Origin of the sequence: uncultured Kocuria sp. (assembly GCF_947500125.1) — a bacterium.
GTDB lineage: Bacteria > Actinomycetota > Actinomycetes > Actinomycetales > Micrococcaceae > Kocuria.
Window position 1 is genome coordinate 229,811 of the sequence record NZ_CANMRA010000001.1, and the last position, 53,695, is coordinate 283,505.

Here is a 53,695-nt window from a genome sequence, read left to right on the forward strand (position 1 = left end):
GGGCTCGACGACCTCGGGCCCACCGCGCTCCAGCCGGTGGGCGAGGGCCCCGAGCGCACCACCGCCGTGGAGCTGCGGGACTGGTCGGAGCGCTGGCTGCCGCTGCCGTGGGCGCCCGTGGACGTGGCGGAGCTCGAGGACGGCGACTGGGCCTGGAGCCCCCGGGACCTCACCGTGCACGGGGAGCAGGTCCCGCCGGAGGGCGCCGCCTACGAGGTCCGCTCGATCGCGCCCGAGCCCACGTCCGCACGGCTGCGCGAGGCCCCCGCCGCGCCGGAGACCCCGGAGCTCGCCCCCTACCTCGAACTGCCCGCCGAGACCCCGGCCGCCCTCCGGGACGCCGCCCGGGAGCGGGCCGGCGACGCTCCCACGGCCTTCGACCAGGCCCTGGCCCTGCAGGAGTGGCTGCGCTCCGAGGAGTTCCGCTACGACGTGGACGCCCCGCTCGAGCAGGGCTACGACGCCGGCGGCATGGGCTCGCTCGAGGAGTTCCTGGCCGTGCGCACGGGCTACGCCGGGCACTTCGCCCCGGCGATGGCCGTCATGGCCCGGGAGCTGGGCATTCCCGCCCGCGTGGCGGTCGGCTACCTCCCGGCCGCCGGGCCGGACCCGGCATCAGGGGCAGCGCCGGACGCCGACGAGCCCTTCGGGGGCGCGGCGGACCCGGGCGCCTTCGCGGTCCTGCCCCGCGACGCGCACGCGTGGCCGGAGCTGTGGTTCGAGGGCTCCGGGTGGGTGCGCTTCGAGCCGACCCCCGGCACGGGCGACCTCCCCGGCTACGCCGCCGAGGGGTCCCAGGACGGGGAGGGACAGTCCCAGGAGGGCGAGGGCACCGCGGAGCCCACCGGCGCACCGACCGACGCCCCCACCCCGGCGAGCACGGCGGACAGCTCCGAGACGGACGCACCCTCGGCCGAGCCGACGGCCGTGCCGACCCCGGAGGCCTCCGCCGCGCCGGCGCCCGAGGAGGACGCGGAGCCGGCGGTGTGGCCGGCCTGGCTCGCCGGCGGGCTGACCGCCGCGCTGCTGGCCGTGCTGGCCGCGCTCCCCCGGCTCCTCCGGTCCAGGCGGCGCCGGCGCCGCCTGCGGGTCCTGGGCGACGAGGGGGTCCCGGCGGCGCAGCGGGCCCTGGCGGGGTGGGCGGAGGTCGAGGACCTCGCGGTCGACCACGGGGTGGGCCGCGCCGCCGCCGAGACGCCCCGGGCGTTCGTCGACCGGCTCGGCGCGGCGGTCCCGGCGGCCGCCGCGCCTCTGGGCCGCCTCGGCCGGGACGTCGAGCGGGCCCTCTACGCGCCGGGCACCGCGGCGTGGTCGCCCGAGGCCAGCCCGGAGGACGTCACGGCGCTGCAGGCGGGTCTGGCCGAGCGCGGCGGACCCGGTGCGAGGCGCGCCCGATGGCTGCCCCGCTCCAGGAGGACCCGTCGCTGACCTCGGCCCGACGCGGCGCAGACCTGGCACGACTCGGCGCTGACCCGGCACGACCGAGTCCCCCGTGTACTCGCACTTCCCCTGGATCGATCGGGGGGGGGAACTGCACGCACACGGGGGACTCGGCGCTGTGAGGGACCGGAGGACGTGGAGTCACCACTGGTAGTCGAGGAACTTCCCGTCGAAAGTCACCACCACGCGGTCGCCGTCCGGGTCGGGGCGGCGGGAGACGTCGACCCGGAAGTTGATCGCGCTCATGATCCCGTCGCCGAACTCCTCGTGGATGAGCTCCTTGAGGGCCGGCCCGTAGACGGAGAGCGCCTCGACGAAGCGGTAGACCGTGGGGTCCGTCATCAGCGCCGGGTCGCTGCCGCGGGACGGCTGCTGTTGCAGGCTCTCGGCGACCGTCCCGTCCAGCCCCAGGAGGTCGCAGACCTGCCGGGCCTGCTCCGGGGTCATGGGGTGCTGCCCCAGCAGGGCGGCGGTCGTCCAGACGTGCGGGGCGCCGATCTCGTCGGCGATCTCGCGCCAGGACAGGCCGCGGCGCACCCGCGCCGCGACCACGAGCTCGGCGGCGCTGGACTTGGACAGGATCGGGTTCATACGGGACTCCTCGGGACGACGGCGAACAGGGCGGAAGATCGGCGAACAAGCCGGAAGAACGGCGAACAGGCCGGGACGACAGCGAGCAGATCCGAAGCACGCCGACCGGGTCGGAAGCACGGCGACCAGAGCGGGACGACGGCGAGCCGGCCGGGAAACGCGTCGCCGGCCACCCGCAAGCGTGACGAGCGGCGGGGCCCGGGCGCCGGGATCCCCTGCTCACGCGACGGGGACGCGGTCCTCCTGCGGGACCGGGCGGGCCCGGGAGGCCCCGGTGCGGGCGTGGGTGGCGTAGAGGGTGAGCCCCACGAAGGTCAGTCCGCCCACGAGGTTGCCGAGCACGGTGGGGATCTCGTTCCACACCAGGTAGTCCATGACAGAGAAGTCGCCGCCGAGCAGCAGTCCGGAGGGGAACAGGAACATGTTGACGATCGAGTGCTCGAAGCCCATGTAGAAGAAGAGCATGATGGGCATCCACATCGCGATCACCTTGCCGGAGACGCTCGTGGACATCATCGCGGCGACCACCCCGGTGGAGACCATCCAGTTGCACAGCACGGCGCGGACGAACAGCGTGAGCATCCCGGCGGCGCCGAATTCGGCGTAGCCGACGGTCCGGCCCTCGCCGATCGAGCCGATGGCCTGGCCGACCTCGTCGGGCGGGGTGGAGAAGCCGTAGGTGAAGATGATCGCCATCAGGACGGCCACGGTGAACGCTCCGGCGAAGTTCCCGGTGAACACGAGGCCCCAGTTGCGCAGCATCGAGCGGACGGTGACGCCCGGCCGCTTGTCGATGAGCGCGAGCGGCACCAGGGTGAACACGCCGGTCAGGAGGTCGAAGCCCAGCAGGTACAGCAGGCAGAACCCGACCGGGAAGAGCACGGCCCCGAGCAGCGGCTGGCCCGTCCGCACGGTGACGGTGACGGCGAACGCCGCGGCGAGCGCGAGGATGGCGCCGGCCATGAACGCCCTGATGAGGGTGTCGCGGGTGGACATGAAGACCTTCGCCTCTCCGGCGTCGATCATCTTCGTGACGAAGTCTGCGGGCAGCACGTAGGACATGGCATGGCTCCGTTGCTTGACGGACGGGAGGACGCCGGGGCCCGCGCCGCACGTGCCCGGATCCCGGCACGTCCGAGTCTGGCCGGGCGATGTTTCCGCACCGTGTCGCCGTCCGCGCCCCCTGGTCAACTCGGCCTCACCGGGGCGGGGCCCGCGTGTGAGGTCCGCCGGCGTCGCTGTGACCGGGCCGGACCGGAGGGGCCCGCCGCTACCCCTTGCGGGCTGCCAGCACCGTCTCGTAGAGCTCCCGCTTGCCCACGCCCGTGCGCGCGGCCACGCGGCCGGCGGCGTCCTTGAGCCGGGTCCCGGCGGCCACGAGCGCCTCGACCTCGGCCACGAGGTCCTCGGGCCGGGCGGCCTCGGGGGCGGGGGCGCCGGCGACGACGACGGCGATCTCCCCGCGCACCTGCCCCTGCCCGCACCACTCGACGAGCTCGGCGAGCGAGCCCCGCACGACCTCCTCGTGCAGCTTGGTGAGCTCCCGGGCCACGACCGCCCGGCGGCCGGCCCCGAACGCGTCCCGCAGCGCGGTGAGCATGACCTCGAGCCGGTGCGGGGCCTCGTAGAAGACCATGGTGCGCCGCTCGCCGTCGAGCTCGGCCAGCCGGGTGGCGCGCTCCGAGGACTTCCGCGGCAGGAAGCCCTCGAACGTGAACCGGTCCGTGGGCAGCCCGGACACGGCCAGGGCCATGAGCACCGCCGAGGGGCCGGGGATCGCAGTGACGGTCAGGCCCTCGGCGGCCGCGGCCTCCGCGAGCCGGTAGCCGGGGTCGGAGACGGTGGGCATCCCGGCGTCGGAGAGGACCAGCACGGTGCCGCCGGCGCGGACGGCGTCGAGCAGCTCCGCGACCCGACCGGCCTCGTTGTGCTCGTGGTGGGTGAGCACCCGCCCGCGCGTGGTGACCCCGAGCCCGGCGGTGAGCCGGCGCAGCCGCCGGGTGTCCTCGACGGCGAGCACGTCCGCCGTCTCGAGGGCCGTCCGCAGCCGGGGCGGCGCGTCGCCGAGGTTGCCGATCGGGGTGCCCGCCAGGACCACCTGCCCGGGGCCCGCGGCGTCCCCTGCGGAATCACTGCCGGAGTCACCGCCGGAGTCACCGTCGGAGTCACCACTGGAGCCGCCCTCGAAGTCCGTGTCGGAGTCGGCGGGAGCGTCCATGTGAGCGTCGGCGGGGGCGTCGTCGTGGGGTTCCGTGTGCACGGGTCCACTCTACGGCGCACCCCGCGGGGCTCCCCCAGGGGTCGGCGGGCGGTGGGACGCGTCCCCTACGATGACACCGTGAGTTCCTCGGTGCGCGCCCCAGTCCTGGCCCGGGAGCCCCGGCGGGCGGCACCGGTGGGCACCCTGCGGTCCTCCCTGGCCCCGGACGCCCTGCGGGAGCGCCTGCTGCCGACCCCCGCGGCGGTGGCCCGTCTCGCGTGGCTGGCCCCGCTCCTGGTGGTCCTGCTCGGCGGGCTGCTGCGCTTCCACCGGCTCTCCCACCCGGACGCGATCGTCTTCGACGAGACCTACTACGTGAAGGACTCCTACTCCCTGCTGCTGCACGGCTATGAGCGGCAGTGGCCGGAGGGGGCCGACGAGCTGTTCGTGGCGGGCACCCCGCCCGAGGCCCTGAGCACCCCTTCCTACGTGGTGCACCCGCCGGTCGGGAAGTGGCTCATCGCGTTCGGCATGTGGCTGTTCGGCGCCGAGGACCCCCTGGGATGGCGCTTCTCCGCGGCCCTGATCGGCACGCTCTCCATCGCGCTGGTGTGCGCCGCCGGATGGCTGCTCTTCCGCTCGGTCACGGTGGCCACGCTGGCAGGGCTGTTCACCGCAGTGGACGGGCTGCACCTGGTGCAGTCCCGGCTCGCGATGCTGGACGTGTTCCTCATGTTCTTCGTCCTGCTCGCGTTCGTCCTGCTCCTGCTGGACCGGGAGCACGGGCGCCGCCGCCTGGTCGCCCGGCTGGGCGTGCCCCCGGGCCGCGGCGTCCCGGAGGCGGAGCTGCGGCGCCGCCTGGTGTGGGGGCCGTGGCTCGGCGTGCGCTGGTGGCGGATCGCGGCGGGCGTGGCCTGCGGGCTCGCGGTCGGGGTGAAGTGGAGCGCCCTGTTCCTGGTGGCCGGGCTGGGGCTGCTCACGGTGCTGTGGGACCTCAACGCCCGCCGGGTGGCGGGGGTGCGGCGCTGGCTGCCGGCCGGGGTGCTCAAGGACGGCGTGCCCGCGTTCTTCGCGGTCGTCGGGACGGGCCTGGTGGTCTACGTGGCCACGTGGGCGGGCTGGTTCGCCTCGTCGGACGCCTACGACCGCACCTGGGCGCAGCAGCACCCGGGCGAGGGCCCCCAGTGGCTCCCCGCACCCCTGCGCTCGCTGTGGGCCTACCACTCCTCCGCCTACGGCTTCCACAGCGGCCTGGGCACCGACCACTCCTACGAGGCGCTGCCCTGGCTGTGGCTGACCCTGGGCCGGCCCACCTCCTACTTCTACGAGGACCCGGAGCAGGGCACGGCCGGGTGCGCGGTCGAGCACTGCTCGCAGGCGATCCTCAACATCGGCAATCCGCTCCTGTGGTGGACGGCGATCGCCGCCGTGCTCGTGGCGGCGTGGCTGTGGCTGGTGCGGCGGGACTGGCGCTTCGGGGCGCTGACCGGCGTGTTCGCGGCCGGGTACCTGCCCTGGTTCCTGTACCCCGAGCGCACCATGTACTACTTCTACGCGCTGCCCGTGCAGCCGGCCCTGATGCTCATGCTCGCGGGCATGCTCGGCCTGGTCCTGGGCCGGCCCGGGGACACGGTGCGGCGCCGGCGCGCGGGTCTCGCGGTGGTGGGCGTGTTCACGGCCGCGGCGCTGCTGCTGAGCGCGCACTTCGCGCCGATCTGGTACGCGGAGACCGTCGAGTACGCCCAGTGGCGGGAGCGGATGTGGTTCGCCACCTGGATCTGATCCACCGCGCCCGGCTCGGCGGCCCGCTCAGCGCCCGGCCAGCCGCCGCTTGAGCTCCTGCCGCCGGCGCACCCGGTCGAGGGCCCGGTGCCGGCGGAAGGCGGTGGGCCAGGTGGCGATCATGACCGCGAGCGCCCCCAGGAGGGCGAGCCCGGCCACCGCGATCGCCGCGTCCACCCAGAACTGGGTGGGGTACAGGCGGATGAGGGTGTCCGAGGCCCGGAACGTCCAGGACCCGTCCGCGAAGAACAGGGAGTGGAACAGCGCGAAGAACTGCTGCCAGCCGAGCACCGCGGCGACCGCCAGGGCGACCAGCAGCGCCACGGTCAGCCACGAGCCGAAGAACAGGGCCCCCGACGCGGCCCCCGGCGCCTTCGCCCGCAGGTACAGGCACGAGACGATGCCGAGCAGCGCCAGGACCGCGACCACGGCCAGGGCGCTCTGCAGCACGATCTTCACATCGGTCATGTGCGCGACCTCGGAGCCCAGGAACAGCTGGGCGCCGTCCGTGTCCTGCAGCCCGCCGAGGAAACCCGACGGAGCCCAGTTCATGACGTAGTCCAGTCCGTAGGACCCGAAGACCATCCGCTCCTCGGTGGAGAAGCCGTAGGAGTCCGCCGGGAAGCCCGGGCGGTGGTACTCCGCCCACAGGAACAGGGGCGTGGCCACGGCGCGCACCCCCGCGGCCAGCAGCGCGAGCGGGAGCACGAGCACCAGGAAGACCTGCTGCAGCCGCGGCAGCCGCGGCTCGTCCGCCAGGGCGTCCCGGCGCAGCGCGGCCCGGCGGCGGGCCTCCTCGTCCGGGTCGTCGTCCCCCGCGGCCTCGGCGGCACCGATGGCGCGGGACCCCCCGCCGGTGCGGCCGGGCGTCCGGCGCCGTCCGGCGCCGCGGCCCTCGCCGTGCTCGCTGCGGCCGGCGTCGTCGTGCTCGTCGGACGGGTCGTCGTCGTGCGCGGTGTCCGCGGGGACGACGGCGGGGAGCAGGCCCGTCCACACGGGTTCCTCACGCCGGTCTTCGTCCGCGGGCGGCTCGGCCTGCTGCCAGGGGGCCTTGTCGTTGCTGGGGGTGGCCACGGGCGGGTCCTTCGGTCGGTGGGGTTCGGGGGTCCGGGCGGGCGGGTCCGCTCCGGCCGGTCCCGATCCTACCCACCGCCGACGCGGCTCCTCCCCCACCGGCCTCCCCACGTGCCCTCCCCACCGGCTCCTCCGCCAGGAGCTCTACGCCGGGAGCTCAGCAGGAGCCCGGCGGGAGCCAGCGGCTCAGCCGCCGAGACTCACCAGTCGCCCTGCCACTCCTCGTCCGCGTAGTGCTCGAGCGGGATGTTCCAGTCGCCGTAGCCGTCGTCGGGGTCGGCCTGCGGGTAGCCGGTGCCCACGACCTCCACGACGTCCCCGGGGCGGAACACGTCGTGGATGAACTTCGCGCCCTCGGGGGGCATGCCCACGCACCCGTGGGAGACGTTGGCGATCCCCAGGACGGGCATCGCCGACGGCAGCGCCTGGTGCACGAATTCGCCGCTGGCCGTCAGCCGGGACACGTTGGAGGCCCAGAAGGTCTCGTACCAGTGCGGGTCCCCCGGCTTCAGGTCCAGGGAGGCGGCCTTGAACAGGTACTGCGGCGCCTGCTCCATGATGACCTTCTGCCCGGTGGTCGAGGGCCAGTCCGCATTGCCCAGGGTCACGGGGAACGTGCCCGCGACCTCGCCGTCCACCCAGGCGGTCAGCGTCTTGGTCTTGTTGTCCACCCGGGCGTAGTGCTCGGCGCCGGTCGAGAAGCTGCGGCGCAGGTCGTGGTTGCCCACCATTCCGTGGCCCACGTCGAGTCCGAGCAGGTCGAGGGAGACCGTGATCCGCGAGTGCGGCGCCCACTTCTCGGCCGACCGGTAGCGGACCGTCGTGTCCGAGTACCAGCGGAAGGCGCCCGCCCGGTCACCGCCGCCGTGCACGGTGACGGCCTCCTCGACCTGCTCCTTATGCACGACGGGCTCGGAGAAGCTGAACTCCAGGACCTGCCCGGTGCCGTAGACCCCGCCGTCGACCACGTTGAGGCGGGCGTCGACCTCGTGGGCGGCCAGAACGGTCGTGAACGTGCTGGTGCCCGTCGTCGTGGCTCCCGTGCCGGACGCGGCGCTCCAGTGCAGCTCGTAGCGCGTGTCGAAGCCCAGGACCTCGGTGCTGGTCCAGGTGCGTCCGTCGGCGGAGAGCTCCCCCGGGACGGGTGCGCCGCCCGGTACGGGGACGAGCACGACGTCGGTCAGCTCGCCCCGGTCGGCGCGCACCACGACCGGGTCCACGGGGTTGTGCTCGACGGCGGTGTCCGCGGGGGCGACGCTGACCTCGGCCGGGGCGGCCGGATCCGGCGGCCTCGTGGACGCCGGGCTCGTGGACGCCGGGCTCGTGGACGCCGGGGACGAGGGCGCGGCCGAGGCCGGGGTGGCCGGCTCCTCCGCGGGGGCCCCGGAGGCCTGCGCGCAGCCGGTGGCGAGCAGGACCGTCACGGCACCCAGCGCGAGCAGGCGCCGGGGAGCCGGCGTCGTGCGCGGAGCGGGGAGCACGGGATCCGGGCAGGGGGACAGGGGCACGGGGGAAGGCATGGGGGAAGGCACCTCGGGCGTCGGGGGGGGTGGGGGAACGCTGGGGAACTGCTTCCACGATAGGTCCGCCGGCCGCCCCCGTCCCCACCCGGAGCCCTGGGGTCACGAATGTTAACTCCTTCGTGACCCAGGGCGTCGCACCCGGAGCCTCAGCGGCCGGGGGTCAGGCAGGCGATGCCGCCGGTGATCGGGTAGACCGGGTGCACACCGTCCCGGAACGGGCGGTCGCTCATCAGCCGGTCGGCGTCCACGGGGATCAGCGTCCCGCCCGTCAGGGGGCAGCGCAGGATCGCGACGAGGCCGGGGGCCAGACCGACCGCCACCGGGGGCACCGGTTCGGGGGCGGGCGCCGGCAGCGCCCAGGGGGCCGGGCGATGGCCGGCCGGGGCGTCGTGGTGCCGGGCGGACCGGCTCCCGCGGCGGGACTCGGGGTGGAGATCGTGCGTCGGCTGCGTCGTTGCAGGGACAGTCATGGGGGGGGGGACTCCTGGTGCTCCGGGGGGAAGAGCGTCCCGCACCGGACAGGTGCGGTCTGCGGCTCATCCTAGGGGCAGAGCAACGGCGTGGTCCGGAACCGGGCCGGGGACGCGCGCTTCAGGCCTCGGGCCGGGCGGTGCCCCCGCGCGCGGCGGGGCGGCGCAGGTGCGCCCGCTGCAGGGCACCGGGCACCGGGACGTCGCGCCACGCCGGCTCGGGGCCCGGCTCCGGGGCGTGCCTGGCGGCGGCCGGAGCGGCGGCCCGGGGGCTCTCCGGGGTCGCCGTCGGACCGCTCTGCGTCTCTCCCGTCCCGGGGGTCGCCGGGCTCGCCGCCGGGTCCCTGTCCGGGTCTGCTCCCCGGAGGTCCGTCCGGGGGCTCGTGCCGGGGTTCTCGGGGCTCGGTGCGGCGTGCGGTGCGGAGCTCCGCGGGGCGGGCGGTCGCGAGGAGGACGAGCGCGGCAGGGACACGTCGCGCAGCACCGTCCGCGGCCGGTCGCGGACGGGCGCCGGCGGCTCGACCTCCCGGACGGCCTCGGCCACGGCGCCGATGTCCTCGCGCCGGGCGCGGTCCTCCGGCAGCTCGAGGCGGACGACGCGCCAGCCACGGGGCACCGTGAGCCGGTCCGCGTGCACGGCGCACAGGTCGTAGGCGTGGGGCTCGGCGTGCCCGGCGAGCGGACCGACCACGGCGGTCGAGTCCGAGTACACGTAGGTGAGCGTCATGACCGCGTCCCGCGTGCAGATCTGGCGGGAGCAGAGGCGGGTGGCGCTGCCGGAGGAGCTCATTCCCCGAAACTACCTCAGCGGGCGAGACGGCGCAGGCGGCGGCGCTCACGCTCGGAGAGCCCGCCCCAGATGCCGAACTTCTCGTCCTTGCTCATCGCGTAGTCGAGGCACTCGGCCTGCACGGGGCAGGCCTCGCAGACGCGCTTGGCGTCACGGGTGGACCCGCCCTTCTCGGGGAAGAAGGCCTCCGGGTCGGTCTGGGCGCACAGCGCGTCGGTCTGCCACGCGAGCTCCCCCTCGTCCTCGTCCACCGCGTACAGCCCGGCCACGGCGCTCCAGTCGGAGCCCTCGTCGGAGGCGGGCGCCTCGAGCAGGTCGAGGGCGGGCGCCGCTCCCCCGCCGGAGAGGTTCTGGACGGTCTCGTGGGCCCTGAGGTAGGCGGTGGCCTGGTCCTCGAGGCTGCCACCCACCCGGCGGACGTGCCGCTCGGCGGCCCGGGGGTCGGCGGGGTCCACGAACCAGTCCTCGGGCACCGAGCGCATGCTCCGGCGAGGAGCACCGAGGGGGGTGGTGTCCACGACCTGCTGTCGTGCGGCCTCTCCCATGACTTTCCTTCCATCCGACACGATTGCCCGGGCCTGGCATACTGCGGGGGGCGCCGGCCCGTTGCATCCCGGAGAACGTATCCTTGCTGATCGTCTGCCGGACTTCCCAATTACACGTGTGTAACTACTACTGCGTCAACCCTCTCCGGGAGGGCGTCCCTGCCACCCTAGCCGGGACGAATGCCGTTGGGAGTAGACGTTTTTCCACGTCACGTCGCGATTTTCCGATGTCCCCCCCCGAGCGTGAAGAATACGGTCCCACGCATATGCCCCGCCGCCGCGACCGGGGGCGGGCGCCCACGAGGAGGAACCATGGACACCCCGATTCCCCGATCTGTCCCCCTTTTGATGGACAAGCTCCGGAGCAGCAGCCGTCCCGCGCTGATCTGGTACGGAGGAGACGGCGAGCGCGTGGAGCTCTCCGGGCGGGTCCTGGACAACTGGGTGGCCAAGACCGCGAACCTGTGGGTGGACGAGCTGGACCTCGAGGCGGGCGACGTCGTGGCCCTCGGCGAGGAGGCGCACTGGCGCAGTCTCGCGGCCGCCCTGGGCACGTGGACCATGGGGGCGGCCGTGCGAGCAGTCGATCCGCTCGAGGGCGCCGCCGAGGCGGGAGACCGGGCCGTGGTGGGGCTCGTCGACGCGCAGGGGGGAACACCGCCGCTGCTGGACCGGGTGCCGCCCGGTGCGCGGGCAGTGCTCCTGGACCGGCCGGCGCTCTCGCTCGGCTACCGCGGCGACCTGCCCGCCGGGGACGTCCTGGACTACTGCGCCGAGGTCCGCTCCCACGCGGACGTCTACGACGGCTTCGAGGAGCCGGCGCCGGAGGGCGACGCGCTCCGGGCCGCGGGCACCGACGGGTTCCTGGCGCACGGCCGGCTGCTGCCGGCCGCGAGCGGGATCGCGTCCGGGCGGGAGGACGCGTGGGGCACGGCCGCGGCGGTGCACGTGCCGGGGCGGCGGATGGACGCCGAGTTCCTGCTGCGGGCGCTGGCCGTGCTGGCCGTGGGCCGGGCCGTGGTCGTCACGGACCGCCCGGCGGACGCGGCCGACGAGGCCTGGCGGTCCGTGCTGGCGTCCGAGAACGCCGTGGGCTTCTGAGCGGGGCGGCTCAGCGGCCCTCGGCCGGTCCCGCGCCCTCGTGGGCGTCCGGGCCGGGGGGCACCGGGCTCTCCGCCCGGGGGCTCCCGTGCTCCCGGTGGGGGTGCTCGGCGTCCTCCGGGGACGGGCGGCCGGTGATCAGGGCGATCTCGAGGGCCGCGGTGTCCGCGAAGTTCGGGTCCTCGTCGAGCTCCTCGGTGAACACCCAGAAGCGGTAGGCGAAGTACCGGAAGACCGTGCCGAGGACGGTCCCGATGATCGTGCCGGACACGAAGGACGCGTAGGCGCTGGTGAGACCCAGCACGTAGTAGCTGAAGCCGAGGCAGCCGAGCTCGATGGCCATGCCGATGCCGTTGGCCACGAGGAACTGGATCAGCTCGCGGCGCTTGTCCGACTGGCGCTTGTGCCGGAACGTCCACAGCCGGTTGGCGACCCAGGCGAAGACGATGGCCACGGCCGTCGCCACGAACTTGGCCTTGAGGTGGCCGTCCTCGAAGACCGTGTGCATCAGGACCCAGGTGAGCGACGCGTTGATGACGAACGCGAGCGCGCCGACGACACCGAACTTCATGAGTTCCTTGACGAACAGGTGCCACAGGGCATCGAAACGGTCGACGAGACGGTTCACGCGGCTTCAGGTCTCCCAGGTGGTGAGGCGGTGCGCGCCGGCCGGCGCAGCGGTCGGCGGGCACGGCGGAGCACCCGTGGCGGACCTCGGCACATCTTACCCCGGCCCTTCCCCGCGGCACCGGAGAGTTACAGCACAGTCCCCCGGCCGTTCCCTGACAGCTGCCGGGAACATCCGGGGCGGACCGCCCGGGGTGCCCGGGAACGGTGACGGGCAGGGAGGGTCCGGCGGACCGGGATACCCTGGTCGGGTGAATTCTTCTGTGACCGTTCCTGTCGTCGGCGTCGTCGGAGGCGGGCAGCTCGCCCGCATGATGGCGCCCTCCGCCACCGCCCTGGGGATCGAGCTGCGCGTTCTCGCCGAGGGCCCCGACGTCTCGGCGGTCGCCGCCGTGCCCACCGCGCCCGTGGGCGACTACACCGACCTCGAGGTGCTGCGCCGGTTCGCCCAGGGCGTCGACGTCCTCACGTTCGACCACGAGCACGTGCCCACCGAGCACCTGCGGACCCTGCTCGCCGAGGGCGTCGACGTCCGCCCGGGCCCGGACGCGCTGGTGCACGCCCAGGACAAGCTGTGGATGCGCGCGGCCGTGGAGCGCCTCGGGCTGCCGAACCCGCGGTGGGCGGCGGTGGCCGACGTCGAGGAGCTGATCGCCTTCGGCGAGCGCACCGGCTGGCCGGTGGTGCTCAAGACGCCGCGCGGCGGCTACGACGGCAAGGGCGTCATGGTGCTCGGCACCGCCGAGGACGCCCGCGGCGCCGAACCGGCGCAGTGGTTCGCCCGCACGGACGGCCCCCTGCTGGCCGAGGAGAAGGTCGGGTTCTCCCGCGAGCTCTCCGCGCTCGTGGCCCGCACCCCCTCCGGCGAGGTGCGGGCGTGGCCGGTGGTGGAGTCGATCCAGGTGGACGGCGTCTGCGACGAGGTGCTCGCGCCCGCCCCGCAGCTGCGGCCCGAGGTCTCGGCCGCGGCCGCCGACGCCGCCCGGACGCTGGCCACGGAGCTGGACGTGACCGGGGTGATGGCCGTGGAGCTCTTCGAGACCCCCGGCCGCGGCGCGGGGTTCCTGGTCAACGAGCTCGCCATGCGCCCGCACAACTCCGGGCACTGGACCATGGACGGATCCGTGACCAGCCAGTTCGAGCAGCACCTGCGCGCCGTGCTGGACCTCCCGCTCGGGGACACCGGGCTGATCGGCGGCTCCGCGGTGATGAAGAACTACCTGGGCGGGGCGAACCAGGACCTCTTCGGCGCCTACCGGGCCGCGATGGGCGCCGAGCCCCGGGCCAAGATCCACAACTACGGCAAGGCGGTGCGTCCCGGGCGCAAGATCGGCCACGTCAACGTCACCGGCGCCGCGGACGAGATCCCGGAGCTGCGCCGGCGGGCCTCCCGCGCCGCGGCCGTGCTGCGCGACGGTCAGGCCTGACAGCGTGCCTCCCACGGCCCGTCCAGCCGGGACGGATAGCGTAGCCCCAGACCGGACCGCGATGGCGGCCCCGACCCGCCGAGCAGCCCAGGAGCACCAGTGAACGAGAAGCAGCAGCCCGTCGTGGGCGTCGTGATGGGCTCGGACTCCGACTGGCCCGTGATGGAGGCCGCCGCCACCGCGCTCGAGGAGTTCGGGATCCCGTACGAGGCCGACGTCGTCTCCGCCCACCGGATGCCCACCGAGATGATCGAGTACGGTCAGCGCGCCCACGACCGGGGGCTGCGGGTGATCATCGCCGGCGCCGGCGGCGCCGCCCACCTGCCGGGGATGCTCGCCTCGGTGACGCCCCTGCCCGTGATCGGCGTCCCCGTCCCGCTGAAGACCCTCGACGGCATGGACTCGCTGCTGTCGATCGTGCAGATGCCCGCCGGCGTCCCGGTGGCCACCGTCTCCATCGGCGGGGCCCGCAACGCCGGGCTGCTGGCCGCCCGGATCCTCGCCGCCGGCGCGGACCCGCAGGCCGAGGCGCTGCGCGGGCGACTCCTGCGCTTCGCCGCCGAGCTCCGGCAGACCGCCCAGGACAAGGGCGCCGCCCTGCGCACCCGCCTCGACGGCTGATCCCGGCCGCCCCGATCTTCCCCCGCCCGCCCTTCCCCGCCGGAGCTGCCCGTGAACGGCCACACCCCCCGCGCTGAGCACGACCCCCGCCCGCCCCACGACCCGTCCGCCGCGGACTCCCGCCCCCGGGACCTCCCGCCCGACGCCGTGACGGCCGTGCGGGGCGCCGACGACGGCGCGACGAGCCCGCCCCGGCTCACGGACCCGCTGCGCCACCCCCAGCACGCCGGGGACGGCACCCGGGCCCGGCGCGCCTGGACGCTGCTGCTGTCCACGCTCGTGGTCCCCGGCAGCGCGCAGCTCGTCGCGGGCCGGCGGGCCACGGGGCGCGCCGCCCTCAAGGTCGACGTGGTCGTCTGGGCCGCGGCCGCCCTGGCGCTCGTCTCCCTGCTCCTGTGGCGGACCCCCCTGGTGTGGTTCCTGACGAACTCGTTCACGTCCCTGCTCGTGATCGCCGAGCTGCTGGCCCTGGCGCTCGGGTGGGCGTTCCTCTTCTTCGACACGCTCCGGCTCGTCCGCCCCGGCCTGCTCGTGCGGCGGACCCGCCGGGCGGTGGCCGCGGCCACCGTGGCGCTCATGCTCCTCACCTCGGGCGGGCTGGCCTACTCCGCCTACCTGCTGTCCGTGACGCGCGGGGCGGTCTCCGACGTCTTCGGGGGCGGGCTGCCCTTCCGTCCCTCGGAGGGGCGGTACAACATCCTGCTCATGGGCACCGACTCCGGGGAGGACCGCTCGGGCCGCCGCCCCGACTCGATGACGGTGCTCAGCGTGGACGCCGACTCCGGACGGACCGTGACCATCTCCCTGCCCCGCAACCTGCAGAACGCGCCCTTCCCTTCGGACTCGCCGCTGGCGGACGTCTATCCCGAGGGCTTCAACTGCGGCGACGAGTGCATCCTCAACGCCCTCTACACCGACGTCACGAACAACCACCCCGACCTCTACCCCGACGCCGACGACCCCGGCGCCGAGGCCATGAAGGACGCCGCGGAGGGCATCCTCGGCATCGAGGTCCAGGCCTACGCGATCGTCGAGATGAACGGCTTCGAGCAGCTCGTGGACGCCCTCGGCGGGATCACCATCGACGTCGGCGGGCGCGTGCCCATCGGCGGCGGCACCGACCTGCTCACCGGTCTGCCGAACGAGATCTTCGGGTACATCGAGCCGGGCGTCCAGCACCTGGACGGCTACCACGCCCTCTGGTACGCCCGCTCCCGCGAGGGGGCCACGGACTACGACCGCCAGGCGCGCCAGCGCTGCGTGCAGGCCGCGATGCTCAAGCAGCTCAACCCCGTGAACGTGCTGACCCGGTTCGAGGACCTCGCGGACTCGGGGACGCAGGTCGTCGAGACCGACATCCCGCAGAGCCAGATCGGCTCGTTCGTGGACGTGGCGCTGAAGGCCAAGGAGCACGAGCTGGTGCAGTTCGCCGCCGGCCCGCCCTACTACGACCCGTCCTTCCCCACCTACCCGGACTACGACCGGCTGCACGAGGACGTCGACCGGGTGCTCGAGGAGGCCACGGACGGCGGCGCACGGGACGCGGAGGCCCTGCCGGCCGGCACGGCGGTGGGTTCCGGGATCGCGATGACCGTCCCGGTGCGCACGGCGAAGCCCCTCGTGGGCGCGCAGGAACTCACGCCCAACGGCACCTGCTCGGTGCCCTGACCGGCCCGGCTCGCGGGGCGCCGGCAGCCTGCGGACGCCCCGGTACAGTGGGGGCGTGGCGAACATACTGCAGTCGAACGCATGGGCCGGATTCCAGCGGAACCTGGGGCACGAGGTGTTCCAGGCCTCCGGGGACGGATGGCGCTACCTCGCGATCCTCGAGGGGGGCCGGACCGGCCGCTACCTCTACTGCCCGTACGGCCCCGAGGCGCGGACCCCGCAGGCCTTCGAGGCCGCGCTCGAGGACCTCGCCCGCACGGCCCGGTCCGAGCGGTGCTGGTTCGTGCGGGTGGAGCCCGTCGACGCCGCGGTGACGGACGGGCTCGAGACGCCCGAGGCCTCCCTGCGCCGGCGCGGGCTGCGGCCGGCGCCCCGGCAGGTCCAGCCCGGGCACACCCAGGTCATCGACCTGACCCAGGACGAGGACGCGATCCTCCAGGACATGAAGTCCACCAACCGCAACCTGCACCGCAACATCGCCAAGAAGGGCGTGACCTTCACGACCTCGACCGACCCGGAGGACGTCGACGTGCTGCTGGGCTTCCTCGAGGCCACGGCCGAGCGCAAGGACTTCGCCCGCCAGCAGGACGCCTATCTGCGCGAGGCCGCCCGCAGCCTCATGCCCGTGGGCGCGGCAGCCCTCTACGTGGCGCGGCTGGACGGGGAGCCCATCGGCGCCTCCCTCGTGTACGACTCCGACGACACCCGCACCTACGCCCACGCCGCGATGGACTTCGAGCACCGCAAGCTCTCGGCGGGGATCCCGCTGGTCGTGCGGATGATCCTCGACGCCAAGCAGAAGGGCCTGAGCCGCTTCGACCTCTTCGGCACCGCGCCCGAGGACGCCGGCCCGGACCACCCGTGGCACGGCTTCACGAAGTTCAAGAGGTCCTTCGGCGGCCGCCCGGAGTCCTACCCCGGGACGTGGGACCTGCCGCTGCGCCGCGGGCGCTACACCGCGTACACCGGTGTGCGCGCCGCCCGGGAGGCCGCGCTCTCGGCCCGCAAGAGCCTTCCGGGGCTGCCGGACCGGCTCCGGAAGGCCGCCGCCGGGGTGCGCCGCCGGGAGGGCTGAGCGCCCCCTCCACCGGACGGCCGGGCGCCGCACGGGTCGGTTCCGGACACGCCAGCGCCGCACGGGTGGGCGCCTGACGCACCAGAGCCGCACGGGTCGGCGCTGCACGGATCGGAGTCCGACACACCGGTGCGGCACAGGTCGGAGCCGCACGGCTCGGCCCCGGAGAAACCTCCCCGGCGTCAGCGCCCGGCCGCGTCCCGGAGGGCGGACATCCCCTCGGTGACCACCCGGCGGGTGAGGTCCCGGGCCCGCCGGGCGCGGCCCCGGGGCGGGCGGCCCGCGCCGTCCTCGGCCTCGGGCACGTCGTCCGGCTCCCCGCGGTCGGGCGACGACGCCGGGGCGGGCTCGCCCAGGCCCAGCTCCGCGGCGACCGCCGTGCCCGTGGCCTCGGCCGCGGCGTCGGCGACGTCGTCCGTGAACTCCCCGGCCGGGCCCCGCCCCAGAGGCTTCTCCCACGGGCCCAGCACCGGGCGCTCCGCCTCGGCCAGCTCGCGGATCACCAGCGGCACCTCCGTCTCGTCCGGGTCGCCGCCGTCGAGCCGCTGGACGCGCCGCTTCTGCAGCTCCACGATCCCGGTCAGCAGCAGGGCGTCGTCCACGCCCAGGTCCCGGCCCCGGCGGGTGAAGCCGAGCCGGTAGATCATCGCCAGGCCGCGGGTGTGCACGAACCACAGGTAGCCCAGGGCCGTCTCGCGGCCGTCCTCGGCGGCCTCGGTGGCCACGAGCAGCAGCGAGTCCTCCCCGAGGTCCTCCAGCAGCTGGGTGATGAGCCGGGTGCGCAGCCCGATGTTCGCGAGGACGCGGCTGCCCGCCGTGACCTCGCGCACCGTCACGCCCGGGGTGCGCAGGGCCGCGCGGCACCGGTCCAGGGTGGACTCCGAGAGCCGCCGCGCGAGGTCACGCTCGGTCTCCCCCAGCAGCACCTCCAGCCGTCGCGGCTCCGCCGGCCCGGCCCCCGCGGCGGGGCGCGCGAACCCGGCGGCCCCGAGCGCCTCCTCGGCGCCGGGGACGCGGAGGGTGTCGGCCTGGAAGCGCAGCAGCACCGCGGAGTGCTCCTCCCGCGCCCAGTCGCCGAGCGCGGCGGCGACCACGGGCAGGTCCTCGGGCCGGTGGACGTGGCAGTGCACCGTCCCGGCGACCACCCGTTCGGCCTCGGAGCGCAGGTAGAGCTGGGCGTAGCCCACGGTCCGCTGTTCGGCGTCGTGGACCATGACCCGGTCGACCCGCAGACCGGGGCCCTCGGCGGAGGCCTGCGCCTCCCCGATGCCCCACAGCTGCTGCGGGTGCCCCCCGGTCACCCGGACGGTGGCGTCCCAGGTCTTGCGGTTGGGGCAGGGGCTGACCGTGGTGCTCACGTGGGGATCCTCCTCGTCACCCGGGCGCTCCGCCCCGGCTGGGGGACCGCGGTCGGCGCCCGCAGTTCGGCCTCCAGTCTAGAGCCGGGAGGGGCCGCGGGAGGGGCCGGACACGGTGTGACCGGGGACGGGAGGACCCCCGCACCCGTAGAGGGTGCGGGGGTCCTGGGCCGCGGCCGCGCAGGGCGTGGCCGCGGAGCCCGGTGCCGGGCTCGGGGCCGGGCTCAGTGGCGGGCGTACTTCTCCCACTTGGAGGCGAGGTGCTCCGCCTCGACCATCCGCACGGTCCCGGAGCGGGAGCGCATCACGATGGACTGGGTGGTGATCTGGCGGCCGCGGTAGCGCACGCCCCGCAGCAGGTCCCCGTCGGTGATGCCCGTCGCGGCGAAGAAGCAGTTGTCCGAGGTGACGAGGTCGTCGGTGCTCATCACGGCGTCGAGGTCCAGGCCCGCGTCGAGTGCCTTCTGCTTCTCGTCGTCGTCCGTGGGCGCCAGCCGGCCCTGGATGATCCCGCCGGTGGCCTTGACGGCGCACGCGGTGACGATGCCCTCCGGGGTGCCGCCGATGCCCATCATGACGTCCACGCCGGTGCCCTCGCGGCAGGCCGCGATCGCTCCGGCCACGTCCCCGTCGAGGATCATCCGGGTCCGGGCGCCGGTGGCACGGATCTCGTCGACGAGCTTCTGGTGGCGCGGGCGGTCCAGCACGCACACGGTGAGCTGGTTGATGTTGATGCCCTTGGCCCTGGCGACGAGGTGCAGGTTCTGCTTGACGGGCAGGCGCAGGTCCACGAAGTCCGCGGCCTCCGGGCCCACCACGAGCTTGTCCATGTAGAAGACCGCGGAGGGGTCGAACATCGACCCGCCGTCGGCCACCGCGATGACCGCCAGGGCGTTGTTCATGCCCAGCGCGGTGAGGCGGGTGCCGTCGATCGGGTCCACGGCGACGTCGGAGGACGGCCCGGAGCCGTCGCCCACCTGCTCGCCGTTGAACAGCATCGGGGCCTCGTCCTTCTCGCCCTCGCCGATGACCACGGTGCCGTTGAAGTGCACGGTGGAGAGCAGGGACCGCATGGCGTCGACCGCGGCCCCGTCGGCGGCGAGCTTGTCGCCGGCGCCGACCCACTGGCCGCCGGCGATCGCCGCGGCCTCGGTGGTCCGCACCAGCTCCATCGCCAGGTTGCGGTCGGCCACGTTGTTGGTGCGCGCGGGGGTCGTTCCGGTGGATTCTTCGGCCACGTTGTTCCTCACCTTCGAGTTCACGTTCTGCGGGACCCCCGGGCCGGGCTCGGCCGCGGGCGCGGTCCACGTCCTGCCCAGCATATCGCCCGCTCCCTCGCGCACCGCGACGCGCGCCACATTCGCGACCGGGTGCGTCCGGGTGCGTCCGGGTGCGTCCGGACCGGACGGACGGTGCGCGGCGGACAGGGTGCACCGGACAGGGCACAATGGACGGGTGAGCTCCTCGACCCCCGACCGACCCGCCGAGCCCAGCGCGCCCGAGCCCCGCGCCGCCGAGCACCCCGCGGCCGCCGGCACCGCGCCCGGCCCCGACGCCCCGGAGCAGCCGCTCCCGCAGATCACGGAGAAGCAGGCCCGGCGGCTCAACGCCCCCGTGCAGGGGATGATCATCTCGATGGCCGTCCTCCTGCTGCTGGTCCTGCCGTTCGTGTGGCTCCAGCCCCGCCCCGACGCCCAGCCCTACCGGCCGGACGTCGACGTGGCGCAGGAGGCGGACTACGTCGCGGACGAGGCACCCTTCACCCCCGTTGTGCCGGAGCCGGGCGAGGGCTGGACCGCCAACTACGCCCGGTGGAACGGCGGCGCCGCTGAGGGGGTGCCCTTCTGGGAGATCGGCTGGGCCACCCCGCAGGGCAGCTTCATCGGTCTCGTCCAGACGTCCCTGGCCAATCCCACGTGGCTGGCCCAGCAGACCGAGGCCGTCCCCGCCACCGCGGAGGTCGAGGTCGGGGGCGTGCCGTGGGACGTCCACGTCCGGGAGGAGTCCCGGAACCAGGACCCCCTGACCGTGTACACCGGAGAGGTCAACGGCTCCACCGTGGTGCTCAAGGGCGACGCCCCCGGCGCCGAGCTGGACCGGCTGGCCGCCGCCGTCGCCGAGGACCTCACCGACGCCCCTGCCCCGCGAACCACGGAGATGCCATGAACCCGGACAGCCGCCCCGAAGACACCTCGCCCCGCACCCCGGCCGCCGCCTGGCGGCGCCTGCGCGAGGGCAACGCCCGCTTCGTGGCGGGCGAGTCCATGCACCCCAACCAGGACGCCTCCCGGCGGCAGTCCGTGGCGGGCGGGCAGAACCCGTTCGCCGTGATCTTCGGCTGCTCGGACTCGCGGCTGGCCGCGGAGATCATCTTCGACCTCGGCCTCGGCGACGCCTTCGTGGTGCGCACCGCCGGCCAGGTCATCGACGACGCCGTGCTCGGCTCGATCGAGTACTCCGTGGCGAACCTCGGCACGCCGCTGATCATGGTGCTCGGCCACGACTCCTGCGGGGCCGTGACCGCCGCGCACGACGTCACCGGCTCCGGGCAGATGCCCCGCGGCTTCCAGCGGGACCTCATCGAGCGGATCATGCCGTCCGTGCTCGAGACCCAGCGCCACGGCCACCAGGACGTCAACGCGGCGGTCGTCGAGCACACCAAGCAGACGGCGTCGCGGCTCATGGAGCAGTCCCGCGTGATTGCGGACGCGGTCTCCAACGGCGACGTCGCCGTGGTCGGCGTCTTCTACCACCTGGAGGACGGCGAGGCGGAGCTCGTGCACGGGCACGGCACCTGGCTGCCGAACCGCTGAACCGGACCGCCCGGCCGGCGTCCGTCACCGCGGGGCGTGCGTGCCGGGCGTCACCTGCGGCTGTCCTAGACTGACGCCATGGCTGATACCACCGCAGAGACCACCGAGTACCGCATCGAGCACGACACCATGGGCGAGGTCCGCGTTCCCGCGAACGCCCTGTACCGTGCGCAGACCCAGCGGGCGGTCGAGAACTTCCCCATCTCGGGCAAGCCGCTCGAGCCCCAGCACATCGTCGCGCTGGCGCAGATCAAGAAGGCCGCCGCCACGGCGAACGCGGAGCTGGGGGTGCTCGACGACGAGCGCGCCCGGGCCATCGCGGACGCCGCGGACAAGGTCGCCACGGGGCAGTACGACGAGCACTTCCCGATCGACGTCTTCCAGACCGGGTCCGGGACGTCGTCCAACATGAACACCAACGAGGTGCTGGCGACCCTCGCCAACCAGGCGCTCGAGGGCACGGACGTCGAGGTCCACCCCAACGACCACGTCAACGCCTCCCAGTCCTCCAACGACGTCTTCCCGACCTCCGTGCACGTCGCCGTCACGGGCGCGCTGATCAACGACCTGGTCCCGGCCATGACGCAGCTCGCCGAGTCCCTCGAGCGGAAGGCCGCGGAGTTCCAGGACGTCGTGAAGTCCGGGCGCACGCACCTCATGGACGCCACCCCGGTCACCCTGGGCCAGGAGTTCGGCGGCTACGCCGCGCAGGTCCGCTACGGCATCGAGCGGATCAAGTCCTCCCTGCCGCGGGTGGCCGAGGTCCCGCTGGGCGGCACCGCCGTGGGCACCGGCATCAACACCCCCGCCGGGTTCTCCGCCCGCGTGATCGAGCTGCTCGCCGAGGAGACCGGGCTGCCGATCACCGAGGCCCGCAACCACTTCGAGGCCCAGGCCAACCGGGACGGCCTGGTCGAGGCCTCCGGCCAGCTGCGCAACGTCGCCTACAGCTACATGAAGATCAACAACGACCTGCGCTGGATGGGCTCCGGCCCCAACACCGGCCTGGGCGAGATCCTGATCCCCGACCTCCAGCCCGGCTCCTCGATCATGCCCGGCAAGGTCAACCCGGTGATCTGCGAGTCCACCATCCAGGTCTGCGCGCAGGTCATCGGCAACGACACCACGGTCTCGCTGTCCTCCACCAACGGCGCGTTCGAGCTCAACGTGGGCATCCCCGTCATGGCATCGGCCCTGCTGGAGTCGATCCGGCTGCTCGCGAACTCCTCGCGCGTGATGGCGGAGAAGATGATCGACGGGCTCGAGGCGAACGTGGAGCGCTGCCGCTTCCTCGCCGAGGCGTCGCCGTCCATCGTGACCCCGCTGAACAAGGCCATCGGCTACGAGGCCGCCGCGAAGATCGCCAAGCACGCCGTGGCGAACAAGATGACGGTGCGCGAGGCGACCATCGCCCTGGGCTACGTGGAGAACGGCCAGCTCACCGAGGAGCAGCTGGACCGGGCGCTGGACGTCACCACCATGACCGGTCCCAACGCCTGACCCGGCGCTCCCTCAGCAACGAGGGGTCGCGTCCCGCGCACCTTCCGCACCGAGGGGTCGCGTCCGCACGGCAATGCTGCGTCATTGCGTGCGGACGCGACCCCTCGCCGTGTCCGGGCACAGTTCGAGACCCCTCGTTGCGCTTCGGGCGGGCTCAGACCACGAAGCGGGGCGGGCCGCTGTGCGCGCGGGCGGCCCGCAGCCGCTCGAGCTGGTGGGGCGGCATGGGCGGGAGCTCGTCCGGGGTGAACCAGCCGACCTCGAGCGACTCGTCGTCGTTGACGCGGGCCTCGCCGGAGACCCAGCGGCAGCGGAAGGTGTGGTCCAGGAACTGGCACCGGTCCCCGTTCGGGTACTGCACGGGCTCCCCCGCCTTGATCGCCACGAGCTCCTCCACGACGGCGACGACGCCGGTCTCCTCGAGGCACTCGCGCACCGCCGTGACCGCCGGCTCCTCGCCGGGCTCCACGATCCCGCTCACCAGTCCCCAGTTGCCGTTGTCGCTGCGCCGGGCCAGCAGCACCCGGCCGTCGTCGCGCAGCACCACCGCGGTGACGGCCGGCAGCCACAGGAGGTCGTGGCCGATCTTCTCCCGCAGGGACAGGACGAACTCGGGGGTGGGCATGCGGGCTCCTCGTGCAGGCTCTCGGGTCGGGGGTCCGGCCCATTCTGGCAGGCCGGGGCCGCTCGCAGCAGCAGCGGATGAGCGCAGCAGCGGGTCGGAGCATCAACGGGCCCGGCGGAACCGGGTCACAGCGGAACCCGGTGACGGCGGAACCGGATCACGGCGGAACCCGGTGACGGCGGCCTCGGGTCACGGCGGAGCCCGGTGACGGCGGAGCCGGGTCACGGTGGAGCCGGGTCACAGCAGGAGGAGGACGCCGAGGGCCCCGGTGATCATGGCGGGGCCGAACGCCACCCGGGAGCGGGCGTCGACGCGGCCCAGCGCCACGAGCACGGCCCCGGCCAGACCGCCGAGCACGAACCCGGCCGCTGCCCCCAGCACGGCGTGCCAGACGGAGGCGAAGCCCAGGCACATGCCGAGCAGCCCGGAGAGCCGGACGTCGCCCATGCCCATCCCCGCCGGGTGGAGCAGGCGGAGCAGGACGTAGAGCCCGCCTACGACCACCAGGCCCCACAGCATCCACAGCAGCCGGGCCGGTTCGCCGGCCACCACCGCCGCCGCGCCCAGCAGCAGCCCGCACACGGGGTACAGCGGGCGCACCACGCGCCCGGGCAGACGGTGCTCCCGCACGTCGGTGCGCCACAGCCACGCGCACGCGACCGTGAGCACGGCGGTGCCGAGCAGCGCCAGCGACCCGGCGGCCCACCCGGCGGCGTCCCCGCGGGTGAACTGCTCGGTCAGGAAGGTGCCCACACCGGGCATCGTAGCCCCGGACGCGCGCCGGAACGGGGCGCCTGTGGACGCGCGGGGCCCTCCCTAGACTGGGGCCATGCACCGCTCCCCCGTCCCCGCGCCCACCGACCAGGACGAGTTCGCCGCGCTGAGCCGCTCCTCGCCCTGGCGCTGGGACACCGTGCGCTTCGTCCTGTCCTGGCTGACCCCGCAGGACGCCGCGCCCCGCGAGCCCGTCCGGGCCTGGGTCCGCCGCCCGGACGGGCTGCGCGTCGAGGCCCTGGACGGCGCCCCGCTCTACACGGCCGGCACGCGGGAGCAGTCGCGCGACGACTTCTACGTCGCCTCGACCTCGGCCTCGTGGCTGCTCGCGCCGCAGCTCGTGGCCCCGGTGTACACGGACTCCGGGCTCGTGGAGCGCCGGCCCGAGGCGGCCTACGGGGATCCCGTGTTCGGCGGGGGCCGCTGGCAGGCCATCCTCGACCCGGTCGAGCTGGCCGGGGACGCCCCCGTGCCGCCCTATCTGCCGGAGCGGCGGCCCTGCACGGTCGAGCAGGTCAGCACCGGCACCCACCACGGGCGCCGCGTGCGCGGGGCCGTGGTCGTCCCCGGCCACGCCTACGCCCCGACGACGCCGGGCCACCCCCTCGCCCCGGCCCGCACCCGGGTGCTCCTCGACGAGCGGACGGCGATCTGCGTCCGCTCCGAGGTGCTCGAGGGGCCGCTGGCCGGCACGGGCCACGACCTGCGGATCGAGGCCGTGGACGAGGACCTCATCGCCGACCTCTTCGCCGCGGTGCGCCTGGACCTCACGGACGTGAGCAGACACCTGCCCTGGCCCGTCGGCCCCTGAGGCCCCCGCGGCCCTGCAGGTGTCGGGGGGAGGTGTCGAGGTGTCCGGCGCCCGCAGGACCCGAACGTCCGAGGCCCCACCACCCGTTCGGGGCGGCGGGGCCTCGGACCTTGAGCCGAGGACAGCCGTGGCTCAGCTGTCCAGGTCGCCCAGCACCTCCGTGACGAGGGCGGCGATCGGCGAGCGCTCCGAGCGGGTCAGCGTGACGTGGCCGAAGAGCGGGTGGCCCTTGAGCGCCTCCACCACGGCGGTCACACCGTCGTGACGGCCCACCCGGAGGTTGTCGCGCTGGGCGACGTCGTGGGTCATGACCACCTTGGAGTTCTGGCCGATGCGGGACAGCACGGTGAGCAGCACGTTCTTCTCGAGGGACTGCGCCTCGTCGACGATCACGAAGGCGTCGTGCAGGGACCGGCCGCGGATGTGCGTGAGCGGCAGGACCTCGAGCATCCCGCGGTCGAGCACCTCCTCGACGACCTCCTGCGAGACCAGCGCCCCGAGGGTGTCGAACACGGCCTGGCCCCACGGGTTCATCTTCTCCTCCTCGGAGCCGGGCAGGTAGCCGAGCTCCTGGCCGCCCACCGCGTAGAGGGGGCGGAAGACCATGACCTTGCGGTGCTCGCGGCGCTCCATCACCGTCTCCAGGCCCGCGCACAGGGCCAGGGCGGACTTGCCGGTGCCGGCGCGCCCGCCCAGCGACACGATGCCCACCTCGGGATCCAGCAGGAGGTCGATCGCGAGCCGCTGCTCGGCGGAGCGCCCGTGCACGCCGAAGACGTCCCGGTCCCCGCGCACCACCCGGGCAGAGCCGTCGGCGCGGACCCGGGCCAGGGCGCTGCCGCGCACGGAGTGCAGGGTCAGGCCCGTGTTGGCCGGCAGCCCCTCGGCGCCCGGGACCACGACGGCCTCGCCGCCGTAGAGCCGGTCCACGACGTCGTCGGGCACGTCGAGCGCCGCGGTCCCGGACCACTCGACGTCGGAGCCGACCCACTCGGCCCGGTACTCCTCGGCCTCCAGGCCCAGGGCGGAGGCCTTGACCCGCATCGGCAGGTCCTTGGAGACGATGCACACGTCCTTGCCCTCGTTGGCGAGGCTCAGGGCCACGGCCAGGATCAGGGAGTCGTTGTCCTTGAGCCGGAAGCTCACGGGCAGGACGGTGTCCGAGACGTGGTTGAGCTCCACCACGAGGCTCCCGCCCTGGTCCCCGAGCGGCACGGGCCGGTTGAGCCCGCCGTGCTCCACGCGCAGGTCGTCCAGCAGCCGCAGCGCCTGCCGGGCAAAGTAGCCCAGCTCCGGGTCGTGCCGCTTGCCCTCCAGCTCCGTGATGACGATGACGGGCAGCACCACCTGGTGCTCGGCGAAACGCAGGATCGCCCGGGGGTCGGACAGCAGCACTGAGGTGTCGATCACGTAGGAGCGCACTCCGGCGCCCAGGGGGGCGGTGATGTCGACGATGCGCTCCTGCTTCTTGGAGATGCTCATGGCGGCCCTTCCTCTCCGGTGCGGTGGGCGGCGTCCGCGCCGTCCACCTGAGGACAACGTATGCGGACCGGCCCCGCCGCGCGAGCAGAAACGGTGAACGGCGCGGAAATTGCCCGCGACGACCGGGGGCGACGACCGGGGGCGACGACGGGGTGCGCCGGCACGGGTCGACGACGGGCGCGCAGGGGCCGGCTCAGCCGCCGAAGCGCCGCTGCCGCGAGGCGTAGTCGCGCAGCGCCCGCAGGAAGTCCACGCGCCGGAAGTCCGGCCACAGCGCCTCGCAGAAGTAGTACTCGCTGTAGGCGGACTGCCACATGAGGAACCCGGAGAGCCGCTGCTCGCCGGAGGTGCGGATCAGCAGGTCCGGGTCCGGCTGCCCGCGCGTGTAGAGGTGCTGGGAGATGTCCTCCACGGACAGGCTCTGCGCGAGCTCCCGGACGTCCGCGCCGGCGTCGAGGGCGTCGGTGAGGACCTCACGCACGGCGTCCACGATCTCCTGCCGGCCCCCGTAGCCGACCGCGATGTTCAGGTGCGGTCCGGCGTTGCCCGCGGTGCGCTCCGTGAGGTCGGCCAGGCACGCGGCGAGCCGCGGCGGCAGCATCTCGAGGGCGCCCACGGGCTGGGCCCGGCAGATGCCCGCCTCGGTGAGGGTGTCCATGAGGTCGGAGATGATCTCGAGCAGGGGCTCCAGCTCCGCGGCCGGGCGCTTGAGGTTCTCGGTCGAGAGGATGTAGAGGGTGACCACCTCGATGTCCAGCTCCCGGCACCAGCCGAGGAACTCGACGATCTTCTGCGCCCCGGCCTTGTGCCCGTCCGCGGTCGAGGCGCCGAACTGCTTGGCCCACCGCCGGTTGCCGTCCACGAGGACGCCGACGTGCTTGGGCAGCCGGCGCGGGTCCAGACCGGCGGCGAGGCGGCGCTCGTAGAACCGGTAGAGCGGCCGTGGCTTGCGCATCTGTGCTTCCTCCCGGGTTCTCGCGCACGGTGCCGCCGGTGGGTCCGGACGTGGTGGGGGCCACGGCGCCGGACGTGGTGGTGGTCACGGACCCGGCCGGCTCCCGGCGACGCCTCCTAAACTACCCGGTGGGAGACCGGTCGGACTCACGCACAGCACGCCGGAGGGAGCACCATGGAGCACACGCACGGCGCCGCGGGCCGGGCCGCCGGCCGCCTCGAGCGGGCGGTCGAGCACCGGATCGAGGGCCTCGTGGAGCGCAAGCCCGCGTGGCGGGGCTGGATCCACGCGAGTTTCACGCCCGTCGTCGTCGTCCTGGGCCTCGTGGCGATCCTGCTGGCGCCCAGCACCGAGCTGCGGATCGCGTGCGCCGTGTACGGCGTGACGGGCATCCTGCTGTTCGGCGTGTCGGCGATCTACCACCGCGCCTACTGGCCCCGGCGGCTGCACATGGTCCTGCGCCGGATGGACCACTCGAACATCGCGCTGCTGATCGCCGGCACCTACACGCCGCTGGCCGTCGCGCTGCTGGTCCCGGCGCAGTCCCGGCTGCTGCTGGTCGTGATCTGGTCCTGCGCCGCCGGGCTCGTGGCCTTCCGGCTGCTGTGGACCCTCGCGCCCCGCTGGCTGTACACCCCGCTGTACGTGGTGATGGGCTGCCTGGCCCTCGTCTACCTCCCGCAGTTCTGGCAGACCAGTCCGCCGGCCGCCGCGCTCACCGCCGCCGGGGGCGTCGCCTACATCACCGGAGCCGTGGTCTACGGCACCCGGCGCCCGCGCCTGCTCCCCGAGGTGTTCAGCTTCCACGAGGTCTTCCACGCCTTCACGGTGCTGGGCTTCGTGCTGCACTACGTGGCGATCATGCTCGCGATGCTCAGCTGAGCGAGCTCGCCCCGCCCAGTTGCTCCTCAAGCTCGGCGACCGAGTGGACGGGGGCGCGGCAGGCGAAGTCCCGGCACACGTACACCGTGAACCGCCCGCCGAGCGCTGCCTTCCCGCGGGCCGAGCCCGGCGCCCCCGGGGCGTCGGCGTCCACCACCCGCGTGCTCAGCACCGCGGCGGGTCCCACGGCGCGCCGGGCCGCGAGCTTGTCCTCGGCGGTCCCGCCGGCGAGCACCACGTGGGCCGGGGAGGACCCGAGCTCCGCCCGCACGGCCAGGGCCCGGCCGGCGCTGCGGGGCGAGCGGCGGGCCAGCAGGTCCAGCGACCCCAGCAGGGACGGGACGGCCCGCACCCGGCGATCGTCCTCCTCGAGGGCCCACAGCTCCGCGAGCACCGCGGCGAGCACGGCCGTCCCGGCCGGTGTGACGTCGTCGAGGGGCTCGGCACGCCCGGAGCCGCCGGCCGCCAGCAGCGGCGCGGGGACGTCCGCCAGGTCCGACCACACCCGCTCCGGGGTGCCCTCCCGGCCGTCCGGCGCACCGTCCGGGGCCGGGTGCGAGAAGCGCTCCCCGGCGACGTCCGCCAGCTCCCGGGCCCGCTCGTACCAGGATGTCGCCCCGGTGGCCCGGTACAGGGCCAGGAAGCCCTCGGCGACCATCGCGTAGTCCTCGAGCAGGCCCTCGATCGAGCGCTCCGCCGAGCCCGCGTGGCTGGTGCGCGCCAGCGTCCGGCGGGCCGCGTCCCAGTGGACCGCCCACAGGTGTGCCGCGGCCTCCTCGGCGGCGAGCACGAGCGCCGGGTCCCCCAGCAGCACCCTGGCCTCCGCGAGCGCCGTGACGGCCATGCCGTTCCAGCCGGCCACGACCTTCTCGTCGCGGGCCGGCGCGGGGCGCCGGGCCCGCGCGGCCGCGAGCTCGGGGCGGGCGGCGTCCCACAGGGCCTGCTCGGCGCCGTCCAGGACCCGCCCGGGGTGCAGGGGCTGCGGGGACCCGGCCGCCACGCCCATGAGGTCGGCCACGGCCGTGCCGCGGTCGGCGCCCAGGACCTCGCGCAGCTCGGACCGGCTCCACACGTAGAACGCGCCCTCGCCGCCGTGCACATCGCCGTGCGCGCCGCCGTCCGCGGCGACCGTGTCCGCGTCCAGCGAGGAGGCGAACGCCCCGCCGGGCAGGCGCAGCTCGTCCAGCAGGAACCCGGCGGTGTGGGCGGCCGTGCGCCCGTGGCCGGCGCCGGGCTCGAGGGCCGCGGCGCGTGCGCAGGCCCGCAGCAGCTGGGCGTTGTCGTAGAGCATCTTCTCGTAGTGCGGCAGGGACCACTCCCGGGTCACGGAGTACCGGTGGAAGCCGCCGCCCACCTGGTCGAACAGCGCCGAGCCGGACATCGCGCCGAGGGTCCGCCCGAGCAGCCCGTGCGCCCGGTCCGCGGTCCCCGGGGCCCCGCCGGCGGCGACCCGCTCCAGGAGCAGCAGCACCGTGGAGGGCGGGAACTTGGGGGCCCCGCCGAAGCCCCCGTGCACGGGGTCCTCCTCCCGCAGGAGCACCTCGAGGGCCACCGCGGACAGGTCCGGTTCGTCCTCCTCGGGCGCCCCTGCCACGGGCACGGCGGGCCCGGCGAGGGCGGAGCGCAGGTCCTCGGCCTGCCCGGCGACGGCCCGGGCGACCGTGTCCGCCGCCTGCTCGAGCTCGTCCCGGCGGGTGGACCACGCCGCGGCCACGGCCTCGAGGACCTGCCGGAAGGACGGCATGCCGTGGGCCGGGTGCGGCGGGAAGTACGTGCCCGCGTGGAAGGCCCGCCCGTCCGGGGTGAGGAACGCGCTCATGGGCCAGCCCCCCTGGCGGGTGATCAGCTGCGTGGCGGCCATGTAGGTCGCGTCCACGTCGGGGCGCTCCTCACGGTCCACCTTGACGGGCACGAAGTGCTCGTTGAGGTAGGCGCCGACCTCGGGGTCCTCGAAGGACTCGTGGGCCATCACGTGGCACCAGTGGCAGGCGGCGTAGCCCACGGAGAGGAACACCGGCACGTCGCGGCGGGCGGCCTCCGCGAACGCGGCGTCGTCGAACGGCTGCCAGTCCACGGGGTTGTCCGCGTGCTGGCGCAGGTAGGCGGAGGACTGTCCGGTCAATCGGTTGGGCACGGGGGCTCCTCGGATCTCGGGTCCTGCACACGGGCCCGTGGACGGGCCCCGGTCTCAGCCGCGCCGGTCGGGTCCCTCCGGCTCCTCGGCCGGCGCCGCCGGGTCCGCCCCGACCCGGGGGGCCCCGGCGCCGCCGTCCGGGGCGTCCGCGGCCCCGCCGGTCCGGGCGGCGTCCGCCTCGGCGTAGCCGCCCACCCGCTCCTCGGCGGCGCGGCGCTCGGCGTACTCGGCGCGGTAGCGCAGGCGCCGGTTGCGGCGGTTGAAGTCGCGCACGAGGAAGATGACGGCCACGGCCAGGAGCAGCGTCATGAGGAAGCCCAGCACGCCGGGCGTCACCTGGCTCGGGTCCAGTCCGGGGCGCAGGGTGCCCTCGTCGATCGGGTTGGGCGCCATCGCCGGCAGCAGGGCGAGCACGTTCGGCACGGTGGTCATCGCGGCGCTCAGCCCACGATCCCGGCGAACAGGTCGTGCTCCGGCAGGTCGGTCGGCACCCGGGACTCGGCCAGGACGTAGTCCTCCCACGGCCACACCTGGGACTGCAGCTCGGCCGAGACGGCGAAGAACATCCCGTCCGGCGCCACCTGGGTGCGGTGGTGGCGCAGCGCCTCGTCCCGCAGCGGGAACGTGTCCGGGCACCGCACCCTGGTGGTGGTCTCGTGCCGGGGTGCCGGCGGGCGGTGGCCCTCCGGGTCGCTCTCCTGCAGCATCGCGATCCGGGCCGCGTACGGGGACTGCAGGCCGCGCTCCTCGAGGGCCTCGTGCAGGGCCACGAAGCGCTCCAGGTTGAACGCCCGGTCGTAGTAGAGCTTCTGCGGGGTCCACGGCTCACCGAGGCCCGGGTACCGCTCCGGGTCGCCGGCGGCGCGGAACGCCTCGACGGAGATGTTGTGCGTCTGGATGTGGTCCGGGTGCGGGTAGCCGCCGTTCTCGTCGTAGGTGAGGATCACGTGCGGGCGGAACCGGCGCACGAGCCGGACCAGGGGCGCGGCGGCGCGCTCGAGCGGCTGCAGCGCGAAGCAGCCAGGCGGCAGCGGGGGCAGCGGGTCCCCCTCGGGCAGGCCGGAGTCCATGAAGCCGAGCCAGCGGTGGCGGACGTCCAGAGCGGCGGCCGCGTGCGCCATCTCGTGCCGGCGCAGGCCGGTCAGGTCCCGCTCGGCGTGCGGGTGGCCCTCCAGCTCGGCGTTGAGGATCGACCCCCGCTCCCCACCGGTGCACGTGGCCACCATGACCTCGACCCCCTGCCGGACGTAGTGGGCCATGGTCGCGGCGCCCTTGCTCGACTCGTCGTCGGGGTGGGCGTGGACGGCCAGCAGGCGCATCTCTGACAGGGAGGTCACTCGGGGAATCCTCTCGGTAACGGTCGGGGGAACGGGGTGCGGCCGGTGCAGGCACGGGCCCCCGCCCATTTTACGCATTCGCCGGGCGGGCCCGCGCCCGGGATGCTCCCAGGAGTCTCGGCTACAGTGGCCGGGCGGCGGCCGGCTCCGGCGCCGCCGCTCCCGCCCCCGAGACCCGAGGCCGCCGTGTCCACCGACTCCCCCGACCTGCTCTCCGACCGCTACGGAGTTCCCCGCCGCGAGCGCCGCATCGGGCCGCGCGGCTGGATCGGGCTCGCGGCGGCGGCCACCGTGCTGACGGCCGTGTTCGTCGTCTGGGTGCTGACGGCCCGGCAGGGCGCCCCCACGTTCAAGGACATCGGCTTCGCGGTGGTCTCGGAGGCCCGGGCCACGGCCGACTTCGAGCTCACCAAGCGCCCCGAGGACGTGGTGACGTGCGCGGTGCAGGCGCTCAACCAGGAGTACGCCGTGGTGGGATGGGCCGAGGTGACCGTCGGGTCCGTGCCTGCGGAGCGGCTGAGCGAGGGCGGGACGAGCTCCCACCGGGCCGCCGTGCGCACCACCAACCTGGCGACCACCGCGGTCGTGGACTCCTGCTGGGTCGAGGAGTGAGCCGCGCGCCGGTGTCCGCGGTGTGTCGCCGCCGACACCGTTCTTTGGGCTTGTCCGCCGGCCCCGCCTAGACTGGGGGCAGGACTCCCCGTCCCCGGCAGCCGGACACCGTCCGAACGGACGACCCGCACCGGGGCGGGGTCTTTGCGTAGCGGGACCCCGCACCGCCGGCGGCCCCGCACCGTCGACCCGGTCCGCCGCGGACCCGCCCGGATCACCGGGTGGTCAGCCGCGGCCCGACCGCCCGTCCACCGAGGAGAGATTGTGACCACCACGAACAAGACCGGCGCCTGGCTCACCCAGGAGGCCTACGACCGCCTGAAGAAGGAGCTCGACCACATCTCCGGCCCGTACCGGCACGAGATCGTGGAGCGCATCGACCAGGCGCGCTCGGAGGGTGACCTCAAGGAGAACGGCGGCTACCACGCCGCCCGCGAGGAGCAGAGCAAGAACGAGGGGCGCATCGCCCACCTCAAGAACCTGCTCGAGAACGCCCAGGTCGGCGAGGCCCCGGCCGACGACGGGGTCGTCGAGGCCGGCATGGTCGTCACCGCGGAGATCGCGGGCGAGTCGATGACCTTCCTCATCGGCTCCCGCGAGGTGGCCGAGGACCTGGCCGCCGGCAGCGACCTCGAGGTCTTCTCCGAGAAGTCCCCGATGGGCTCCGCGATCTCCGGCCACCGGGTCGGCGACGAGCTGTCCTACACCACGCCCAACGGCAAGGACATCCCGGTCAAGATCCTGGACGCGAAGCCGTTCCAGGGCTGAGGCCGCTGTGACGACCCACTGGCTGCGCAGCCCCGGCCCCGGCACCAAGGCCCTGATGGTCCTGACGGCGGTGCTCGGGGTCGTGGCCGTCGTGCTGCACTTCGCGGGCCAGGACGACCCGGCCGCGAGCGCGCCCGGCAGCCTGCGCAACGTCTTCGTCTTCGCGACGTTCGTCAGCGCCTTCGTCACCTACCTCACCGGCCGGCGCCGCTCCTGACGCCGCCCCCGTCGACGACGGGGTGGTAGCCCTCCGCCTCGAGCGCCCGGAGGACCTCGCGGCAGTGCTCGTGGCCCTTGGTCTCCATGTCGATGGTGATGGACACGTCGCCCAGGCTGAGCGAGCCGCCGATCCGGGTGTGGTCCACGCCGGTGACGTTGGCGTCCTGGACCGCGATGAGCTGGGAGATGCGCGCGAGCTCGCCCGGACGGTCGGTGAGCATCATCTTGATCGTCATGTACCGGCCGGCCGCGGAGAGGCCCCGCTGGATGACCTTGAGCATGAGCATGGGGTCCACGTTGCCGCCCGAGAGCACCACCACCGTGCTGCCGAGGTCCGGGTACGCGGCCTGCAGCCGGCCGTCCAGCAGGGCCGCGACGCCGACGGCGCCGGCCGGCTCGACCACGAGCTTGTTGCGCTCGAGCAGGAAGATCAGCGCCTGGGCGAGGGAGTCCTCCGAGACCGTCACGACGTCGTCGGTGAGCTCCTTGATGATGCTGAACGGCAGCTGCCCCGGCTTGCCCACGGCGATGCCGTCGGCGATGGTCGAGACCCGGTCGAGGGTCACGAGCGCGTCCCCCGCGAGGGAGGGCGGATAGGCGGCCGCGTTCTCCGCCTGGACGCCGATGAGCCGGATCGGCCGGCCCAGCTGCTCGGCCCGGGCCTTGACCGCCACGGCCATGCCGGCGAGCAGTCCCCCGCCGCCCACGCCGGTGATGACGGTGTCGACGTCGGGCACCTGCTCGAGCACCTCGAGACCGAGCGTGCCCTGCCCGGCCACGATGTCCGGGTGGTCGAAGGGGTGGACGAACACCGCCCCGGTCTCGGTGGCGTGGCGCTGGGCCTCGGCGAGGGCCTCGTCCACGCTGGTGCCGTGCAGGATGACCTCGGCCCCGTGGTCCTGGGTCGCGGCGATCTTGGGCAGGGCCGCGCCCAGCGGCATGTAGATGCGGGCGGTGATGCCCAGCTTGGCCGCGGCCAGGGCCACCCCCTGGGCGTGGTTGCCGGCGGAGGCCGCCACGACGCCCCGGGCCTTCTCCTCGTCGGTGAGCTTGGCCATCCGCACGTAGGCGCCGCGGACCTTGAAGGAGCCCGCGCGCTGCAGGTTCTCGGCCTTGAGGTTGACCTCGGAGCCGACCAGGCGGGACAGCGCCCGGGAGTGGGTCACCGGGGTCCGGTCGATCACGCCCTCGAGGAGCGCGGCGGCGTCCTGGATGTCGGCGAGACGGACGGGCAGTTCGGCCAGGCTCACGGTGCGTCTTCTTTCCCGGTCGGGGCGTCAGGGCGGGACCGTGGCGGGCCCGCTGGGTCCGCACCACGGTGAGCGCCCGCCGGCGGCGGGCGCGGTCCTCATCCTAGTCGCTGCCGGGTGACCGCCCGGGCGCGGCCGGACCGCCGCCGGCGGACCCCCGGCCGTCGCGCGGCACCGCTCCCGCCGCGGCCCGGGCGCGGTCGTCCCGGCGGCCGCGCTTGAGCGCGGCCTGCAGGCGTTCCTTGGCGCGGGTCCGGCGGAAGCGCTGGAGCTGCGCCATGACCTGGTCGCGGGTGAGGTCGTTGCGGCGCGCGTGCTTCTTGATCTCCCATGGGAAGTAGTACGGCTCCCACGGGATCTCGTCGTCCTCCCGCCACGTGCCGTTCACGAGGTAGCGCACCACCGTGTTGAGGAAGGCCATCACCGGCACCGCGAACAGGGCCCCGGCGATGCCGAAGAGGATGGTGCCGGAGGCGACGGCGAGGAACACCGCGAGGGGGTGCAGGGAGACGGCACGTCCCATCACGAGCGGCTGCAGGACGTTGGACTCGATCTGCTGGATCAGGAGCACGAACCCGAGCATGGCCAGGGCGGTGCCGAAGCCGTTGGCCACGAGGGCGACCAGTACGGCCACGGCGCCCGTGAGGACGGCACCCACGATCGGGATGAAGGAGCCCAGGAACACCAGGATGCCGATGGGCAGCGCGAGCGGGACGCCGAGCATGGCGGCGCTCAGCCCGATGCCCACCGCGTCCACGAACGCCACGAAGCCCTGGATCCGCGCGTACTGCACGAGCGAGGTCCAGCCCCGGCGCCCGGCGCCGTTGACGGCCCGCCGCGCGCTGACCGGGAACAGCCGGACCAGGAAGAGCCAGATCCGCTCCCCGTCCATGAGGAAGAACAGCAGCGTGAAGAGCATGATGATGATGCCGGTCAGCACGCTGCCCGCCGTCGAGCCGAAGGACATGGCCCCCGAGAGGATGGCCTCGCTGTTGTCCTGGATCGTGGTGCCGAGGTCGTCGATCCAGTCGTTCACGCTGTCGGCGCTGAGGTTCAGGGGCCCGTCCTCGAGCCAGCCCAGCAGCTGCTGCGTGCCGACCACCACGTTCTCGGACAGCTGGGCGAAGCCCAGCACGATCTGCCGGCCGGCGAGCACCAGCAGGCCCGCCACGAGTCCGATGAGCAGGAGGACGGCGAGTCCCGAGGCCGGTCCCGCCGGCATGTGCCGTCCCCGCAGCCACTTCACCAGCGGGAACAGGAGCCCGGCAAGCAGCCCCGCGATGAGCACGGGGATGATGACCACCGTGATCGTCGACAGCATGTAGCCGAGCAGCCCCACGGCCGCGAGGATGATGATGAGCCGCCACGACCACGCCGCGGCCACCCGCACGGAGACCGCGACGCCCCCCGCGGCGTTGCCGTGCAACGGGGGGAGCTCGTTGCTCGGCCCCGGCCGCTGGGGCCGCTCGGCGTCGTGCGAAGTCGAAGGCATGGGGACATCTTGGCACGCCCGTACGACCGCTCGGCGACGCCCGGCCGGGACCGCCGGACGCCCCCGGGAGGCGCCGGTCCCGCCCGTGCCGCGCGCACGGTGGAAGACTGTCGGCATGTCACGCACGTTCCTCCGCGTCCTCGCCCAGCGCCGGCCGGCTCCCGCCCTGACCCCGGACGCCCCGCCGCGGGAGGAGCTCGAGGCCGTGCTCCGCGCCGCCGCGGGAACCGCGGCCGCCGATCCGGGGCTGAGCTGGCGGGTGGCCGTGACCACCCGCCGCTCCGCGCCGGAGCTCGCGGCGGCGCTCGCGGGGATGACCCGGGTGCCCAACATGTCCGCGCCCTTCCCGCGGCTCAAGAGCAAGCAGCTGCGCCGGCTCGCCGCATTCCGGGGCGCCCTGAAGTGGGCGAGCACGGGGGGCCTGGGCTGCGCGCTCGTCTTCAGCCCGGACGACGCCCTGGGCGTGCCCCGCAAGGAGCAGCTGCACGCGGCGCACGGGGCCCGCCCACTGCTCGAGGCCGCGTTCTGGGCCGCCGGCTGGGGCACCGTCTGGGCCCACCGCGAGGGCGCGGCCGAGGACGGCTCCGTCCGCGCCTTCTACGGCCTGGCCGAGGAGGAGAAGCTCCTCGGCTGGCTGTTCGTGGGCCGCCCGCCCCGCGGTGTGGCGGCCGAGCACGCGGCCACCCGTCCCACGCCCGGGCCCCGGATCTCGTACCACTGAGCACCCCGCAGCGCTGGTGGATCCTGCACCCCTGTGGACCCGGCTCCGCTGTGGACCCGGTTCCGCTGTGGACCCGGTTCCGCTGAGGACCCGGCACCGCTGAGGCTCCCGTACGGCTGTGGACCCGGTGCCGCCGATCCCGCCCCGCGGCCGCGTGCCGGGGCACGACGACGGCCCGGGACCCGCGGTGCGCGGGTGCCGGGCCGTCGTTGGGTGGTGCATCCGGGGGGCGAGGACCTAGCTCGAGGTCATCTCCCGGATGATCGCCAGGATGCGCAGGATCTCGACGTAGGTCCAGATCAGCGTGACCGTCAGGCCGAAGGCCGCGGACCAGGCCATCTTCTCGGGGACACCGACCTCGACGCCGCGCTTGATGTTGTCGAAGTCCAGCACGAAGCTGTAGGCGGCCAGGAGGATGGCCACGGCGCCGATGAGCAGGCCCAGCCAGGGGCCGAGCGGGCTGTCCGTGCGGATGTTGAAGCCGAACAGCAGCACCGCGCCCAGGTTGACCAGCGCGAAGAGGGCGTAGGCCATGAGCGCCACCATGAAGATCTTGGTGGCCCGCGGGGAGGCCCGGACCTTGCCGGACCGGAAGAGCACCAGCACCGAGACGAACACGGCGATGGTGCCGATCACGGCCTGCACCACGATGCCCGGGTACATGGCCTCGAACATCCCCGAGATGCCGCCCAGGAACAGGCCCTGGAACACGCCGTAGGCGAGGATCAGCGCGGGCGAGGGCTCGCGCTTGAACGCGTTGACCAGGCCGAGGACCAGACCGATCAGGGCACCGGGGATGGTGAGGATCGGCATGATCCAGCCGGCGAGCGCGCCGACGACCACGGCGCCGAGCACCGTGGCGGTGCGCATGATGACGTCGTCGTAGGTCATCCGGCCGGTCTGGTTCGTCCCGGCGGCCGGGGCGTTGTACATCGAGTCGAGGCGCTCGGCCGAGTACGGGGCGCCCTGCTGCGGCCGGCCGTAGCCGCCCTGCTGGTAGCCGGTCTGCCCGTAGCCGGGCTGCTGCTGGTAGGGGGTTCCGTAGGAACTCTGTCCGTACTGGTTCCCGTAGGACTGGGCGCTGCCTGCGCCCGACTTCGAGAGATCGCGGAGAAGCGGGTTTCCGCCGGCCATTGAGGGGTCCTTCCGTGGCACTGATGTGCGAGATGTGCCTCCAGGGTAGCAACGCGAGCCGCACGGAAGCAGGAGAACTGCTGTGCTTAAGCCGAGGGCGTGCGAGCCGTCCCGCCGGGGGGCGGGCGGTGGCCCCCAGGAGAGCGGACAGACAAGTCTTTGCTGCCGCACACATGCTGGGGGGAACGACCGTCGTCCCGCCCCGGAGGCCCGCCATGCCCGAGTCCCCCGCCCACTGGGTGCCGCTGGCCGCGATCCCGGTCCTGCTCGTCGTCGGAGCCCTGGCCGTCCTCCACTGGAGCCGCTACCTCGCTGCGCTCGGCCGGCTGCACCGCGCGCAGACCTCCCCGGGCGCCGCCCCGGCCCGGCACTCCGCGGCGTGGCTCGAGCTCCGCAGCGACGAGCACTACCGCCGGGCCTACCGCCTCACCTGGGCGGTGGCCGGGGTGCTCGCCGTGGGCCTGACCGCCGCCGTGCTCGCCGGCTGAGCCGCGGCGCGCCCCCGTGGTCCACCTGCCCGGCGCCGTCCTCCTCTACGGCTGCCTCCTCGTCGCCGGGGCCGGCGCCACGGCCCTGTGGAGCCTGGCCCAGGTCGCGCTCGACCTGGCGCCGACCGCGCGCCGCCGGTCCCCCGGAGCCCGCGCCTGCGCCCGGGGCCACCTGGGGCGCGCCACGACCGCGGCCGCCGTGGCCCTGCTGACCGCCGGAGTCCCCTCGTTGCTGCACCACCTGCACTGGCTCACCGTGCTCGCGGGAGCCGCCTGAGCCGGTCCGAGAACACCGCTCCACCCCCTCCGAACGTCACACTTCGTGATGAAGCCGTGATCTTCCGTTAGATCTGTTCGCATTGATTTGCATATGAGAACCTTTTCCGGGATCCCCCCAATTCCAGGAGTTCGCCCATGCAACGATCCATGCTCGCCCCCACCCTGTCCGCCCTGACCCTGGCCCTCGTGCTGGCTCCTCTCACGCCCGCCACGGCCTCCCCCGCCGAGAACGCCACGACCCTGCTCCCCCAGCAGGTCAGCGACGAGGCACCGCCCGAGATCACCGACCGGATGATCGTCAAGTACCGCACCCCCATGAGCGACGCCGAGTCGGAGCAGGTCGTCGAGGACGCCGCCGCCGAGGCCGACGTCCCGGAGGCCGAGGAGACCACCGAGGTCCGGACCACGGGCGACGGCGCGGCCGTCGTCGAACTGGCCGGCGAGGTCTCGACCGACCAGGCCGAGAAGCTGGCCGAGGAGCTCACCAAGGACCCGGCCGTGGCCTACGCCGAGCCCGACCGCCTCGTCTCCACCGCCCGGATCCCCGGCACGGACGAGGCGGAGCCGGAGGGCATGGGCTCCGTCGCCGCGACCGCCACCGACCCCGGGGTCCCGTCCCTGTGGGCCCTCACCAACCTGCGGGCCTACGAGGCCTGGGACACCGCCACCGGCAAGGGCGTCACGGTCGGGGTCGTCGACACCGGCTTCGCCAACCACCCGGACCTGGACTCCCAGACCATCGGCGGCTACGACTTCGTCTCCACCGACTTCCTGGGCAACGACGGCAACGGCCGGGACACCGACGCCCGCGACCCGGGCACCTACTCCACGGCCGGGCAGTGCTACAGCGGCTCCGCGGCCACCAACTCCATCTGGCACGGCACGCACGTGGCCGGCACCGTGGCCGCCAAGCGCGACGACTACGGCACCGTCGGCGTCGCCCCCGACGCCACCCTCCTCAACGCCCGCGCCCTGGGCGCGTGCGGCTACGGCTACGTCTCCGACATGGCCGACGCCGTGCGGTGGCTGGCCGGCGACGCCGTAGGCGGGGTCCCCGCCCCGCCCAAGCGCGCCGACGTGATCAACATGTCCCTGTCCATGGGCGGATCGTGCCCGGCGACGCTGCAGAACGCCATCAACACCGCCTGGTTCCGGAACATCCCCGTGGCCGTGGCCGCGGGCAACAGCGGCCGCCCGGCCATCGAGTACGCCCCGGGCAACTGCTACAACGTGATCACGGTCGGCGCCATCGGCTCCGACCGGGTCCGGGCCAGCTACTCCAACCACGGCGGCGCCGTGGACATCTACGCCCCCGGCCACCACATCCTCTCGGCGGGCAACACGGGCAGGACCACGCCGGTCGCGCCCAACAGCCGCTTCGACTACGGCACCTCGATGGCCACCCCACACGTGGCCGGCACCCTGGCGCTGCTCAAGCAGAAGAACCCGACGCTGAGCTCCGACCAGTACAAGCAGCTGATCCTGGACTCGGGGGACGCCTGGTCCACCCTTCCCGGGGGCAAGACGCTGAACTCCCACGACGCGCTCTGGATCACGAAGCCCGACGTCACCGTGACACCAGCGGCACCCACCCCGACCTACACCACGAAGGGCGCGATCGGGTCCCTGTACCAGCGGATCAAGAGCGAGACGGGCGCGCCGACCTCCCACGAGCAGGCCATCGCCGGCGGGGTCCGCCAGACCTTCACCAAGGGCACCGTCTACTGGTCCTCGGCCACCGGGGCCTACTGGGTGCGGGGCGGGGTCGAGTCCGCCTACAAGCGCAACGGCACCGCTGCCGGCGTCCTGCGCTTCCCGCGCTCCGACGAGAGGTCCAACGGCATCGGCGGGGCCTACCAGCTGTTCCAGAACGGCCGGATCCTCTGGTCCTCCCGCAGCGGGTCCCACGCCCTGACCGGGGCCATCGACCGGACCTACGCCGCGGCGGGCAGCGAGAGGGGCACCCTCGGGTACCCCACCGCGGACCGGCGGACCAACGGCATCGGCGGGTACTACCAGACCTTCCAGAACGGCCGGATCCTCTGGAGCTCCGCCCACGGGGCGCACGCGGTCACCGGCGCCACCAGCGCGGCCTACTCCCGCGCCGGCAGCGAGCGGGGATCCCTGGGCTACCCCACCGCCGGGGCCGTCTCCGACGGACGGGGAGGCACCTCCCAGTCCTTCCAGAAGGGCAGGATCGTCTGGAGCACCTCCAGCGGGGCGCACTACCTCAAGGGCTCGATCGGCGGGCGGCACGACCGCTCCGGCGGCACGGCCGGCGCGCTGGGCTACCCCACCTCCGACGAGGCGCCCACCAGCACGGGCGGGGCCTTCCAGGTGTTCCAGAACGGCCGGATCTACTGGAGCCCCAGCACCTACGCCCAGGAGATCAAGGGCTCGATCGGCAAGGCCTACGTCGCGCTCGGGGGGACGACCAGCCGCCTGGGCTTCCCCCGGACGGGTGAGATCACCCGCGCCGACCGGTCCGTGGTGCAGTACTTCCAGGGCGGCTCCATCACCTGGCGCCCGGGAGGATCGATCCGGATCGACTACCGCTGATCCGGCACCGGCCCCACAGCGGCCCCGCTCCGTCCTCGGAGCGGGGCCGCTGCGCGTCCGGGAGGCCGGGGCGTGCCAGCTGCCGGCCGTCCCGTGGTCCGGCGACCGGTCAGTCCACGAGCTCTCCGCACGCCAGCAGCAGCGCGACGGCCGAGGCCGTGGTGGTGTCACCGATCCGGCCGGCCCTCAGCAGCTCGAGCAGGCTCTGCGCATCGACCCACTCCACCCCCGGGATGCCGGCCGGCTCCAGGGCATCGCCGTACTCGGCATCGGTGCGGCGCGCGACGGCGAGCAGGGCGTCGATCCGCTCCTCCTTGCGCTGGTCGGCGTACAGGACTCCCAGCGGGGCGATCACCGCCGCGGACATGCCCGATCCGAACTCCTCCTCCAGCAGCAGTGCGCCACCGGCGCGCAGCTCCTCCCGGTCGACCACCGGCCCCTGCGGGAACGTCAGCATCTGTGCGCCGGGACTCAGCTCGGCCGGCACCAGCCCGTAGCGGACCCTGGTGCCGGAGCCGTCGTGGACGCGCGGGACCACCACCATCGAGCGGCGGGCCGGCACCGGATGCGCTGGTGCGCGTTCGTCCTGAAGGATGTCGGTCATCGAAGTGCTCCTCGTGTCGTGGGGCGCATCGGAGCCCGTGCCGTCGGACGGCGCGGGCGATGCACCCCGTCAGCCTACGATCCGGATCTCACAGGTGACCGGGAGAGCCGTTCGTGGATCCCGAGTGCCCCCAGTCAGACTCGAACTGACACTGCGCGAGATATGGTTCCGCAACTCGCACACCTGCGGTGAACCACGAGAACAGCTCTAGTGGGCGGGCGTTCCGGTGAATTCGAGTGCAGCCCGACGCGGTGACAACGGAGGATAGATAAAGAATCCTGTCGAAAATAGAGGATAGACGGCGAACGCGTTCACCACCGGCTTGAACTTCCGTCCTTCACGATCCGCCGGGTTGAACGGGATGGCACGCTCGTGCACCGCGATCTGCAGCGCCTCGTGCAGGATCCGCCGGCACACGTTGGCCGTGCTCGCCCCGCCCTTCACGTGCGCCCCGCCGTACTGACCGGGTCGCTGCACCGCGATCTGCGCCAGCCGGTCTTCGATCATCTGACAGGTGACTGCACCGACCCGCCACTGCATGGCCTCGCCCAACTGCTCCACCGCCGCGGACATCGAGCGCACCGACTCCGTCCACCAGTCGCTGGCACGCTGGGAACTGCGGGATCTGCGGTGCTCGCGCCGGCTTGACCGCTGCATGAGTTCTCTCCTCGGTCGCGGCTCTCGCGGCAGCCTCCCGGGCCGCCGCCTGGTGCGGGGCCTCCGGCCACTGGTCATCCGGATGCGGCATGGGTGCCGGCCATCGTTCCGGCGGCGCCGGGGTGGAGCCGTACAGCTCGGCGATGAACAGCTCGCATCCCTCTGCCGTGACCGTGCGGCGCTGCGGAGCCACCAGACCGGCCTCGATCATGGCCTGGGAGACGGGGGCTCTGGACATCCCAGTGGTCTCCATGACGTCGCCTGCCAGCTTCTCCCGGCGCGGGTCCTCTATGGTCGGATCGTCGAGGTTGGCGCGGTGGGCCTTGAAAGCCTCTCGAATCCTGTCCCGGCGGAGCGCGCGAGCTCGAGCTTTCGCGTCAGCGGCTGGTGTCATGACCCGACCCGAGGTCTCCTTCTGCGGCGCGGCCGTGAGCTTGGCCCGGTTGGCAGGGAACCGACGAGCCTCCCGCAGGAAGTTCTCCGCCTTCCCCACGGTCAACCCTCGGTGGGAGTATGAGATCTTCGTGGCACGCATGATCGTCAGGACGTCGACCTGGCTCATCCCCATAGCTCCGGCCGGCCTCCGGATGAGGACGTCACCGGCGGGCGTAGGCGCCCCGGGGCGGTCCTTCGCCATCTGGCGCCGGGCGTCGTCCAGCACCGCGCGGGCCTTGGCCTGACCGCTGGCACCGGCGTTGGCGGGTCGAATCGGATCTGCGGTCATCTGCGAGCTCCTGGAGGAAGCGGCGACGGGGACGTCCCGGAGACCGTCTCGGGCCGCAACGCGCGGACCCTGGCGACCGAGCGCGGCTGGCTCACCGGCCCAGTTCCCGCCTGAACGACCGCACCACCGCTAGGTTCTGACCAACAGCGCTCCTCCAGCGCGCCCTGACCGAAAGGCCCCCATGGGCGACAACGCGACCATCGAGACGATCTTCGGGCTGATCTTCCTCCTCCCGTACCTGATCGGCCCCGCACTGCTCGCAGCCCTGATCGCCGTCGCCGCCCCGATCTGGCGCGGCCGCCGACCGGTCGGCAACCAGCGCCGCATCGCCTCGATCCTCCTGGTGCTCCTGAGCCTGTTCTGGGCGGTCCAGCTGATCGGCTGGGCCATGGACCTCGGGGTCTACGGCCCCGCGCTGATGATCGGTCTGTTCACCGCATCGGTCTTCACCCTGGTGCGGCTGTACCAGGCACCCGCCGCCGACCCCACCCCCTGACCAAAGGACTCCACCGTGGAGAACATCCCCCTGCTCCTGTTCGGCGCCGGCTACTTCATCATCGGCCTGGGCATCCCCGCCGGACTCGTGGTCGGCCAACTTGTCCTGGCCTGGCCTGCGCTGCGGGAGACCCGTCCGATCGACTCCGGGCGCCGCACCGGCGCCGGAGTGCTCGCCATGATGTCCCTGCTGTCGGTCGTGCCGTTCGTCCCTGCCGCGCTGTCGGGCAAGGTGATCCCCCTGGTGCTCGTGGGCGTGCTCGCGGGCGTCTCCGCATTCACCCTCATCCAGCTGTACCGCACCAACCCGGCACCGAGGACCGAGAGGCCCCGTGGGACCTGACCCGCTGCTCGGCACAGCGCCGCTCCTCGTCACAGGGGTTCTGTCCACGGTCCTGCTCACCCTTGCTGTGACCACGCTGCCGGTACTGCGCGGCCACCGGGTGACGGAACCCCGGATCCGCGCCGCCCGCTGGGCCTCGGCTGGAATCCTGATCGCCGCGGCGCCCATCATGTTCACGGAGTCGGCCGACGGCATGCACGGGTTCATCCTCGGGGCCGGCATCATCTCAGTGGCCGCAGTGACCCTGCTGCGCCCGGCCCGAAAGGTGATCCCGTGACCCGCCGACGCATCTTCAAGGAGGACGCCTGGAGCTCCCTGGAGCCGCTCCAGAAGGGCCTGGTCCTTGGGGTCGGGATCGGGGTGGTCCTCTGGGCGTTCACCGGGACGCTGTCGTGGCTCGCTGTCGGCGTCTTCGTCGGAGTCGGCATCGGTCACCATGTCGGTCGGCGCCGGGCGCGCACCCAGAGGCCGACGCCCACGCCTCCCCTGAGACTCCCCACAACCCCACCGCCGCGACGCACGCCCACCCCGAAGGTGCTGACCGAGCAGGAGCGCGAGTCCCGCCTGCACTCCTCCGCCCACTTCCAGGGCCTGCGGCTGGTCGCGGGGAAGCAGGACCGCGTCTCGTCCCTGGCGCAGATGCAGAAGACCATCGGTGGCTTTCCGTCCGAGCGCTACGAGGCCGAGCTGGACGCCGCCCTGACCGGGATCGAGCAGGAGCAGGTGAGGGCCCGGGCCCGGCGCGCCGAGTTCGTGGCCGAGGCCCGGGCGATGGATGCGCTCAACGCGGTGTTCTCGATCTACTACTTCAACAGCCGCCACTCCACCCACCCCCAGGAGGCCGGCCTGGGCTCCATCAAGCTCTACGAGGCGCTGGGCGACCTCTACACCGAGGAGCAGATCGAGGCGGCGAAGGCCCGCTCCAGCGCCCTCATCGAAGAAGGCTGGACCTGCGCGTACTACCCCGACGACAACGGCCGGCAGATCCAGCAGCTGCGCGAGCACCACCCCGGCTTCACCGATACCCATCTCCACAAGGCCGCAGACTGGGGCTACTTCATGAACCGCTGACCCGGTCGCTCGCCGGGGCGTGTCCGCACGTATGGAGCCCATGACGACCCCGCCGAGGTCGACCCGCTCACCGTCAACGACGGCGACACCCACCCCAGCTGCCGCCACCGTCCCGGTCGATGGCGCAACATCGAGGAGATCCACCGTGACAGATCGCGACCCGAACCGTCCTACCCTGCGCGAATGGTGGGACGAAACTCCTGTCGCCGCCCGCCTGATCTTCGTGTTCGCCTTCATGGCGCTGTCCGGCTGGATCTTCGAGGACTTCTACCGCTGACAGATGCCCTGACCGTCGCAGCTGGCCAAGCTGGATAAGCCGATGACAATTGCCGAGGCCGCCGACGAGGACGGGGTCCTGACCGCGGTCGTGGAGGTCTCCCTCTACGCCTTGTTGGAGGGCCGGGCCAATGAGGAAGCCGGCGAGGACTACGCGGTCGTGCGCGAGATGGTTCAGGAGCGCCCCGAGCCGGCGCAGATGGGCTACGAGATCATCGGCGCGTCACCGACCAACATGCTCACCCTGGTCGCCCGCTTCGACCTGCGCGAGGCCCTGGGATTCGGCTGTGACCCCGAGGAGCTCGACGAGATGTTCGGCATCTCCGGCTGACCCCACCGCCCGTGACGTGCGCACGCCCCGGACTCCACCACGGAGACCGGGGCGTTCCCCGCCTGGTGCGTCAAACTATGCCGAGCTGCTGGGCCATGGACATCATGTCGAGGTAGCGGTGCTCCACCTCGGTCGTCCCGCTCTCGTCGTGCCGGTTGAAGACGGCCATGGGGACGGACACCCTCCGGCCAGAGGGCTCGATCACCCCCAGGGGAGTCGTCAGCGGCCCTGTGTGAGTGCCCACGAACAGCAGCCGCATCGCTGCCGTGGGGCCATCGATCGCCACCTCTTCGATCTCCAGCTTCATGTCCGGCATCGCGGTGATCCATTGCTGGAAGTCCTGCTGGATAGCTGCTCGGCCGCGTACCGGCTCAGGCGAGGCAGCGGTGTAGACGACGGCGTCCGGGCCGTAAGTGGATGCAGCCCCTGCGGCATCGTGGGCGTTGATGGACGCGATGACGTGCTCGACCTGCTCCCGGCGGTCCATGCCCTCGCCCGGGACTGGTCCGACGACGGACGTGTGGGTGTCGCTCATGGTGATCTCCGCTTCTGGTGGGCCCAGGCCCCACCCGCTCGGCAGGGCCGGCACTCGACGGTAGGCGCCGGCTGAGTGGGGCACCAAGGAGTGCGGCCGCATCGTCGCAGGCTCGTGACTCAGGGCGTATACATGACGCCTCCCATCCCGCCGACGATCGCTCTTGCGCCCCACCACGTGCCCCGGGCACTTCGTTGCGTCGGCTACCGGCGCCGGGCCCGCCTGTCCTGCCGGTCGCCGGCACGCTGCTGGGCTCGCCGGCGGATCCGCGATCGCTGTTCCCGGGTCCAGAACGGACCGAGTTTCCACCACAATCCCAAGGAAACAACCACCACGCCGACCAGGACGGCCGCACCCCACCCGTAGAGCAATCCGACAACGACGATCACGAAGATGCTCAGTGCGTCGATCAGCACGTCAGACCACCACGCACGCTCAGGCCATTGCCGTTGCTCTGTCACGGCTGGCTGCTCCGTCCGCGGCGGCGCCGACCCTGCAGCCACTCGTAGAACGACAGCGACACCGCAATCAGAACCGCAGCGATGGTGAGCCCGGTCAGGGCTGGCTCGAACCCGGTCTCCGGCGGCCAGGTGCCCAGCTGCGCCAGCACCAGGAACGCCGCGCCGATGAGGATCGCAATCAGGTGCCCGCGCAGGGACCGGTCCGGTGTCATGGCCTCTCCCGCGGGTCGATATCCTCGCCGCGACGAGCCCCCGAGGACCACAGGTTGCTCAGCAGCAACGCGGCCACACCGATCGCGGTCATCCACCAGTTCCACTCGCCCAGGATCAGGCGCAGCCCCACGATGAGGGCGACGATGATCGCAGCTTGGAAGAGCACCTGCTGCCATCGCCTCGACACGCTGCACTCCTTCACGCTCAGCACCTTGCTTGTTCGCATCGTCGCACGGTCCGGCGCCGGTGGGCGTCGCCTCATCCGGGGCCGGCGACCGCCGGCGGCATCCCGCGGCGGGCGTCCATGGCCCGGGCGTGAACCATCTCCATCCGGCCGTAGATCAGCGCGGTCGTCCCGAGGATCGGCGCCGGCGTCAGGGCAGAGAGCGGCCCGACGAAAATCAGCAGCAGCAGCGGGATTGCCCATCCCAGCACCGCGGCACCCCACCCCATGAAGACCCCGCCCTGGGCCTGGGTCACGTAGTCATAGACCGCCGGCAGCGGATCCGGGTCGCCCTCGTCCTCCAGTCTGGCGTGCCGGACGTGGGTGCGCTGGATCCCGATGAAGCACACTCCGAGGGTGAGCAACCCGAGCACAGCGTTGGAGAACCCGTAGCCGCCGATGGCCACCATCCAGGCCAGGGCCGCCGGTACGCTCTACCAATGCCCGACTCGAGCCCGGAGGTTGCCCCATGACCGACCACTCTCCGCCTCCACCGCGCCGGACGGTCTGAGTGCGCATCGACCGGCGGCTCACCGGTCTAGAGCACGGCGCGTGGCGCAGCCTCAGGGCTGTGCCGCTGCGGTGGTGGGTCCGTACCGCAACTGTGGCGCTGGTGCTGGCGATCGCCCTGTACGTGCTCGGCCTCAACGTCGGGTGGATGGACTGGTTCCGTGACCTCGTAGACCGGTGGTGGCGGTTCTACGACGACGTCCTGGCTCGGGTGAGCCCTTGGGCAGCGCTCCTGCCTCTGGCGATCGCCTACGTGGCCTAGCCGACCAGTGGTGGAAGCGTGCCGCATGGGCCCTCGACGCCGCCTCGGAGGGCAAACCCCATGTCCGCCAGCGGTTCGGGGACAAGGCGATCGACGAGCTGCTGGAGTCGAGGATGGCTCCGACCGCGGACCTCACGATGTTCGATGCCGTCGTCGCCGAGCGGTACTCGGGGCTCTTGCGCGAGGTCGCCCACGGCGATCCCACGGTCGCTCGTCCGCCCGGCGCTCCCCCGGGCGTGGACGACTCCCAGGCAGGAGGAGGACAATGACCGTACGAACTTCCCAGAGGAGGGGTGTTCCCATGACGACGACAGCTCACAATCAGCAGGCGTCCGCCGGGTCCGCCGGGTCCGCCGACGATGCTCTTCGCCATGCCGCGTCGGTCTTGGACGTGGAAGTGGACACCCTGCGCGCGTTGCGTGCGAAGTCCCCGTACCGCGAGGTTCCGGTGCGGCTGTGGCTGATGGGCGAGGAGCCGATCTACGTCTCCACGCAGAAGCAGGCCGACGAACTGCGCGCCGTGGACAAGTCCTACCGCCTCGTGACCCGCTGAACCACCGCCCCGCCGCTCGCACCGAGCCGCGGGGCGGTGCCATGTCCTCAGCCGGGACCAGCCGCACACATACCAGTCATGACGACCTTCGTAGACCACCGGCACCCGCGCGCCACCGACGGCCGCTTCGCAGCCAAGGACCACCCCGAGGCCGAGCTCGAGCTCGGGGCGCCGGCCATCACCTTGTCCGAGGCGACCGGCGACTGGGGCCCGAGCTTCCACGACATGGACTCCCGGCCCGCCTACGACTACACCCCGACCGAGCGCGCCGCCGCGGCGTTCCGCGCCCAGTTCGGTGCCGCACTGGACGCCGAGGTGGATGGGGAGTACTGCTTCGAGGGCCCGAACCGCCAGGTGCTGAAGATCCAGGCAGCGGGTCGCGTCGCGGTGAACTTCCCCGGCCCCACCGGCTACGCCGCCGAGGCGAACATGCTCTTCGTGATGGACCCGCTGCCGCTGGGCCGGCTCGGTTCTGACCTGGACGGCGAGGTTTGCCGTTGGCTGGTGGGCCCTGATGACTTCAACGCCGAGGACGCGCTGAAGGTCCTCGCCTCCTATGGTTGCCCGAAGCGTTTCGAGGACATCAATCGGGCGATCGTCAAGCTCGAGCAGCGAACGCGGCCAGACGCTTCCCTGCTCCTGCAGGTTCTGTTGTCGCCGTTGGGACGACTGCTACGGTGCGACGAGCAGGCACCGGGCGAACACGTCGCTCACCGCCTCCGACTCCCCGAGGAGCACCGCGCGATGAGCACCCCCATCTGGCAGAACTCCGAGATCCTCACCGCCGCGGCCGGCCCTCAGAGCCCGCAGATCCAGGCCGTCTTCGCCAAGGCGGTCGACATCGGCCTCGACGAGTCGCAAGCGCTGCGCAAGGCCTCCGAGCTCCACCAGAAGTTCGTCACCGACAACACCCCCGCCGAGGTCGACTACGACGCGCTCGGTCTCGCCGCCGTGAAGCTGGCGGTCAGCGCCGCGGCCGCCGCCGGGCGACAGGACGCCCTGGACCAGATCCTCGGCTCGTGGCGGAACCTGTCCCAGGCGATCGCAACGGACCTGTTCCTGCAGATGCACCGGCACACCCGCCCGGATGCCACGCCGCCGTCCGGGGACGCTCTGGAGCGCGCCGCTGCGGCAACGGCCACCAGCTTCGAGATCCCGGTGGGCCACGCCCTGATCGGACTGGCCGCCCGGGACCTGATCGACCCCGACGGCTTCCCGCAGGACGCCTACGACTTCCTGACCACCCCGTGGAACTGGGCCTTCGGCGCCGCCCACCCCGACGACGACACCGGTGAAACGGTGCAGGGCTCGTGAGCGAGGGTCTGGCCGCCTGGGCGCAGTCCCGCCCGCAGCCACTCCCGGAGGCGCAGGTGCCGGCCGACGGGCGGATGACGCCGATCGAGCTGAAGGTCGTGCGCGAGGCACTGGGCCTGTCGCGCGAGCTGCTCGCCGCGGCCCTGAACGTCGGGGTGCGCTCGGTCGACGACTGGGAGTCCGGCCGGCGCCCCATCCCCGACGGGGTGCGCGACGACGTGGAGCGGATCGAGGCGTACACCGCCGAGGTCGCCGACCAACTGGCGGCCCACCTGCTCGAGCACGCCGGGCCCGGCCCGCTCTTCGAGGTCTACGACCGCGACGCCGACATGCCGGCCCTCGACCTGCCGGACGCACCCTTGCCACCCACGGCCCGGTGGTGGCGGGCGGTCGCCCACCGGGTAGCCGAGGACGTGCCGGGTCTGCGGATCGTCGAGGCGCCGAAGTCGCCCAGCCCGCAGCTCCGCTGAACCCATGCTTGTGCACAGCAGTGGGGCTGCCGTGGCGCGGTCGGGCTCTCTGAGCTGGAGATGTCGGCGAGCCGCTGCGAGCGGCCCGACACAGCGCGAGCCACGTCGGGGGGCGTGGTCTCGCCGCGTACAGCGCCCCTGTCGGCGCTCGTCGCCCGTGGCGGCCCCGACGTGTTGGCGGGGCCGCCACGGAGCCGGTCAGCCCGAAGGCGCTCAGTCCCCGGACATCAGGAAACCGCCGGCGGCCAGGAACAGCGCCGCCGAGACGGCGAACAGCGCCGCGGCAGCACGACGACCCCGGCCCTGGGGCATCGTGCCCTTGCCTTCGACCAGGCCATGCGCCAGGAACGCCAGCCCGGCGGTCAGGAACCCGAGAGCGAGCAGGTTGAGCCGCAGCGACGTCGGCATCAGCTGTCTCCCGGGGTGAGCATGATGGCGACCAGCGTGCAGAGCAGTGAGGCGGCCACCAGCACGAGCGCGGCCTTCCGGTCCCGGGCGCCCCGGTCCTTGCCGCGGGTCTCGACCCACCAGCGGATGAGGAACAGGAACCCGGCCAGCAGCAGTGAGTAGCCGGCCGCCCGGAGGATCTCGTCGGCCGGCATCAGCAGGACACCGCCTCGGTCACACCTGTCTGCGCCATGCCGCCAGCGTAGCGACGCGCGAGCGCAATCCCACGTGGTCGGTCAGGCGGTCTGCTCGGTGGTCAGGACGGTCACCACTGGTCCTCCGCTTCCTCCAGCGCCTGGCGGGTCTGCTCGGCGTCGAGGGTGGTGTCGTCGGGGTGGCCGAAGGAGTGCATCTTCGTCGCGATCGCCGCGTCCAGGGGGCGCTCATTGATGCCGATGGTGACGGTGGCATCCGGGTTCTCGGCCAACGGCGCGTCACGGCGCTGCTCGGCACGGTGGAAGGGATCGAGGTCCTGATGGGGCCCCTCGACGAAGACGCGGGTGATGGTGTCACCCTGCGGGGGACGACGGTGAGCACGGCGACGGCCTGCTCCTGATCAAGGACGGTCATGGGAGGTCTCCTGGGTTCTGGCGGTTCTGGGCCTCATGCGTGCGGCAACCCGTCTCGAAGATGTGCACACCGGCCGGCGATGCTCGTGACATGGCATGCGAAGGCCATCGCGTTGGTCGGCGCGCATTCCGGCACGGGCAATGTGGCCGACCATGTTGGGCTCATGAATGAGAACTCATCAGTGCCGCCGGCCCAACCGGCCGGACCCGGGCCCGCTGGCCCTGGGACTCGCTCTCCTACGGCGTGGGCAGAGCACAACCGCCCATGCGGTTCTCGTGTAGAAAATGGAGGATAAACGGCGAATCGGCCACCGTTGACGGTGACCGATTCGGCCGGGTTCCGTGCAGTTGCGCGGTTTTTCTGTGCCCCCAGTCAGACTCGAACTGACACTGCGCGGATTTTAAGTCCGCTGCCTCTGCCGATTGGGCTATGGGGGCCGGCCCCGATCGGGTCACCGGGCCGCCGCCCCACCCTATCGCCTCACCGCGGCGCTCCCGAGCCGCCGCGGGATCCGCTCTCGTCGACCGGGCCCGGATCCAGTAAGCTGGCACGGTGGTCGAGCAGCCGGCCGCGACATCGTCGCACCCGCAGGAGGCCGCCCCCGTGGACCACCCCCTCTCCCCTTCCCGCCGGCTCCCGCCGGACGGCGGACACCGCCCCGCACCCGCCCCGGACCGGTGCTCCCCGACGTCCCGCAGGACGACGGCAGCATGAGCGAGGTCGTCGCCCGACCCACCGGCAGGACCTACCTGGCGCCCGACGACGAGTTCCCGGCCGACCTCACCGAGCTGTCCCTGGCCGAGCTGCACGTCCTGCACAGCAGGGTCGGGCGCCAGCTCGACCGGGAGTACCTCGGCGAGGCGGACGGGGCCCACCCGGTCACCCTCGAACGCCACCAGGAGCTGACCGTGGAGCTCGACGCCCGCGAGATCGCCCGCCCCGTGCACACCCGCTGACGGAGGACGGAGCCGCCCGAGCCGCGGACGGGGGCGGCGGGCAGGACCGGTGCCGCACGCGTACCGGCGCTGTTCCGGGACTGCACATCATGCAAAGCACTGGTCACGGAGCGCGCCGCCGCATAGCCTGGGAACCGGTCGAGCAGCGGGCCCCCACTTCTGGTCGAAGGGTTGCCCTCATGAACTCCCAGCTCGCCCCGTCCCCGTCCTGGCCGCCGGCAGCCGCCCCCTCGGCGCCCGATACGTTCCTGGGCCCCGCCGACCCGTTCCCGTCCGACCTGGCAGAGCTGGACCTGACCGAGCTGCAGGTGCTGCACAGCCGCGTCTGCCGCCGCCTCGAGCGCGAGTACCTCACGGATCCGGACGGGCCCCACCCGGTCACGCAGGATCGCTGCCAGGAGCTGGCGGCCGAGCTGGACTCCCGCCAGGACTTCCTCGCCGCGCCGGTGCGCCTCACCGAGGTGACGTCCGGTCCCGCGACGGCACCCGGGGACGAGACCGCCCCCACGCCCGGGCCGTCACGGGAGGAGACCGCACCCTCGCAGGTGACCTTGCGGGAGGTGGAGCCGGCCCTCTCGCCCGAGCCGGTTCCCGTGGACCAGCCGATGACCCGCCACGCCGGCGGCGGGGACGGGGACGGCGCCGAACTCCTCGACCTGGGCCAGGTGCGCCCCGGCGACCGGGTCGAGGTGTGGCAGCGGGGCCTGCTCCGCTGCCGGGGCACCGTGGAGGAGGTCTGTCCGGGCCTGGGCGTCGCGTGGCTGCGCGAGGCCGGGGACGGATACCGGCGGATGATCCACGCCCAGGACAGCGAGCTGCGCCGGCCCCTCGTCCCCGACGTCTCCTGAGCGCCCCGGCACGGCCGGGACGACCCGGACGGGCGGGGCGGTCCCAGGACGTCCCGCCCCGGGAACGGCTCGACCCCGCCCCGGCACAGGCCGGGACGGGGTCGAGCAGGGAACGGATGGGGTCAGAGGTTGGCCTTGCGCGGGGCCGGGGCCTTGCCGGCCGCGACCTGGAACCGCGTGCGCGGGTCCCGCTCGTGGCGCAGCGTGGTGGTGTCCCGGCCGAACACGAAGTTCAGGGCCCACTCGGTGAAGACGCGGGCCTTGCGGTCCACGGTGGGGATCGCGTAGCCGTGGTAGAGCCGGTGCATGGCCCAGGCCGCGACGCCGGAGAACTCGATGCCCTTCTCGGGCAGGCCGGGGAGGCCCTTGATGCTGGCCACGCCCTTGTAGAGGCCCAGCCCGGCGACCGCGCCGAGGTTCTCGTGGTAGTAGTCCTCGAGCGGCTTGCCCGCGCGGGCGGCCATGATGTTCTTGGCCATCGTGTGCGCCTGGCGCACCGCGTGCTGGGCGTTGGGGACGCAGTACCCGCCGACTCCCCCGCCGGTGAGGTCCGGCACCGCGGAGACGTCGCCGGCGGCCCAGGCGCCCTCGAGGGGGCCGTCGTCGCCGGTGATCCGCAGGTCGGCCCCGGCCCGGACGCGGCCGCGCTCGTCGAGCGGGAAGTCCGTGCTCTTGACGAGCGGGTTGGCCTGCACGCCGGCGGTC

64 protein-coding genes and 1 tRNA gene (2 of these 65 cut by a window edge) are annotated in these 53,695 nt (G+C 73.4%); 32 read left to right on the forward strand and 33 right to left on the reverse strand.

Translation table 11 applies throughout. The annotated features are described in order from the left end of the window. Positions 1-1,428, forward strand: partial view of a transglutaminaseTgpA domain-containing protein gene (locus tag Q0817_RS00910; protein WP_298582871.1) — the 3' portion only. The gene continues 1,026 nt to the left of window position 1, outside the view; the window shows 1,428 of its 2,454 coding nt (coding positions 1,027-2,454); the start codon falls outside the window, past its left edge; its stop codon occupies positions 1,426-1,428. Between the two features lie 153 nt (positions 1,429-1,581). Here the strand turns inward: Q0817_RS00910 and cynS are convergent, their stop codons facing one another. From cynS to rsmI, 3 genes are all read right to left on the reverse strand, one after another. Further along, on the reverse strand, positions 1,582-2,031 hold the full coding sequence (cynS, locus tag Q0817_RS00915) for a cyanase (protein ID WP_298582874.1): 450 nt from the start codon (positions 2,029-2,031) through the stop codon (positions 1,582-1,584). Between the two features lie 219 nt (positions 2,032-2,250). Beyond that, on the reverse strand, positions 2,251-3,093 hold the full coding sequence (locus tag Q0817_RS00920) for a formate/nitrite transporter family protein (protein WP_298582877.1): 843 nt from the start codon (positions 3,091-3,093) through the stop codon (positions 2,251-2,253). Positions 3,094-3,301: 208 nt separating this feature from the next. Continuing rightward, on the reverse strand, positions 3,302-4,291 hold the full coding sequence (gene rsmI / locus Q0817_RS00925; protein ID WP_298582880.1) for a 16S rRNA (cytidine(1402)-2'-O)-methyltransferase: 990 nt from the start codon (positions 4,289-4,291) through the stop codon (positions 3,302-3,304). A 78-nt stretch (positions 4,292-4,369) separates the two neighbouring features. On the opposite strand from rsmI, the gene Q0817_RS00930 reads away from it, so the two are divergent. Further along, positions 4,370-6,013 carry a dolichyl-phosphate-mannose--protein mannosyltransferase gene (locus Q0817_RS00930; RefSeq protein WP_298582883.1) on the forward strand — a complete coding sequence of 548 codons (1,644 nt, stop codon included), beginning with the start codon at positions 4,370-4,372 and terminating at the stop codon, positions 6,011-6,013. A gap of 27 nt (positions 6,014-6,040) precedes the next feature. Here Q0817_RS00930 and Q0817_RS00935 read toward each other — a convergent pair whose 3' ends face one another. The 5 genes from Q0817_RS00935 to Q0817_RS00955 form a co-directional block, all read right to left on the reverse strand. After that, positions 6,041-7,087, reverse strand: coding sequence for a TIGR01906 family membrane protein (locus Q0817_RS00935; protein ID WP_298582886.1), 1,047 nt, complete (start codon positions 7,085-7,087; stop codon positions 6,041-6,043). A gap of 200 nt (positions 7,088-7,287) precedes the next feature. Beyond that, a complete protein-coding gene (locus Q0817_RS00940; protein ID WP_298582888.1) occupies positions 7,288-8,607 on the reverse strand; it encodes an Ig-like domain-containing protein in 1,320 nt (439 codons plus the stop codon). Between the two features lie 149 nt (positions 8,608-8,756). Then, positions 8,757-9,080 carry a hypothetical protein gene (locus tag Q0817_RS00945; protein ID WP_298582891.1) on the reverse strand — a complete coding sequence of 108 codons (324 nt, stop codon included), beginning with the start codon at positions 9,078-9,080 and terminating at the stop codon, positions 8,757-8,759. Positions 9,081-9,201: 121 nt separating this feature from the next. Next, complete coding sequence (locus Q0817_RS20045; protein WP_366139845.1) at positions 9,202-9,870, reverse strand: DUF3499 family protein; 669 nt, start codon at positions 9,868-9,870, stop codon at positions 9,202-9,204. A gap of 14 nt (positions 9,871-9,884) precedes the next feature. Beyond that, positions 9,885-10,415 carry a WhiB family transcriptional regulator gene (locus Q0817_RS00955; protein WP_298582893.1) on the reverse strand — a complete coding sequence of 177 codons (531 nt, stop codon included), beginning with the start codon at positions 10,413-10,415 and terminating at the stop codon, positions 9,885-9,887. 312 nt (positions 10,416-10,727) lie between these two features. Here Q0817_RS00955 and Q0817_RS00960 point away from each other — a divergent pair, with 312 nt between their 5' ends. Continuing rightward, a complete protein-coding gene (locus Q0817_RS00960; protein ID WP_298582895.1) occupies positions 10,728-11,516 on the forward strand; it encodes a TIGR03089 family protein in 789 nt (262 codons plus the stop codon). A 10-nt stretch (positions 11,517-11,526) separates the two neighbouring features. On the opposite strand, the gene Q0817_RS00965 is transcribed toward Q0817_RS00960, so the two are convergent. Then, positions 11,527-12,144 carry a GtrA family protein gene (locus Q0817_RS00965; protein ID WP_298582897.1) on the reverse strand — a complete coding sequence of 206 codons (618 nt, stop codon included), beginning with the start codon at positions 12,142-12,144 and terminating at the stop codon, positions 11,527-11,529. 250 nt (positions 12,145-12,394) lie between these two features. Between Q0817_RS00965 and Q0817_RS00970 the strand changes: the two genes are divergently transcribed. From Q0817_RS00970 to Q0817_RS00985, 4 genes are all read left to right on the forward strand, one after another. Next, on the forward strand, positions 12,395-13,570 hold the full coding sequence (locus Q0817_RS00970) for a 5-(carboxyamino)imidazole ribonucleotide synthase (protein ID WP_298582898.1): 1,176 nt from the start codon (positions 12,395-12,397) through the stop codon (positions 13,568-13,570). Between the two features lie 135 nt (positions 13,571-13,705). Continuing rightward, the gene (gene purE / locus Q0817_RS00975; protein ID WP_298583045.1) at positions 13,706-14,191 is read left to right on the forward strand and encodes a 5-(carboxyamino)imidazole ribonucleotide mutase; all 486 of its coding nucleotides are present in this window, start codon (positions 13,706-13,708) and stop codon (positions 14,189-14,191) included. A gap of 51 nt (positions 14,192-14,242) precedes the next feature. After that, entirely contained in the window at positions 14,243-15,859 is a 1,617-nt protein-coding gene (locus tag Q0817_RS00980) for an LCP family protein (RefSeq protein WP_298582900.1), read from the forward strand. A 55-nt stretch (positions 15,860-15,914) separates the two neighbouring features. Next, positions 15,915-16,934, forward strand: a complete 1,020-nt coding sequence (locus Q0817_RS00985; RefSeq protein ID WP_298582902.1) for a peptidoglycan bridge formation glycyltransferase FemA/FemB family protein — start codon at positions 15,915-15,917, stop codon at positions 16,932-16,934. A 182-nt stretch (positions 16,935-17,116) separates the two neighbouring features. Here Q0817_RS00985 and Q0817_RS00990 read toward each other — a convergent pair whose 3' ends face one another. Next, positions 17,117-18,292 carry a hypothetical protein gene (locus Q0817_RS00990; RefSeq protein ID WP_298582904.1) on the reverse strand — a complete coding sequence of 392 codons (1,176 nt, stop codon included), beginning with the start codon at positions 18,290-18,292 and terminating at the stop codon, positions 17,117-17,119. A gap of 224 nt (positions 18,293-18,516) precedes the next feature. Next, positions 18,517-19,464: a class II fructose-bisphosphatase gene (gene glpX / locus Q0817_RS00995; RefSeq protein ID WP_298583048.1), complete on the reverse strand. Its 948-nt coding sequence runs from the start codon at positions 19,462-19,464 to the stop codon at positions 18,517-18,519. 283 nt (positions 19,465-19,747) lie between these two features. On the opposite strand from glpX, the gene Q0817_RS01000 reads away from it, so the two are divergent. The 3 genes from Q0817_RS01000 to Q0817_RS01010 all read left to right on the forward strand — a co-directional run bounded on the left by Q0817_RS01000 (position 19,748) and on the right by Q0817_RS01010 (position 22,605). Beyond that, a complete protein-coding gene (locus tag Q0817_RS01000) occupies positions 19,748-20,458 on the forward strand; it encodes a DUF4245 domain-containing protein (protein WP_298582906.1) in 711 nt (236 codons plus the stop codon). Beyond that, entirely contained in the window at positions 20,455-21,105 is a 651-nt protein-coding gene (locus tag Q0817_RS01005) for a carbonic anhydrase (protein WP_298582907.1), read from the forward strand. The genes Q0817_RS01000 and Q0817_RS01005 overlap by 4 nt, the downstream gene beginning before the upstream one ends. A gap of 78 nt (positions 21,106-21,183) precedes the next feature. Next, positions 21,184-22,605 (forward strand): class II fumarate hydratase, encoded by a 1,422-nt coding sequence (locus Q0817_RS01010; protein WP_298582909.1) that lies wholly within the window; start codon positions 21,184-21,186, stop codon positions 22,603-22,605. Between the two features lie 154 nt (positions 22,606-22,759). Here the strand turns inward: Q0817_RS01010 and Q0817_RS01015 are convergent, their stop codons facing one another. Together Q0817_RS01015 and Q0817_RS01020 are read right to left on the reverse strand one after the other, a co-directional pair. Further along, complete coding sequence (locus Q0817_RS01015; protein WP_298582911.1) at positions 22,760-23,230, reverse strand: NUDIX domain-containing protein; 471 nt, start codon at positions 23,228-23,230, stop codon at positions 22,760-22,762. Positions 23,231-23,467: 237 nt separating this feature from the next. Continuing rightward, positions 23,468-23,983 carry an A24 family peptidase gene (locus Q0817_RS01020; protein WP_298582913.1) on the reverse strand — a complete coding sequence of 172 codons (516 nt, stop codon included), beginning with the start codon at positions 23,981-23,983 and terminating at the stop codon, positions 23,468-23,470. A gap of 76 nt (positions 23,984-24,059) precedes the next feature. Between Q0817_RS01020 and Q0817_RS01025 the strand changes: the two genes are divergently transcribed. Next, complete coding sequence (locus tag Q0817_RS01025; RefSeq protein WP_298582915.1) at positions 24,060-24,815, forward strand: hypothetical protein; 756 nt, start codon at positions 24,060-24,062, stop codon at positions 24,813-24,815. A gap of 132 nt (positions 24,816-24,947) precedes the next feature. Here Q0817_RS01025 and Q0817_RS01030 read toward each other — a convergent pair whose 3' ends face one another. Both Q0817_RS01030 and Q0817_RS01035 read right to left on the reverse strand, forming a co-directional pair. Further along, positions 24,948-26,297, reverse strand: a complete 1,350-nt coding sequence (locus Q0817_RS01030) for a PhoH family protein (protein WP_298582917.1) — start codon at positions 26,295-26,297, stop codon at positions 24,948-24,950. Positions 26,298-26,490: 193 nt separating this feature from the next. Continuing rightward, a complete protein-coding gene (locus Q0817_RS01035; RefSeq protein ID WP_298582919.1) occupies positions 26,491-27,252 on the reverse strand; it encodes an isoprenyl transferase in 762 nt (253 codons plus the stop codon). Between the two features lie 174 nt (positions 27,253-27,426). On the opposite strand from Q0817_RS01035, the gene Q0817_RS01040 reads away from it, so the two are divergent. Further along, positions 27,427-28,134, forward strand: a complete 708-nt coding sequence (locus Q0817_RS01040) for a hemolysin III family protein (protein WP_298582921.1) — start codon at positions 27,427-27,429, stop codon at positions 28,132-28,134. Here Q0817_RS01040 and Q0817_RS01045 read toward each other — a convergent pair. Genes Q0817_RS01045 through mca form a run of 3 tightly spaced genes read right to left on the reverse strand, consistent with a single transcriptional unit; the run spans position 28,127 to position 31,587 of the window. Continuing rightward, positions 28,127-30,268 carry a thioredoxin domain-containing protein gene (locus Q0817_RS01045; RefSeq protein ID WP_298582923.1) on the reverse strand — a complete coding sequence of 714 codons (2,142 nt, stop codon included), beginning with the start codon at positions 30,266-30,268 and terminating at the stop codon, positions 28,127-28,129. The two genes, Q0817_RS01040 and Q0817_RS01045, sit on opposite strands and share 8 nt — an antisense overlap. Before the next feature lie 54 nt (positions 30,269-30,322). Next, complete coding sequence (locus tag Q0817_RS01050) at positions 30,323-30,700, reverse strand: hypothetical protein (protein ID WP_298582924.1); 378 nt, start codon at positions 30,698-30,700, stop codon at positions 30,323-30,325. A gap of 8 nt (positions 30,701-30,708) precedes the next feature. Then, positions 30,709-31,587: a mycothiol conjugate amidase Mca gene (gene mca, locus Q0817_RS01055; RefSeq protein WP_298583051.1), complete on the reverse strand. Its 879-nt coding sequence runs from the start codon at positions 31,585-31,587 to the stop codon at positions 30,709-30,711. 204 nt (positions 31,588-31,791) lie between these two features. Between mca and Q0817_RS01060 the strand changes: the two genes are divergently transcribed. From Q0817_RS01060 to Q0817_RS01070, 3 genes are all read left to right on the forward strand, one after another. After that, entirely contained in the window at positions 31,792-32,217 is a 426-nt protein-coding gene (locus Q0817_RS01060) for a DUF4307 domain-containing protein (RefSeq protein WP_298582928.1), read from the forward strand. A 264-nt stretch (positions 32,218-32,481) separates the two neighbouring features. Continuing rightward, positions 32,482-32,985: a transcription elongation factor GreA gene (gene greA, locus Q0817_RS01065; protein WP_298582930.1), complete on the forward strand. Its 504-nt coding sequence runs from the start codon at positions 32,482-32,484 to the stop codon at positions 32,983-32,985. A gap of 7 nt (positions 32,986-32,992) precedes the next feature. Further along, a complete protein-coding gene (locus Q0817_RS01070) occupies positions 32,993-33,202 on the forward strand; it encodes a hypothetical protein (RefSeq protein ID WP_298582933.1) in 210 nt (69 codons plus the stop codon). Here the strand turns inward: Q0817_RS01070 and ilvA are convergent. Continuing rightward, positions 33,180-34,454, reverse strand: coding sequence for a threonine ammonia-lyase (ilvA, locus tag Q0817_RS01075; protein WP_298582936.1), 1,275 nt, complete (start codon positions 34,452-34,454; stop codon positions 33,180-33,182). The two genes, Q0817_RS01070 and ilvA, sit on opposite strands and share 23 nt — an antisense overlap. 103 nt (positions 34,455-34,557) lie before the next feature. Next, on the reverse strand, positions 34,558-35,946 hold the full coding sequence (locus Q0817_RS01080; protein ID WP_298582938.1) for an AI-2E family transporter: 1,389 nt from the start codon (positions 35,944-35,946) through the stop codon (positions 34,558-34,560). 115 nt (positions 35,947-36,061) lie between these two features. Between Q0817_RS01080 and Q0817_RS01085 the strand changes: the two genes are divergently transcribed. Then, positions 36,062-36,667, forward strand: coding sequence for a nitroreductase family protein (locus Q0817_RS01085; RefSeq protein WP_298582940.1), 606 nt, complete (start codon positions 36,062-36,064; stop codon positions 36,665-36,667). A gap of 237 nt (positions 36,668-36,904) precedes the next feature. On the opposite strand, the gene Q0817_RS01090 is transcribed toward Q0817_RS01085, so the two are convergent. Next, positions 36,905-37,801, reverse strand: a complete 897-nt coding sequence (locus Q0817_RS01090; protein ID WP_298582943.1) for a Bax inhibitor-1/YccA family protein — start codon at positions 37,799-37,801, stop codon at positions 36,905-36,907. A gap of 215 nt (positions 37,802-38,016) precedes the next feature. Here Q0817_RS01090 and Q0817_RS01095 point away from each other — a divergent pair, with 215 nt between their 5' ends. From Q0817_RS01095 to Q0817_RS01105, 3 genes are all read left to right on the forward strand, one after another. After that, on the forward strand, positions 38,017-38,289 hold the full coding sequence (locus tag Q0817_RS01095; RefSeq protein WP_298582947.1) for a hypothetical protein: 273 nt from the start codon (positions 38,017-38,019) through the stop codon (positions 38,287-38,289). 16 nt (positions 38,290-38,305) lie between these two features. Next, positions 38,306-38,566, forward strand: a complete 261-nt coding sequence (locus tag Q0817_RS01100) for a hypothetical protein (RefSeq protein WP_298582950.1) — start codon at positions 38,306-38,308, stop codon at positions 38,564-38,566. Positions 38,567-38,703: 137 nt separating this feature from the next. Then, on the forward strand, positions 38,704-41,127 hold the full coding sequence (locus tag Q0817_RS01105) for a S8 family serine peptidase (RefSeq protein ID WP_298582952.1): 2,424 nt from the start codon (positions 38,704-38,706) through the stop codon (positions 41,125-41,127). Between the two features lie 109 nt (positions 41,128-41,236). Here the strand turns inward: Q0817_RS01105 and Q0817_RS01110 are convergent, their stop codons facing one another. Together Q0817_RS01110 and Q0817_RS01115 are read right to left on the reverse strand one after the other, a co-directional pair. Next, positions 41,237-41,731, reverse strand: coding sequence for a hypothetical protein (locus tag Q0817_RS01110; RefSeq protein WP_298582955.1), 495 nt, complete (start codon positions 41,729-41,731; stop codon positions 41,237-41,239). Between the two features lie 207 nt (positions 41,732-41,938). Continuing rightward, entirely contained in the window at positions 41,939-42,388 is a 450-nt protein-coding gene (locus Q0817_RS01115) for a hypothetical protein (RefSeq protein WP_298582958.1), read from the reverse strand. A 905-nt stretch (positions 42,389-43,293) separates the two neighbouring features. On the opposite strand from Q0817_RS01115, the gene Q0817_RS01120 reads away from it, so the two are divergent. The 6 genes from Q0817_RS01120 to Q0817_RS01145 all read left to right on the forward strand — a co-directional run bounded on the left by Q0817_RS01120 (position 43,294) and on the right by Q0817_RS01145 (position 45,628). Beyond that, positions 43,294-43,608, forward strand: a complete 315-nt coding sequence (locus tag Q0817_RS01120; RefSeq protein ID WP_298582961.1) for a hypothetical protein — start codon at positions 43,294-43,296, stop codon at positions 43,606-43,608. A 15-nt stretch (positions 43,609-43,623) separates the two neighbouring features. Further along, on the forward strand, positions 43,624-43,950 hold the full coding sequence (locus tag Q0817_RS01125; RefSeq protein ID WP_298582964.1) for a hypothetical protein: 327 nt from the start codon (positions 43,624-43,626) through the stop codon (positions 43,948-43,950). After that, positions 43,940-44,227 (forward strand): hypothetical protein, encoded by a 288-nt coding sequence (locus tag Q0817_RS01130; RefSeq protein ID WP_298582966.1) that lies wholly within the window; start codon positions 43,940-43,942, stop codon positions 44,225-44,227. Before Q0817_RS01125 ends, Q0817_RS01130 begins: the two co-directional genes overlap by 11 nt. Next, entirely contained in the window at positions 44,224-45,021 is a 798-nt protein-coding gene (locus Q0817_RS01135) for a hypothetical protein (protein WP_298582967.1), read from the forward strand. Before Q0817_RS01130 ends, Q0817_RS01135 begins: the two co-directional genes overlap by 4 nt. Positions 45,022-45,166: 145 nt before the next feature. Continuing rightward, the gene (locus Q0817_RS01140; RefSeq protein WP_298582969.1) at positions 45,167-45,298 is read left to right on the forward strand and encodes a hypothetical protein; all 132 of its coding nucleotides are present in this window, start codon (positions 45,167-45,169) and stop codon (positions 45,296-45,298) included. A 42-nt stretch (positions 45,299-45,340) separates the two neighbouring features. Next, positions 45,341-45,628 (forward strand): hypothetical protein, encoded by a 288-nt coding sequence (locus Q0817_RS01145; RefSeq protein ID WP_298582971.1) that lies wholly within the window; start codon positions 45,341-45,343, stop codon positions 45,626-45,628. Between the two features lie 70 nt (positions 45,629-45,698). Here Q0817_RS01145 and Q0817_RS01150 read toward each other — a convergent pair whose 3' ends face one another. From Q0817_RS01150 to Q0817_RS01170, 5 genes are all read right to left on the reverse strand, one after another. Next, entirely contained in the window at positions 45,699-46,163 is a 465-nt protein-coding gene (locus Q0817_RS01150) for an ester cyclase (RefSeq protein WP_298582973.1), read from the reverse strand. 203 nt (positions 46,164-46,366) lie between these two features. Continuing rightward, positions 46,367-46,579, reverse strand: a complete 213-nt coding sequence (locus Q0817_RS01155; protein ID WP_298582976.1) for a hypothetical protein — start codon at positions 46,577-46,579, stop codon at positions 46,367-46,369. A 41-nt stretch (positions 46,580-46,620) separates the two neighbouring features. Beyond that, the gene (locus Q0817_RS01160) at positions 46,621-46,836 is read right to left on the reverse strand and encodes a hypothetical protein (protein WP_298582979.1); all 216 of its coding nucleotides are present in this window, start codon (positions 46,834-46,836) and stop codon (positions 46,621-46,623) included. Next, positions 46,833-47,024: a hypothetical protein gene (locus Q0817_RS01165; protein ID WP_298582983.1), complete on the reverse strand. Its 192-nt coding sequence runs from the start codon at positions 47,022-47,024 to the stop codon at positions 46,833-46,835. The genes Q0817_RS01160 and Q0817_RS01165 overlap by 4 nt, the downstream gene beginning before the upstream one ends. 71 nt (positions 47,025-47,095) lie before the next feature. Continuing rightward, positions 47,096-47,470: a hypothetical protein gene (locus tag Q0817_RS01170; RefSeq protein ID WP_298582986.1), complete on the reverse strand. Its 375-nt coding sequence runs from the start codon at positions 47,468-47,470 to the stop codon at positions 47,096-47,098. A 101-nt stretch (positions 47,471-47,571) separates the two neighbouring features. Here Q0817_RS01170 and Q0817_RS01175 point away from each other — a divergent pair, with 101 nt between their 5' ends. From Q0817_RS01175 to Q0817_RS01195, 5 genes are all read left to right on the forward strand, one after another. Further along, positions 47,572-47,832, forward strand: a complete 261-nt coding sequence (locus tag Q0817_RS01175) for a hypothetical protein (RefSeq protein WP_298582990.1) — start codon at positions 47,572-47,574, stop codon at positions 47,830-47,832. Positions 47,833-47,945: 113 nt separating this feature from the next. Continuing rightward, positions 47,946-48,101: a hypothetical protein gene (locus Q0817_RS01180; RefSeq protein WP_298582993.1), complete on the forward strand. Its 156-nt coding sequence runs from the start codon at positions 47,946-47,948 to the stop codon at positions 48,099-48,101. A 32-nt stretch (positions 48,102-48,133) separates the two neighbouring features. After that, positions 48,134-48,385, forward strand: a complete 252-nt coding sequence (locus Q0817_RS01185; protein WP_298582996.1) for a hypothetical protein — start codon at positions 48,134-48,136, stop codon at positions 48,383-48,385. A gap of 78 nt (positions 48,386-48,463) precedes the next feature. Next, the gene (locus Q0817_RS01190; RefSeq protein ID WP_298582999.1) at positions 48,464-49,699 is read left to right on the forward strand and encodes a hypothetical protein; all 1,236 of its coding nucleotides are present in this window, start codon (positions 48,464-48,466) and stop codon (positions 49,697-49,699) included. Then, positions 49,696-50,169, forward strand: coding sequence for a DNA-binding transcriptional regulator (locus Q0817_RS01195; RefSeq protein WP_298583001.1), 474 nt, complete (start codon positions 49,696-49,698; stop codon positions 50,167-50,169). The genes Q0817_RS01190 and Q0817_RS01195 overlap by 4 nt, the downstream gene beginning before the upstream one ends. Before the next feature lie 213 nt (positions 50,170-50,382). Here the strand turns inward: Q0817_RS01195 and Q0817_RS01200 are convergent, their stop codons facing one another. From Q0817_RS01200 to Q0817_RS01215, 4 genes are all read right to left on the reverse strand, one after another. Next, positions 50,383-50,577, reverse strand: coding sequence for a hypothetical protein (locus Q0817_RS01200; RefSeq protein ID WP_298583003.1), 195 nt, complete (start codon positions 50,575-50,577; stop codon positions 50,383-50,385). Further along, positions 50,577-50,771 carry a hypothetical protein gene (locus Q0817_RS01205; protein ID WP_298583005.1) on the reverse strand — a complete coding sequence of 65 codons (195 nt, stop codon included), beginning with the start codon at positions 50,769-50,771 and terminating at the stop codon, positions 50,577-50,579. Before Q0817_RS01205 ends, Q0817_RS01200 begins: the two co-directional genes overlap by 1 nt. Before the next feature lie 110 nt (positions 50,772-50,881). Further along, on the reverse strand, positions 50,882-51,043 hold the full coding sequence (locus Q0817_RS01210; protein ID WP_298583008.1) for a hypothetical protein: 162 nt from the start codon (positions 51,041-51,043) through the stop codon (positions 50,882-50,884). 506 nt (positions 51,044-51,549) lie between these two features. After that, positions 51,550-51,623, reverse strand: a tRNA-Leu gene (locus Q0817_RS01215). A gap of 273 nt (positions 51,624-51,896) precedes the next feature. On the opposite strand from Q0817_RS01215, the gene Q0817_RS01220 reads away from it, so the two are divergent. Continuing rightward, positions 51,897-52,142 (forward strand): hypothetical protein, encoded by a 246-nt coding sequence (locus Q0817_RS01220; protein WP_298583011.1) that lies wholly within the window; start codon positions 51,897-51,899, stop codon positions 52,140-52,142. 179 nt (positions 52,143-52,321) lie between these two features. After that, a complete protein-coding gene (locus Q0817_RS01225) occupies positions 52,322-52,990 on the forward strand; it encodes a hypothetical protein (RefSeq protein ID WP_298583013.1) in 669 nt (222 codons plus the stop codon). Between the two features lie 122 nt (positions 52,991-53,112). Here the strand turns inward: Q0817_RS01225 and Q0817_RS01230 are convergent, their stop codons facing one another. Continuing rightward, positions 53,113-53,695, reverse strand: partial view of an NAD(P)/FAD-dependent oxidoreductase gene (locus tag Q0817_RS01230; RefSeq protein WP_298583017.1) — the 3' portion only. Its footprint extends 827 nt past the window's final position; only the last 583 of its 1,410 coding nucleotides appear in the window; its start codon lies off the right edge, out of view; the stop codon is at positions 53,113-53,115.

Bases quoted from the DNA above. Each gene is read 5' to 3' on its own strand.
- Q0817_RS01225 (WP_298583013.1), top strand. From the start codon at position 52,322: ATGAACTCCCAGCTCGCCCCGTCCCCGTCCTGGCCGCCGGCAGCCGCC.
- Q0817_RS01190 (WP_298582999.1), top strand. From the start codon at position 48,464: ATGACGACCTTCGTAGACCACCGGCACCCGCGCGCCACCGACGGCCGC.
- Q0817_RS01180 (WP_298582993.1), top strand. From the start codon at position 47,946: ATGGCTCCGACCGCGGACCTCACGATGTTCGATGCCGTCGTCGCCGAG.
- Q0817_RS01160 (WP_298582979.1), bottom strand. From the start codon at position 46,836: ATGACACCGGACCGGTCCCTGCGCGGGCACCTGATTGCGATCCTCATC.
- mca (WP_298583051.1), bottom strand. From the start codon at position 31,587: ATGCGCCTGCTGGCCGTCCACGCCCACCCCGACGACGAGTCGAGCAAG.
- glpX (WP_298583048.1), bottom strand. From the start codon at position 19,464: ATGGAGCTGGTGCGGACCACCGAGGCCGCGGCGATCGCCGGCGGCCAG.
- Q0817_RS01170 (WP_298582986.1), bottom strand. From the start codon at position 47,470: ATGGTGGCCATCGGCGGCTACGGGTTCTCCAACGCTGTGCTCGGGTTG.
- Q0817_RS01205 (WP_298583005.1), bottom strand. From the start codon at position 50,771: ATGCCGGCCGACGAGATCCTCCGGGCGGCCGGCTACTCACTGCTGCTG.
- Q0817_RS00940 (WP_298582888.1), bottom strand. From the start codon at position 8,607: ATGCCTTCCCCCGTGCCCCTGTCCCCCTGCCCGGATCCCGTGCTCCCC.
- Q0817_RS01085 (WP_298582940.1), top strand. From the start codon at position 36,062: ATGTCACGCACGTTCCTCCGCGTCCTCGCCCAGCGCCGGCCGGCTCCC.
- Q0817_RS01105 (WP_298582952.1), top strand. From the start codon at position 38,704: ATGCAACGATCCATGCTCGCCCCCACCCTGTCCGCCCTGACCCTGGCC.
- Q0817_RS01080 (WP_298582938.1), bottom strand. From the start codon at position 35,946: ATGCCTTCGACTTCGCACGACGCCGAGCGGCCCCAGCGGCCGGGGCCG.
- purE (WP_298583045.1), top strand. From the start codon at position 13,706: ATGGGCTCGGACTCCGACTGGCCCGTGATGGAGGCCGCCGCCACCGCG.
- Q0817_RS01095 (WP_298582947.1), top strand. From the start codon at position 38,017: ATGCCCGAGTCCCCCGCCCACTGGGTGCCGCTGGCCGCGATCCCGGTC.
- Q0817_RS01010 (WP_298582909.1), top strand. From the start codon at position 21,184: ATGGCTGATACCACCGCAGAGACCACCGAGTACCGCATCGAGCACGAC.
- Q0817_RS01030 (WP_298582917.1), bottom strand. From the start codon at position 26,297: ATGAGCATCTCCAAGAAGCAGGAGCGCATCGTCGACATCACCGCCCCC.
- Q0817_RS01015 (WP_298582911.1), bottom strand. From the start codon at position 23,230: ATGCCCACCCCCGAGTTCGTCCTGTCCCTGCGGGAGAAGATCGGCCAC.
- Q0817_RS01145 (WP_298582971.1), top strand. From the start codon at position 45,341: ATGACAATTGCCGAGGCCGCCGACGAGGACGGGGTCCTGACCGCGGTC.
- Q0817_RS00955 (WP_298582893.1), bottom strand. From the start codon at position 10,415: ATGGGAGAGGCCGCACGACAGCAGGTCGTGGACACCACCCCCCTCGGT.
- Q0817_RS01200 (WP_298583003.1), bottom strand. From the start codon at position 50,577: ATGCCGACGTCGCTGCGGCTCAACCTGCTCGCTCTCGGGTTCCTGACC.
- Q0817_RS01185 (WP_298582996.1), top strand. From the start codon at position 48,134: ATGACGACGACAGCTCACAATCAGCAGGCGTCCGCCGGGTCCGCCGGG.
- Q0817_RS00920 (WP_298582877.1), bottom strand. From the start codon at position 3,093: ATGTCCTACGTGCTGCCCGCAGACTTCGTCACGAAGATGATCGACGCC.
- Q0817_RS01025 (WP_298582915.1), top strand. From the start codon at position 24,060: ATGCACCGCTCCCCCGTCCCCGCGCCCACCGACCAGGACGAGTTCGCC.
- Q0817_RS00945 (WP_298582891.1), bottom strand. From the start codon at position 9,080: ATGACTGTCCCTGCAACGACGCAGCCGACGCACGATCTCCACCCCGAG.
- Q0817_RS01120 (WP_298582961.1), top strand. From the start codon at position 43,294: ATGGGCGACAACGCGACCATCGAGACGATCTTCGGGCTGATCTTCCTC.
- Q0817_RS20045 (WP_366139845.1), bottom strand. From the start codon at position 9,870: ATGAGCTCCTCCGGCAGCGCCACCCGCCTCTGCTCCCGCCAGATCTGC.
- Q0817_RS00960 (WP_298582895.1), top strand. From the start codon at position 10,728: ATGGACACCCCGATTCCCCGATCTGTCCCCCTTTTGATGGACAAGCTC.
- cynS (WP_298582874.1), bottom strand. From the start codon at position 2,031: ATGAACCCGATCCTGTCCAAGTCCAGCGCCGCCGAGCTCGTGGTCGCG.
- Q0817_RS01035 (WP_298582919.1), bottom strand. From the start codon at position 27,252: ATGCGCAAGCCACGGCCGCTCTACCGGTTCTACGAGCGCCGCCTCGCC.
- Q0817_RS01150 (WP_298582973.1), bottom strand. From the start codon at position 46,163: ATGAGCGACACCCACACGTCCGTCGTCGGACCAGTCCCGGGCGAGGGC.
- Q0817_RS01050 (WP_298582924.1), bottom strand. From the start codon at position 30,700: ATGACCACCGTGCCGAACGTGCTCGCCCTGCTGCCGGCGATGGCGCCC.
- Q0817_RS01110 (WP_298582955.1), bottom strand. From the start codon at position 41,731: ATGACCGACATCCTTCAGGACGAACGCGCACCAGCGCATCCGGTGCCG.
- Q0817_RS01090 (WP_298582943.1), bottom strand. From the start codon at position 37,801: ATGGCCGGCGGAAACCCGCTTCTCCGCGATCTCTCGAAGTCGGGCGCA.
- Q0817_RS01040 (WP_298582921.1), top strand. From the start codon at position 27,427: ATGGAGCACACGCACGGCGCCGCGGGCCGGGCCGCCGGCCGCCTCGAG.
- Q0817_RS01005 (WP_298582907.1), top strand. From the start codon at position 20,455: ATGAACCCGGACAGCCGCCCCGAAGACACCTCGCCCCGCACCCCGGCC.
- Q0817_RS01220 (WP_298583011.1), top strand. From the start codon at position 51,897: ATGAGCGAGGTCGTCGCCCGACCCACCGGCAGGACCTACCTGGCGCCC.
- Q0817_RS01115 (WP_298582958.1), bottom strand. From the start codon at position 42,388: ATGCAGCGGTCAAGCCGGCGCGAGCACCGCAGATCCCGCAGTTCCCAG.